The 57,671-nt window shown below is 37.4% G+C and carries 53 protein-coding genes; 42 read left to right on the top strand and 11 right to left on the bottom strand.

Translation table 11 applies throughout. The features are described 5' to 3' along the window. The first annotated feature begins 109 nt into the window (after nt 1-109). The 26 genes from QA612_RS04205 (at nt 110) to QA612_RS04080 (ending at nt 26,355) form a co-directional block, all read left to right on the top strand. On the top strand, nt 110-565 hold the full coding sequence (locus tag QA612_RS04205; RefSeq protein WP_278282511.1) for a hypothetical protein: 456 nt from the start codon (nt 110-112) through the stop codon (nt 563-565). A 692-nt stretch (nt 566-1,257) separates the two neighbouring features. Continuing rightward, on the top strand, nt 1,258-2,124 hold the full coding sequence (locus QA612_RS04200; RefSeq protein ID WP_278282510.1) for a DegV family protein: 867 nt from the start codon (nt 1,258-1,260) through the stop codon (nt 2,122-2,124). A gap of 406 nt (nt 2,125-2,530) precedes the next feature. Further along, nucleotides 2,531-4,303 carry an ATP-dependent helicase ComFA gene (locus QA612_RS04195; protein ID WP_278282509.1) on the top strand — a complete coding sequence of 591 codons (1,773 nt, stop codon included), beginning with the start codon at nt 2,531-2,533 and terminating at the stop codon, nt 4,301-4,303. Between the two features lie 3 nt (nt 4,304-4,306). Then, on the top strand, nt 4,307-5,116 hold the full coding sequence (locus QA612_RS04190; RefSeq protein ID WP_278282508.1) for a ComF family protein: 810 nt from the start codon (nt 4,307-4,309) through the stop codon (nt 5,114-5,116). Between the two features lie 122 nt (nt 5,117-5,238). After that, a complete protein-coding gene (locus QA612_RS04185; RefSeq protein ID WP_278282507.1) occupies nt 5,239-6,066 on the top strand; it encodes an Rpn family recombination-promoting nuclease/putative transposase in 828 nt (275 codons plus the stop codon). 407 nt (nt 6,067-6,473) lie between these two features. After that, nucleotides 6,474-6,908 carry a TIGR03826 family flagellar region protein gene (locus tag QA612_RS04180; protein ID WP_278282506.1) on the top strand — a complete coding sequence of 145 codons (435 nt, stop codon included), beginning with the start codon at nt 6,474-6,476 and terminating at the stop codon, nt 6,906-6,908. A gap of 170 nt (nt 6,909-7,078) precedes the next feature. Beyond that, entirely contained in the window at nt 7,079-7,336 is a 258-nt protein-coding gene (flgM, locus tag QA612_RS04175) for a flagellar biosynthesis anti-sigma factor FlgM (protein ID WP_278282505.1), read from the top strand. Nucleotides 7,337-7,422: 86 nt separating this feature from the next. After that, on the top strand, nt 7,423-7,926 hold the full coding sequence (locus QA612_RS04170) for a flagellar protein FlgN (protein WP_278282504.1): 504 nt from the start codon (nt 7,423-7,425) through the stop codon (nt 7,924-7,926). Nucleotides 7,927-7,952: 26 nt separating this feature from the next. Then, entirely contained in the window at nt 7,953-9,620 is a 1,668-nt protein-coding gene (flgK, locus tag QA612_RS04165; protein WP_278282503.1) for a flagellar hook-associated protein FlgK, read from the top strand. Nucleotides 9,621-9,654: 34 nt separating this feature from the next. Beyond that, nucleotides 9,655-10,842, top strand: a complete 1,188-nt coding sequence (flgL, locus tag QA612_RS04160) for a flagellar hook-associated protein FlgL (protein ID WP_278282502.1) — start codon at nt 9,655-9,657, stop codon at nt 10,840-10,842. A gap of 140 nt (nt 10,843-10,982) precedes the next feature. Continuing rightward, nucleotides 10,983-11,564, top strand: coding sequence for a DUF6470 family protein (locus tag QA612_RS04155; protein ID WP_278282501.1), 582 nt, complete (start codon nt 10,983-10,985; stop codon nt 11,562-11,564). A 309-nt stretch (nt 11,565-11,873) separates the two neighbouring features. Next, nucleotides 11,874-12,326, top strand: coding sequence for a flagellar assembly protein FliW (gene fliW, locus QA612_RS04150; RefSeq protein WP_278282500.1), 453 nt, complete (start codon nt 11,874-11,876; stop codon nt 12,324-12,326). A gap of 3 nt (nt 12,327-12,329) precedes the next feature. Next, the gene (gene csrA, locus QA612_RS04145) at nt 12,330-12,563 is read left to right on the top strand and encodes a carbon storage regulator CsrA (protein WP_278282499.1); all 234 of its coding nucleotides are present in this window, start codon (nt 12,330-12,332) and stop codon (nt 12,561-12,563) included. Between the two features lie 311 nt (nt 12,564-12,874). Next, nucleotides 12,875-13,582 carry a response regulator transcription factor gene (locus QA612_RS04140; protein WP_278282498.1) on the top strand — a complete coding sequence of 236 codons (708 nt, stop codon included), beginning with the start codon at nt 12,875-12,877 and terminating at the stop codon, nt 13,580-13,582. A 1,128-nt stretch (nt 13,583-14,710) separates the two neighbouring features. Continuing rightward, nucleotides 14,711-15,532, top strand: a complete 822-nt coding sequence (locus tag QA612_RS04135) for a flagellin N-terminal helical domain-containing protein (RefSeq protein ID WP_278282497.1) — start codon at nt 14,711-14,713, stop codon at nt 15,530-15,532. 388 nt (nt 15,533-15,920) lie between these two features. After that, on the top strand, nt 15,921-17,333 hold the full coding sequence (locus tag QA612_RS04130; RefSeq protein ID WP_278282496.1) for a sugar-transfer associated ATP-grasp domain-containing protein: 1,413 nt from the start codon (nt 15,921-15,923) through the stop codon (nt 17,331-17,333). A 37-nt stretch (nt 17,334-17,370) separates the two neighbouring features. Further along, nucleotides 17,371-18,138 (top strand): LicD family protein, encoded by a 768-nt coding sequence (locus tag QA612_RS04125; protein ID WP_278282495.1) that lies wholly within the window; start codon nt 17,371-17,373, stop codon nt 18,136-18,138. 7 nt (nt 18,139-18,145) lie between these two features. Next, nucleotides 18,146-19,201 (top strand): pyridoxal-phosphate-dependent aminotransferase family protein, encoded by a 1,056-nt coding sequence (locus tag QA612_RS04120; RefSeq protein WP_278282494.1) that lies wholly within the window; start codon nt 18,146-18,148, stop codon nt 19,199-19,201. Between the two features lie 27 nt (nt 19,202-19,228). Continuing rightward, nucleotides 19,229-19,924 (top strand): phosphocholine cytidylyltransferase family protein, encoded by a 696-nt coding sequence (locus QA612_RS04115; RefSeq protein WP_278282493.1) that lies wholly within the window; start codon nt 19,229-19,231, stop codon nt 19,922-19,924. A 19-nt stretch (nt 19,925-19,943) separates the two neighbouring features. Then, nucleotides 19,944-20,315: a DUF8042 domain-containing protein gene (locus QA612_RS04110; RefSeq protein WP_278282492.1), complete on the top strand. Its 372-nt coding sequence runs from the start codon at nt 19,944-19,946 to the stop codon at nt 20,313-20,315. A 232-nt stretch (nt 20,316-20,547) separates the two neighbouring features. Then, a complete protein-coding gene (locus tag QA612_RS04105; protein WP_278282491.1) occupies nt 20,548-22,107 on the top strand; it encodes a flagellar hook-associated protein 2 in 1,560 nt (519 codons plus the stop codon). A 179-nt stretch (nt 22,108-22,286) separates the two neighbouring features. Continuing rightward, nucleotides 22,287-24,278 carry a flagellar filament capping protein FliD gene (gene fliD, locus QA612_RS04100; RefSeq protein WP_278282490.1) on the top strand — a complete coding sequence of 664 codons (1,992 nt, stop codon included), beginning with the start codon at nt 22,287-22,289 and terminating at the stop codon, nt 24,276-24,278. Nucleotides 24,279-24,329: 51 nt separating this feature from the next. Then, complete coding sequence (fliT, locus tag QA612_RS04095; protein WP_278282489.1) at nt 24,330-24,686, top strand: flagellar protein FliT; 357 nt, start codon at nt 24,330-24,332, stop codon at nt 24,684-24,686. A gap of 136 nt (nt 24,687-24,822) precedes the next feature. Next, on the top strand, nt 24,823-25,212 hold the full coding sequence (locus QA612_RS04090; RefSeq protein ID WP_278282488.1) for a flagellar protein FlaG: 390 nt from the start codon (nt 24,823-24,825) through the stop codon (nt 25,210-25,212). 141 nt (nt 25,213-25,353) lie between these two features. After that, nucleotides 25,354-25,761 carry a flagellar export chaperone FliS gene (gene fliS, locus QA612_RS04085; protein WP_278282487.1) on the top strand — a complete coding sequence of 136 codons (408 nt, stop codon included), beginning with the start codon at nt 25,354-25,356 and terminating at the stop codon, nt 25,759-25,761. A 156-nt stretch (nt 25,762-25,917) separates the two neighbouring features. Continuing rightward, nucleotides 25,918-26,355 carry a DUF8042 domain-containing protein gene (locus QA612_RS04080; RefSeq protein WP_278282486.1) on the top strand — a complete coding sequence of 146 codons (438 nt, stop codon included), beginning with the start codon at nt 25,918-25,920 and terminating at the stop codon, nt 26,353-26,355. A gap of 73 nt (nt 26,356-26,428) precedes the next feature. Here QA612_RS04080 and QA612_RS04075 read toward each other — a convergent pair whose 3' ends face one another. From QA612_RS04075 to asnB, 4 genes are all read right to left on the bottom strand, one after another. Beyond that, entirely contained in the window at nt 26,429-26,659 is a 231-nt protein-coding gene (locus QA612_RS04075; protein WP_278282485.1) for a hypothetical protein, read from the bottom strand. Nucleotides 26,660-26,725: 66 nt separating this feature from the next. Beyond that, the gene (locus QA612_RS04070; RefSeq protein WP_278282484.1) at nt 26,726-27,208 is read right to left on the bottom strand and encodes a single-stranded DNA-binding protein; all 483 of its coding nucleotides are present in this window, start codon (nt 27,206-27,208) and stop codon (nt 26,726-26,728) included. A gap of 132 nt (nt 27,209-27,340) precedes the next feature. After that, entirely contained in the window at nt 27,341-28,045 is a 705-nt protein-coding gene (locus QA612_RS04065; protein ID WP_278282483.1) for a transposase, read from the bottom strand. A gap of 958 nt (nt 28,046-29,003) precedes the next feature. Then, nucleotides 29,004-30,953, bottom strand: coding sequence for an asparagine synthase (glutamine-hydrolyzing) (gene asnB, locus QA612_RS04060; protein WP_278282482.1), 1,950 nt, complete (start codon nt 30,951-30,953; stop codon nt 29,004-29,006). A gap of 618 nt (nt 30,954-31,571) precedes the next feature. On the opposite strand from asnB, the gene cspD reads away from it, so the two are divergent. Together cspD and hpf are read left to right on the top strand one after the other, a co-directional pair. Then, nucleotides 31,572-31,769: a cold-shock protein CspD gene (cspD, locus tag QA612_RS04055; RefSeq protein WP_278282481.1), complete on the top strand. Its 198-nt coding sequence runs from the start codon at nt 31,572-31,574 to the stop codon at nt 31,767-31,769. A 385-nt stretch (nt 31,770-32,154) separates the two neighbouring features. After that, complete coding sequence (hpf, locus tag QA612_RS04050) at nt 32,155-32,715, top strand: ribosome hibernation-promoting factor, HPF/YfiA family (RefSeq protein WP_278282480.1); 561 nt, start codon at nt 32,155-32,157, stop codon at nt 32,713-32,715. A 228-nt stretch (nt 32,716-32,943) separates the two neighbouring features. Here hpf and ptsG read toward each other — a convergent pair whose 3' ends face one another. After that, nucleotides 32,944-34,986, bottom strand: a complete 2,043-nt coding sequence (gene ptsG, locus QA612_RS04045) for a glucose-specific PTS transporter subunit IIBC (protein WP_278282479.1) — start codon at nt 34,984-34,986, stop codon at nt 32,944-32,946. Between the two features lie 749 nt (nt 34,987-35,735). On the opposite strand from ptsG, the gene secA reads away from it, so the two are divergent. The 5 genes from secA (at nt 35,736) to QA612_RS04020 (ending at nt 40,416) form a co-directional block, all read left to right on the top strand. Beyond that, the gene (gene secA / locus QA612_RS04040; RefSeq protein ID WP_278282478.1) at nt 35,736-38,255 is read left to right on the top strand and encodes a preprotein translocase subunit SecA; all 2,520 of its coding nucleotides are present in this window, start codon (nt 35,736-35,738) and stop codon (nt 38,253-38,255) included. Between the two features lie 283 nt (nt 38,256-38,538). Continuing rightward, nucleotides 38,539-39,640, top strand: a protein-coding gene (prfB, locus tag QA612_RS04035; RefSeq protein WP_278282477.1) for a peptide chain release factor 2 whose coding sequence is annotated in 2 segments (ribosomal slippage) — nt 38,539-38,610 and nt 38,612-39,640 — 1,101 coding nt in all. Because the reading frame shifts where the segments join, the coding sequence is not laid out codon by codon here. Between the two features lie 99 nt (nt 39,641-39,739). Then, a complete protein-coding gene (locus QA612_RS04030; protein WP_278282476.1) occupies nt 39,740-39,919 on the top strand; it encodes a hypothetical protein in 180 nt (59 codons plus the stop codon). Next, entirely contained in the window at nt 39,870-40,127 is a 258-nt protein-coding gene (locus QA612_RS04025) for a hypothetical protein (RefSeq protein ID WP_278282475.1), read from the top strand. Before QA612_RS04030 ends, QA612_RS04025 begins: the two co-directional genes overlap by 50 nt. A 106-nt stretch (nt 40,128-40,233) precedes the next feature. Continuing rightward, entirely contained in the window at nt 40,234-40,416 is a 183-nt protein-coding gene (locus QA612_RS04020; protein ID WP_278282474.1) for a hypothetical protein, read from the top strand. Between the two features lie 121 nt (nt 40,417-40,537). Here QA612_RS04020 and QA612_RS04015 read toward each other — a convergent pair whose 3' ends face one another. Next, nucleotides 40,538-41,479 (bottom strand): nuclease-related domain-containing protein, encoded by a 942-nt coding sequence (locus QA612_RS04015; protein ID WP_278282473.1) that lies wholly within the window; start codon nt 41,477-41,479, stop codon nt 40,538-40,540. Nucleotides 41,480-41,864: 385 nt separating this feature from the next. Here QA612_RS04015 and QA612_RS04010 point away from each other — a divergent pair, with 385 nt between their 5' ends. Continuing rightward, complete coding sequence (locus QA612_RS04010; RefSeq protein ID WP_278282472.1) at nt 41,865-42,038, top strand: hypothetical protein; 174 nt, start codon at nt 41,865-41,867, stop codon at nt 42,036-42,038. Between the two features lie 40 nt (nt 42,039-42,078). Here the strand turns inward: QA612_RS04010 and QA612_RS04005 are convergent, their stop codons facing one another. Next, the gene (locus tag QA612_RS04005; RefSeq protein WP_278282471.1) at nt 42,079-42,294 is read right to left on the bottom strand and encodes a hypothetical protein; all 216 of its coding nucleotides are present in this window, start codon (nt 42,292-42,294) and stop codon (nt 42,079-42,081) included. 673 nt (nt 42,295-42,967) lie between these two features. Between QA612_RS04005 and QA612_RS04000 the strand changes: the two genes are divergently transcribed. The 5 genes from QA612_RS04000 to QA612_RS03980 all read left to right on the top strand — a co-directional run bounded on the left by QA612_RS04000 (nt 42,968) and on the right by QA612_RS03980 (nt 48,034). Continuing rightward, the gene (locus tag QA612_RS04000) at nt 42,968-43,840 is read left to right on the top strand and encodes a YitT family protein (RefSeq protein ID WP_481804410.1); all 873 of its coding nucleotides are present in this window, start codon (nt 42,968-42,970) and stop codon (nt 43,838-43,840) included. A 78-nt stretch (nt 43,841-43,918) separates the two neighbouring features. After that, on the top strand, nt 43,919-44,266 hold the full coding sequence (locus tag QA612_RS03995; RefSeq protein WP_278282470.1) for a c-type cytochrome: 348 nt from the start codon (nt 43,919-43,921) through the stop codon (nt 44,264-44,266). A gap of 575 nt (nt 44,267-44,841) precedes the next feature. Continuing rightward, on the top strand, nt 44,842-45,528 hold the full coding sequence (ftsE, locus tag QA612_RS03990; RefSeq protein ID WP_278282469.1) for a cell division ATP-binding protein FtsE: 687 nt from the start codon (nt 44,842-44,844) through the stop codon (nt 45,526-45,528). Then, nucleotides 45,518-46,411 carry a permease-like cell division protein FtsX gene (gene ftsX, locus QA612_RS03985; protein ID WP_278282468.1) on the top strand — a complete coding sequence of 298 codons (894 nt, stop codon included), beginning with the start codon at nt 45,518-45,520 and terminating at the stop codon, nt 46,409-46,411. The genes ftsE and ftsX overlap by 11 nt, the downstream gene beginning before the upstream one ends. Before the next feature lie 210 nt (nt 46,412-46,621). Continuing rightward, on the top strand, nt 46,622-48,034 hold the full coding sequence (locus QA612_RS03980) for a murein hydrolase activator EnvC family protein (protein WP_278282467.1): 1,413 nt from the start codon (nt 46,622-46,624) through the stop codon (nt 48,032-48,034). A gap of 206 nt (nt 48,035-48,240) precedes the next feature. On the opposite strand, the gene QA612_RS03975 is transcribed toward QA612_RS03980, so the two are convergent. From QA612_RS03975 to pelA, 3 genes are all read right to left on the bottom strand, one after another. Further along, the gene (locus tag QA612_RS03975; RefSeq protein ID WP_278282466.1) at nt 48,241-48,477 is read right to left on the bottom strand and encodes a hypothetical protein; all 237 of its coding nucleotides are present in this window, start codon (nt 48,475-48,477) and stop codon (nt 48,241-48,243) included. Continuing rightward, complete coding sequence (locus tag QA612_RS03970) at nt 48,470-48,766, bottom strand: hypothetical protein (RefSeq protein ID WP_278282465.1); 297 nt, start codon at nt 48,764-48,766, stop codon at nt 48,470-48,472. The genes QA612_RS03975 and QA612_RS03970 overlap by 8 nt, the downstream gene beginning before the upstream one ends. Before the next feature lie 171 nt (nt 48,767-48,937). Then, nucleotides 48,938-51,256, bottom strand: coding sequence for a pectate lyase (gene pelA / locus QA612_RS03965; protein ID WP_278282464.1), 2,319 nt, complete (start codon nt 51,254-51,256; stop codon nt 48,938-48,940). A gap of 247 nt (nt 51,257-51,503) precedes the next feature. Here pelA and QA612_RS03960 point away from each other — a divergent pair, with 247 nt between their 5' ends. After that, a complete protein-coding gene (locus tag QA612_RS03960) occupies nt 51,504-51,665 on the top strand; it encodes a hypothetical protein (protein WP_278282463.1) in 162 nt (53 codons plus the stop codon). On the opposite strand, the gene QA612_RS03955 is transcribed toward QA612_RS03960, so the two are convergent. Next, nucleotides 51,662-52,540 carry an AraC family transcriptional regulator gene (locus QA612_RS03955; protein ID WP_278282462.1) on the bottom strand — a complete coding sequence of 293 codons (879 nt, stop codon included), beginning with the start codon at nt 52,538-52,540 and terminating at the stop codon, nt 51,662-51,664. The two genes, QA612_RS03960 and QA612_RS03955, sit on opposite strands and share 4 nt — an antisense overlap. 425 nt (nt 52,541-52,965) lie before the next feature. Here QA612_RS03955 and QA612_RS03950 point away from each other — a divergent pair, with 425 nt between their 5' ends. Both QA612_RS03950 and QA612_RS03945 read left to right on the top strand, forming a co-directional pair. After that, nucleotides 52,966-54,447: a S41 family peptidase gene (locus QA612_RS03950; RefSeq protein ID WP_278282461.1), complete on the top strand. Its 1,482-nt coding sequence runs from the start codon at nt 52,966-52,968 to the stop codon at nt 54,445-54,447. Nucleotides 54,448-54,933: 486 nt separating this feature from the next. After that, nucleotides 54,934-57,270 carry a hypothetical protein gene (locus tag QA612_RS03945; protein ID WP_278282460.1) on the top strand — a complete coding sequence of 779 codons (2,337 nt, stop codon included), beginning with the start codon at nt 54,934-54,936 and terminating at the stop codon, nt 57,268-57,270. Nucleotides 57,271-57,671: the final 401 nt, after the last annotated feature.

Here is a 57,671-nt window from a genome sequence, read left to right as displayed (position 1 = left end):
ATGCTGTTTGCAGGAACGGAGGAGGATCCACCGTTCCTGTAAAGAGTGGAAAAGAGATTTGCGGGAACAGAGGAGGATCCAGCGTTCCTGCAAAGGGAGGAAAAGAGATTTGCGGGAACGGAGGGAGAGTCCAGCGTTCCTGCAAAGGGAGGAAAAGAGATTTGTGGGAACAGAGGGAGGCGCCAGCGTTCCTGCAAAGGGAGGAAAAGAGATTTGCAGGAACGGAGGAGGATCCACCGTTCCTGCAAAGAGTGAAAAGAGATTTGCGGGAACGGAGGGAGAGTCCAGCGTTCCTGCAAAGAGTGGAAAAGAGATTTGCGGGAACAGAGGGAGAGTCCAGCGTTCCTGCAAAGGGAGGAAAAGAGATTTGCGGGAACGGAGGGAGAGTCCAGCGTTCCTGCAAATGGTGGAAAAGAGATTTGCGGGAACGGAGGGAGAGTCCAGCGTTCCTGCAAAGGGTGGAAAAGAGATTTGCGGGAACGGAGGGAGAGTCCAGCGTTCCTGCAAAGGGAGGAAAAGAGATTTGCAGGAACGGAGGAGGATCCACCGTTCCTGCAAAGAGTGAAAAAGAGGGTTGCAGTCACAGGGGAGCTAGACCATGATACTGCAAAGGGAGTAAGAATTAGCACAAAGCTTCTGAGCTACTGTATTTCATGATTTCCCTACTTTCCTGACGTCTAGAAAGCTTCTTGAAATGTCGAGACTTCACCAGTTGTTGCTGATCCCACTGGAGTCGTCACCTTTCACTCCTGAACCGTTCTACTTTCAGGTAGACCGCCCATGCAAGTGGATATTTGCATCATGGGAGATGAAAATATTCTATCTAGCGGCTTCATTCTTACCGCATTTTTGTTTTTCCATCATTTGCGGGAACAATAACGAGTCTTCTTTCGTATTTTCAGGGTAGAAAGAGATATTTTACATATTATGTAACATTATGTTTTTCATTGACAAATAATAGACAAATTTATATCTCTCTTGGTACTATTAAATAAGTAAAAAGTCATATTAATTATAAATGAATAAATAATTGGTAGTCATTTTTCAAAAAATAGTTGGATAGAAGATGATCTTTTGTTTAGGAAGAAGTAGCTTTTCCGCAGGGTTCTGAATGTGCATCTAAGAGTAAGCCCACGGACGAAGAAAATGTGATAGCTTTTCGAGGAGTCTTGCAACCTCCGCCAAAATCAAACTTTTACTAAAACAACAACCATTTTTAACACAACCATTGTTGAAAAAAGTGTATGAAATATTTTAATGGAAGAAGTGATTAAATTTATGGGTAAGGTAGCCATTATCAGTGATAGTACCGCTTACATACCGAAAGATGTCCGTGAAAAAAACAATATTGTAATGATCCCATTAAATGTTGTTTTTGGTGAGGAAGAGTATAAAGAAGAGCTAGAAATTACGACAGAGCAATTTTACGAAGAAATGAAAACAAAGGAAGCTCTCCCAAAAACGTCACAGCCTGCCGTTGGCCTTTTTGAACAAAGATATCGAGAATTAGGGGAAGATTATGATGAAATTATTGTTATTACATTGTCCAGTGGTATTAGTGGGACGTACCAAACGGCAGTGAGTGCTAGTACTATGGTAGAAGATGTGAAGGTACACGTCTTTGATTCAGAAATTAGCTGTTTCGTTCAAGGTTTTTATGTACTTAAGGCAGCAGAAATGGCCAATGCTGGTCGAAGTAGTGAAGAAATTATTCGTGAGTTAGAGGAAATGAAGAATAGCTGCCGTGCTTATTTTATGGCAGATGACTTAAGTCACCTTCACCGTGGTGGTCGTTTAAATGGTGCTCAATTAATCGTTGGAAGTCTACTTCAAATTAAGCCAGTACTCCATTTTGAAAATAAAGTAATTGTTCCTTTTGAAAAAGTTCGTACAGCAAAGAAAGCCATTAGCCGCATTCTTGGATTGTTAGATGAGGATGCTAAAAGTGGCGATGCCTATAACGTAACGGTAATCCATGCTAAACGACCTGAAAAAGCGAAGGAGCTTGCAGAGAAAATTGAAAGTAAATACCCTAATTGTAACGTAACCATCAGTTACTTCGGCCCGGTCATTGGGACGCATTTAGGTGAAGGAAGTCTTGGTATCGGATGGGTGAAACAATAAGCCTGTTTTAATCTGTTGTGGTGATTTTTGTACTGAAGGAAGATTTTGGTGTTGGAATTATAGAATTTTATAATTATTTATTCTTGAAAAATAACATACTTCTCAGGTGTTGAGTCATTTAAAAATCCTGAGAAGTGCCTCTATTCACTGTTCATTTGAACATCCATGATAGGAGACCAGTTTATTTTTCTCCTCCCCAAAGCAATATACCTATGCTAATCTCATTCTTAACTCCCTGTAATTCTAAAATTAGTATCATTCAAATGTATTGTTGTTGTTCTTAATTATGCCCTTCAACATTTAACCTCTAAAAAAACACCAATCCTATCAATACCCCACTTGAATCGTTATTTATTCTTCTATTCATAAAAACCACTAATTCCCCCATTTTAAAGGAGGCCACCCTATGCTATTTTACCCCATTCCACTTCAGGTGATTGATGATTTGGTTGATAAAACTAAAGAAAAAGAAAAATTATGCAATCATTCTTTGCTACCTTATGTATTACCTTTAGAAAAGGATGAACGTGTATGGCTTATACCGGAACTACCGCCACATGAACGATTGAATCTTGAAGCAGACAAACTCCAATCATACAATGAAATCCTTCAGTTACTCTCGAAAATAACAAATCTGCCCTCACCCCAAAACATACTTGAAATTACCCAACAAAATTTAAAACCATACTTTCCTGAACACAGTTATGCAGCCTTTTTGATTAATGGTGATATAAAAACATATTTAGAAGGCCGTCGTCTATTAGGGGATGAGCTTCCAATTTCCACCCTAGAAATTCATGAGCATGTCTCCTATGGTTTTATTCGTTATGAATTAGGAATGAGGAAACAGCGTTCTAGTTATGAATGTAAGAGGTGTGGGAATACGAAGGTGCATTTATTCGGAACGTTTGATTGTTATCGCTGTAAAGGGAAATGTGTTTATTGCCGTAGCTGTATCATGATGGGGCGAGTAACGGCGTGTTCCCCATTGTTAACGTGGAAAAGTGAAATTATTCCCCAGGAAATGACAAAATTTCCTTTTGGAAAAAAAGGGGAATTGGCTTGGGATGGAACTTTATCCTATTTTCAACAAAAAGCTTCAAATAAGCTTTGTAATGCCATCGATCAGTTTATAGAGGGAACAAATACACATTCCTTCTTCCTTGTTTGGGCTGTTTGTGGGTCAGGAAAAACGGAAATGTTATTTCGGGGAATTGAGCTAGGCTTACAGCATGGTCTTCGCGTTCTCATTGCCACTCCTAGAACTGATGTGGTGCTTGAACTTGAACCTCGATTTAAACAAGCTTTCCCAAAAACGAAGATTCATGCATTTTATGGTGGGGCAGAAGATCGGTTTGCTCAAGGGGAGCTAATCATAAGCACAACACACCAGCTCCTTCGTTTTTACAAGTCCTTTGATCTTGTCATTATTGATGAAGTAGATGCATTCCCGTATACGGCAGACAAAAAACTCCGGTATGCTGTGTCAGAAGCAAGGCGTGATAGAGGGTTTACTGTTTTTGTTTCCGCAACTCCAGATGAAAAAATGAAGCGTGATACAAAAACAGGACAAATTTTATGTGCGAAGGTGGCACGTCGTTACCATCGTCATCCGTTACCTGTTCCAAAGCTTCGATGGGTTGGACAGTGGAAAAAATTAATCGAAAAAAATCGCTTACCGAGAGAGCTTCTTAAGTGGATTGATGGACATATGAGAGAGAAAAGACAGGTCTTTCTATTTGTTCCTACTGTACAGGTGATGCAAGAGGTGGAGAAAGTTTTACAAAAAGAAATAACTCCTGTTAAGGTGGCCGCTGTTCATTCGGCAGATAATGAGAGACGGGAAAAGGTAATGGCTTTTAGGAAAGGAGACATTAGGTTACTCGTAACGACAACTATTTTAGAACGAGGAGTAACAGTAAAGGGAGTGCAGGTAGGGGTGTTAGGGGCAGAGGATCGTATATTTACGGAATCGGCGTTAGTGCAAATCGCTGGAAGAGTAGGGAGAAGTCCAGAAGAACCAACAGGTGATGTTATCTTTTTTCACTTTGGGAAAACGGAAGAAATGATCAAGGCAGTAAAACACATTAAAAACATGAATGTGTTAGGGGAAAAGGAACTGAATGAAGAGAAGGAAGGGCTTGAAGATGTCTGGCACCATGAAAAAGAGGGGGAGTAACCAATGAGTAGTTGGCGAGATTTGGTTGTTGGGACAGAGAATTGTTTGTGGTGTGATGGATTATATGATGGAATGCTTTCGTGGACGTGGGCAGTTGGACTATGGAAAGAGGAAAAATTATGCCCTCAGTGCTACGAGAAGCTAGAACCCATAACCGAAATTGCCTGTGAGGAATGTGGTAGACCAGCATCTTCTATTTGGATGCCAAGGACCGAGAAAGAGGTAGCAGGTAAGGAAGCTGGTCCTGGAAAAAAGTGCTTTGATTGTATTCGGTGGGCAAAAGGGAAGCCATGGGATGAATGTTCTTTTCAGCACAGGGCCTTGTATGTGTATAACCCGTTTATGCAAGAGCTTTTGAGCAGATTTAAATATCGTGGGGATGTGGAGCTTGCTACTATTTTTCAATGGCAGCTAAAGAAGCTTGCAAGGAAGCTTGGAACCTTTGAGATTGTTACAACTATTCCGTTAAAGGATAAGAGACATTGGGAGAGAGGATTTAACCAAGGAGATGCCTTATCAAAACAGTTTTCCACAACTCCATTACTACAATTTAAACAATCTCACTCTGAAAGGAAGCAAAGTAAACGTTCAAGAGAGGAACGAATCCGTGATTTAAAAGGGGTCTTTCAGTTGAAGGAGGAGGTTATACCATTAATAAAAGGAAAAGAAGTTTTGATAATCGATGATATTTATACAACAGGAGCTACGTTGCGCAGTGCTGCAGAGACATTGTACTGTCATGGTGCGAAACGAGTGTGTACAGTGACAGTTGCAAGATCTACTGGGGAATTAAAGGTTTCCACTGACAAGTGAGAATAAAGATCAAAATAGTTAGAATCCGATAAGGGGTATGATATTATCGGTATTTTCAAAAATAAGCAATTATTAATTAAAGAAGAATGATATGGTAAAATATAATTGAATGGAGGCTTCAAATGAAGCGATTAAATCCATTAAACGACTTCTTATTTAAAAAGTTGTTTGGAGATAACAAGGATAAGGACATTCTTATTGGACTTTTAAATGCTATACTTCAATATGATATAGTTGATATTACACTTGAAAGTGAAAATTTAGATAGGGATAGTCAAGAGAATAAATTAGGAGTTTTAGATATAAAAGCAAAAAATAGAATAGGAGAAAAATTTAACATAGAAGTTCAATTATTAAATAACAAAAATATGGTTCAGAGGACTTTATTCTATTGGTCAAAACTTTTTGTTGAAGGTTTTGAAGCAGGTAGTAATTATACATCACTTAAAAAAACCGTTACAATCAATATTCTTGATTTTAAAATGGAGGAGTTACGAAAAGAGTCCTATCATTCCATTTATAAATTACGGGAAAGTCGATCGAAAAATGAGTTAACGAATTTATTAGAGATTCATTTCGTTGAATTACCTAAATTTAATGAATTGAAAGCTAATTTAAACAATTCATTTCACAGATGGTTAATTTTTTTAAAAGAGGATGTTAATGAAAATACGTTGAGGGAGGTTATCAGAATGGATATTATCCTGAACAAAGCTGAAGAAAAGTTATTAAATTTAAGTGCTGATCCTGAAACTAGAAAAGAGTATGAAAGAAGAGCAAAAGCCCTTTCTGATGAAAGAAGTCGACTAGAGGATGCTAAAATTTTAGGGATACTTGAAGTGGCTAAAAGCTTACTAGACAGTGGATTGTCTCTTTCTGAAGTGGCAAAGCATACTCCATATAATGCAGAAGAATTAGAACAAATGCTTAAGATGTATAATTTATCATGATGTTTTCTGTTTCCCCCAGTAATATACTGAGGGATTTTTTTTTCTAGATAATTAATTTTCAATATTAGTGATAAAGGGTCTCATAATCTAAGAGGAGATTGAATTAAATTGATATATTTTTGAATAAATGTTCTTGTTCTAGTATGAAATAGTGAATGATGAAATTGACACTTTGTTAGTAAACAAAAGTAACTGATCGTTAGATGTTACTATTATATTATTTGCACCTTTCATTTCCTTCTCCATAAAGGCTAAAAATTCGCATGGATAGGACGATATAAATAAAAAGAGGACTCCCTATATTAAATGTAATTGTCTGGAAGTTGAATTACTTTATTGAAAGTTTAGTAATTTAAATGGAAGATTAGCACTTTGGTGTGGGGCGTTCAATAGAGAGGGTGGTTTCCATGGCTGATTTAGAAAATTGTCCTAATTGTGGAAAGGTGTTTGTAAAGGCATTGCGTCCAGTATGTAATGCTTGTTATCAAGAGGTTGAGGAAAAATTTAGAATCACGTATGAATTTTTAAGGAAGCGCCAGAACCGAATGGCCACAATGGAAGAGGTTCATGAAGAAACTGGGGTAGAAAAGAACCTTATATATCAATTTATTCGAGAAGGAAGACTTCATTTATCTCAGTTCCCTAATTTAGGGTATCCGTGTGAAAAATGTGGTGTTTCTATTCGAGAAGGCCGCTTATGTGGTGACTGTAATCGAGAGATACGAACCGGAATGACTAGATTAAACCAAGAAAAAGCTTTTGAAAATAGAAAGAGAACGAAAGAAAATAGTAAGATTACAACGTATCATTCCTTAGATGAACGTTTGAACCGTAGAGACTAATGTATGATAGGATTGTAATCTGTGTAAAAATACGATTAAAGCTAAACATATGAACGTTGCTTCCGATATAATAACTAGACGAAAAAACTGAAATGAAATGTGTAGTATAAATACAATGGTTTTTCTGGAAATGTACTAACGTACTTACAAAATGCGAGGAGGTAATAAGTATGAAAATTAATCCGATGCATTCTGTCAACGCATATCGTAAACAACAAGATGTAACAACTCAGAAAACGACAGAACCGACGAAGAAACAAGATCAGCTTCAAATTTCTTCTGAGGCAAAGAAGATGCAGGAATCATCTCAGCTGTCTGCAGATAGACAAGAGAAGATTTCCAAGCTTAAGGCAGACATTGATCAAGGGAAATATAAAGTAAATGCAAATGAGGTAGCACGGAAATTTTATGACTTTTGGTCAAAATAAAGGATTTACTAATTAACGGAGTTTATGTAAGGAGCTTTTAGTTTTCCTTCGAAAAAATAGATTTCCGTATGGAAGGGTGTGGGACTATGGTAGAGAATAAGCAAATCATTACAGTTTTCCAAGCGCTAACAGCTGTTCATGAAAAATTTAATGCACAAGCTCTTCAGAAGGAAGAAGTAGTGAAAAAGGGAGATATCCCTGCATTAGAAAAACTATTGAAGGAAGAGTCAGCCTTAGTACAGCAGCTGCGAAAGCTTGAACAGACACGACATCACCTAGTCCAAACATGGTTAGAGGAAAAGGGATTTGTAAAAGAGGATGTAACGATGGACAAGCTGCTGCAGTTTTATCCTGAAGAGGAACGGGAGGATCTTCAATACTGGCAACAGTGTCTTATGACGGAAATTTCCAAGCTGAAGCAACAAAATGAATTTAACCAGCAACTAATTGAGGAATCGTTACGTTTTGTAAACATGTCCCTTGAATCTATGCAACCGAAAAATGATCTGGGAAACTATGAACGGCCAAATAGAAAGATAAATCAAAGCTATAGTTCTGAAGGACGATCTATCTTTGATTCGAAAGCTTAAAGGAACGGGAGATAGGAGAGAAGAAGATGACATCAACATTTCATGGTTTGGAAACAGCGCGGCGAGCACTAGGGACAAACCAAACAGCTATCCAAACGACAGGACATAATATTGCTAATGCTAATACACCAGGATACTCCCGCCAAAGAGTAAACTTTGCACCAACGGAAGCGTACCCGGCACCAAGCTTTAACAAACCAGGTGTAGCGGGACAAATTGGTTCAGGGGTGAAGCCAGGTGAGGTTCAACGTATTAGGGAAAGCTTTTTAGATGTTCAATATCGTTCGGAAAACAACAAGTTTGGCTTTTGGGACGGAATTAGTAAAGCATGGACAAAAATAGAGGATATTATGAACGAACCGACGGAAAATGGAATTGCTAGTTCAATGGATCGTTTTTGGCGATCGTTGCAGGATTTATCTGTACACCCAGAGGACTCTGGTGCTCGATCAGTGGTACTTCAACAAGGGACAGCATTAGCCGAGACCTTTAATTATACGTATGATTCTCTGGAAGCTACTCAAAAGGATTATAAGAAACAAATTGAAGTGCAAGAGAAACATATTAATTCCTTACTAGATCAAATTAACAAGATTAATAAACAAATTGCTGGAGTGGAACCACACGGATTTTTAACGAACGACTTGTATGATCAGCGCGACCTATTAGTGGATGAGTTGTCCTTATATCTTAATGTGAGTGTGGAGCAGGTAGGAAGTGGAGGCTTGTCTAGTGATGTAGCTTCTGGACGATATACTGTTAAGTTGCTTGATGATTACGGTCGTGAAACAGGTGTTACCCTTGTTGACGGATCAAGGCTAGAACATCATTCATTAAAAGTATTTTTTGATGATAGTGACAGTGGTCTAGTAGAAGAAATATACGTGGCTACATCTAAAGAGCTAGCATTAATTAATGATGATAAATTAGAGTGGGAAGACCTCCGTGGAAAAGGAAATCCTCTTGATGAATTTCCTTCAATGGGGCAATTCACAGCAACGATCGAGGCGTTCGGATACATCGATAGTGAAGGTAGAGAAAAAGGATTATTACCTGAAATGCTTCGGGATCTAGATGAAATGGTATTTACCTTTGTGGAGGAGTTTAATAAGGTTCACCAGTCTGGTTGGAGTTTATACGAAATAAATGAAAAGGCTGTAGACCCAAATTACGAAAAAGAAGGCTTCAACTTTTTTAGTTATAAGGATGGTCCAACTCCAATAGACGAAAACAATAAGGGGACAGCTGCACGACGTTTACAAGTAAACAATGAACTGATAACAGACCTAGATAAAATAGCAGCCTCTGCAGCAGCTGAAAAGGAAGACGGAGAATATATACCAAAGGAAATTGCCTTTACTGGGGACGGTTCTAATGCATTAGCATTAGCCAATGTAAAGGATGCCAACTTAAGTTTTGCAGGATCTACGACGAACGTACAAAGCTTTTACCAAGGAGTTATTGGTAATATGGCTGTAAACGGTAGTGAGGCTGAAAGAATGACTAAAAACTCGGAAACACTTCGAGAGTCAGTAGAAAATCGTCGCCAATCTGTAAGCGGCGTATCCCTAGATGAAGAAATGGCAGACCTAATCAAATTTCAGCATGCATACAATGCTGCAGCTCGTAGTCTTACCGTCATGGACGAAATGCTAGATCGAATCATAAACGGCATGGGAATTGTGGGTAGGTAAGGATTAACTAGATTACACTAAAGAGGTGGAAGAAATGCGTGTTACGCAACCGATGCTGTCAAACAGCTCTTTACGTCATTTAAGTCAAAGCTATCAAACGCTACACACGTTGCAAAACCAATTAGCAACAGGAAAAAAAATAACGCGTGCCTCTCAGGATCCGGTTGTTGCCATGAATGGAATGCGTTACCGTACACAAGTAACGGAAATTACACAATTTGAACGGAACTTGTCTGAAACGTATAACTGGATGGATAACGGTGACGCAGCACTAGACCAAGTAACCAATGCTATGCATCGAGTACGTGAATTAGCTGTTCAAGCGTCAAATGATACGTATGAAGCCTCCCAACGTGATAATATCGCGAAGGAAATAAGGCAGCTTTTAGAGCATGTAGAATCACTAGCTAATACGAAATCAAACAGTAAATTTATTTTTAACGGGACGAATACAACTAATCCCCCAGTAAATCCAGAAGCATTTAATCTTAAATTTGAAGATATTGCAAATGACTTTCAAGGAATAGGGGATGGAGAGTATGAAAAAGGGGATTTCCCTATTGAATTGACATTTAGCAGTGGGACGTATCATTTACATTCGAAGGACGGAGATACATACGTTTTTCAACACGCTGATCACCCTAGACCAGACAAAATGATTACGATGACTGTTGGGGAAGAAATAGATGAGGATACTGATGAGGTTACATTTAATCTTGACGCGATACAGTATAGTCATAATGGCGAAACTTCCGAATTGAAAGAAAGAGAAATCATCTTTTTTGGAGCAGATGCTGTTTCCACAAACGAGCAGGACGTGAAAATCGAATTGTTAAAGGGAGTAACAATCCCAATAAACATTCGACCAGATAATGTTTTCTCAAAGGATTTCTTCGGTGACATTATTCAGCTAGAAAATGCATTAAAGGATCCAGAAACGACGGGAGAAGAGTTAACGCGCCACCTACAAAACTTTGATAATCAAATAAATAAAGTGGTAAATGAACGGGCTGAGCTCGGTGCACGGTTAAACCGTGTGGAAATGATCGAGGATCGTGTGCGGGATCAAGAGGTCATTGCGAAGCGAACCATGTCTGAAAACGAGGATGCAGACATTGAAAAGGTGATTACAGAACTGTTAATGGCGGAAAATGTCCATATGGCAGCCCTTTCCTCCATGGCCCGTATTATGCAGCCTTCGTTGATGGATTTCTTAAGATAATAATAGATTGGAATGTCGTAACAAGATGATGAGATAACAACTGAACCGGGCAACGATGATTGTCCGGTTTTTTAGCACAACTGGCTTCACAAATTTCAATGCGGATGATCATTTAATGATAATGGGAGGGGACGTATGATATGCAGCTACCTCAAATAAATATTCAAACACAAACAGCAAGTACTGCCATTGCATATAATCGGCCACCAATGTCTATCCAACAACGTCCAGCTGATATACATATTGAACAAGAGTTAATTGGAAGCTTCCGTATAAGCTCCACTGCTTCGAAACTTTATATTGATCAGACGGAGGCTTTTGCAGATGCAAATTTAAAAACACCTCTCCGTTTGGCTAGTGAATATACAAGCTCAGCCCAAAATGCAGCACTCCAGTATATTGCTAAAAAAGCCCGTCAAGGGGAGCAACTAAAGAGTATCGACAATGGTGTGAATGCCATTCCGGCTATCGTTCGAGAAAATAGTTCACGGAAGCCAGCACAAGTTGAACTTGGGACGATGCCTCAAAATGCTTTTAGGGTGAATATTGATTATGTTCCATCTACCGTTGAAGTAGATGTGGACTGGCCAGATCCGATTATTGAAGTAAGGAAAAATGACCCAGACATACACATCCCTCGTTGGGAAGCTAATACATATCTCGAGCAAAAAAATTGGATTTCCTTTTCTGTTGTAGGAGGAAATATAAATAAACAGCTTTAAATGAGTAGGATAAAACAATATGGAACAGTATAAGCAATGGATGAGCTACTAATGGATTTTTACATATTCATTAGATAAAGTAGCTACGGATCTGTTGCTTTTTATGTTCAATTTACATATTTTAACTAAAATTGACTTGAAAATGAGTAATGAATAAATTAATAACCAAAGATATATCAATTGACACAAAAAATGTCATAATTAGCCGATTAGAAGTAGAAAAATATGGTACAATGTAGTAGAAATTGTCGAAATAGTACTATAATAATAGTAAATATATGACTTGGTAAAACTAATGGAGTGATCTTTTTGAAAATACAAACAAAGTTTTCAGGTGAAGTTGAAATAAATACACAGAACATTATTCAATTTGAACAAGGAATTCCTTGTTTTGAAGATGAGAAACAATTTGTTCTTCTTCCTTTTAGTGATAGTCAAAGTCCCTTTTACATATTGCAGTCAGTTACAACAGAAGGTTTAGCCTTCGTTGTTATGACACCATTTCAGTTTTTTCCAGATTACGAAGCGAAGCTACCAGACAGCGTTGTTGAAAAGCTGGCCATTGAATCAGAAGAGGACGTTGCTTTGTTTGTTGTTCTTACATTAAGGGAATCGTTACAGGAGTCTACTGCAAATTTACGTGGACCAATTGTTGTGAACAGCAAAAAACAGCTTGGAAAGCAAATTGTACTAAATGAATCCAATTATCATACGAAGCACCCTCTAGCAAAATTAACTGCTGCTGGTAAAGGGGAGGCGTAATCGATGCTAGTACTTACGCGAAAAACGAATGAATCCATAAAAATTGGTGACGACATTGAAATAAAAATTATTAGTGTGGACGGCGATCAAGTAAAAATAGGCATCGATGCACCACGAAACATAGACATCCATCGTAAAGAAGTATACTTAGCAATACAGCAGGAAAATAGTGAAGCGGCTAATTCAACAATGGATGTACTCCAGCAGCTCATGGCGGAATCAGCGAAAAAGAAATGATAATTGGTTGGAAAACTGTAAGATGGTAGCTATGATAAGTTGTTAAAACAGAACTATTTTAATTTGTGTAAAAATGGTGAAATTTTCTATCTTAAGTAATGGTTTACTAACATTATTATGGTAAAAATCTGCTGAATTTGTTCAATATAGTTAACATTTTTAGTTAGAGAGTATTATTGTTGAGAAAAATAAAGTGACTTTCGAACGATTTTAAGGATTGTCACAATTTGTTATTTTATAAGAATATATAGAATATTAAGTCGAAAGTAGCGGAGATAGTACCGTTGTTTTCTTGAAAGGGGATACTTCCATTGCTTGTTAAAACGAAGCAGCATTTTTCTACTACTCATCCTAAAATTTTATTTATTGACCAGCAAGAGAGGGTACCTTCATCAGTTGTAGATACTATTTCAAATCAATTAAATGCTCAATCAGTAACCATAAAGGGAACAATACCACCTGCCCTTTCTCAGTATGACTGTCTTTTTTATTTTGTAGATGAATATAGTGGAACTACGATCTCCGCTTTGGGAGAGGTTTTCGGAGATTGGAACGGAACGAATGAGAAGTGTGTTATTTTAATTCACGATAATTATAAGGATAAGGATTTATTTCCTTACTTGAAATTTTGTGTAAATGGCATTGTTTCCTTATCTTTTCTAAAAAAGCACTGTGGGCTTATGCTCAATCATTTACTGGATAAAGGGGTATTTCTTGAACCAAACCTCCATCAAGGATTAGTTAAGGAAATTGAAACACGAAAAATGAAGGACTTACCAATTAAAAAGCTCGTGTTAAAAAAGGAGCAGGTAATAGGCATCCTATCACCAAACGAACAGGACGTCCTCCAATTAATCTTAGACGGCTTAAACAATCGCCAAATTGCAGAACACCTATATCTAGCCCAATCGACCGTAAGCACCATCATTAGTCATTTGTTACGGAAGATACAAGCCAACGATCGCACGGATGCGATGGTGAAGGCTATAAGGAATGGTTGGGTTGAGGCGAATAGGTAGTGACTTAAATTTCATAAATGTAATTAGGATGAAGAGATCTTGTTTTGAGGTCTCTTTTTTGTATTTGAAAAACCAGGTAGGCGTTTGTACAAAGAGGATATTTGGACAATAGAGTAAGAAAAAAATTTTACTATGGGTGTTTATCCGATACTAGTGAATTTTTTTCGTGGTCAATGACTCAGCCTCTACTAGATATTATATTTATTGCTAAAGTAATTGATCCTGTCTCTTCCTCTGCTAGTAGTGATCTGGTGGTAGATACGTCGAAACAACTCGAAGGTTATTCGTGAAGTATATGCTCGTCGCTAGAGTTGTCGCCCTTCACTTCTAACTTCTTTATTCTCAGGGTGGACCTCTCATGTAAGTAAAGACTTGTACCATGCAATAAGAAAATACTCATGAAGGAGGTTCATCCGTTACAGACGAATCAATTACTCCTAAGGGCGCCCACGTCCGGTGGGCAACGGCGTAATCCTGCCGTTCTGGCTGCACGGGCAATGCTTCAGCCTCCACACTTCGCACTAACGTGCCGAATGGTCGGGTCTTCAGCTATTGCTTTTCACGCTAGAGTCACCGCATTCCACTTCTGAACCGATACTTATTTTCAGGGTAGACCGCCGATGCAAGTGAATATTTGCACCATGAGAGATGAAAATGTTTTTTTCATTACGGTCACATTATGATTTTGTAGTTTTGAGACGCCTAGAACGCCTTTTGAGTACCGCATTTGTGTTTTTTCCTGATTTGCGGGTTTCTAGAACGTTTCGTATTTTCAGGGTAGACCGCCCATGCAAGTGTAAATTTGCACCATGGAGGATGAAAATTAATTTTAGTCCAATTGGAACGAATGATTAACCTGCGCTTTATTTGCTAATACTATTAATTTTGATATCAGCTATTTTCAGGGTAGACTCCATTCAATTCGACTAAATTAGCTAGAATAATAGAAAAAATAATAATTTTTTTCAAAAACTATTAAACTATTAGTTCTTTTGTCCGATAAAAGAAATGTAACGATCATAAAGGATTAAGGCGGCCGACTTTTTTCTTAGCGATCAAACAATGGAACTTCTAACCACAAGGATGTGGCGGAAGCAAAATAACCCAAATTCAAGGAGGAATTTTATTATGATTATCAACAATAATATCCCAGCGTTAAACACCCACCGCCAAATGGGTATCAACCAAGGAAACATGCAATCTTCAATGGAAAAGCTATCTTCTGGTCTTCGTATCAACCGTGCAGGTGACGATGCAGCAGGTCTAGCAATTTCTGAAAAAATGCGTTCACAAATCAACGGGTTAGATCAAGCAAGCCGTAATGCACAAGATGGTATTTCATTAATTCAAACTGCTGAAGGTGCGTTAGATGAAGTACACAGCATTCTTCAACGTATGCGTGAACTTGCAGTTCAATCTTCAAACGACACAAATGTAGATACATTGGATCGTGAAGCTCTAAATGCTGAATTTTCTCAGTTAGCCGAGGAAATTGGAAGAATTAAGGATACTACACAATTCAATAAGCAGAACCTGCTTGATGATGGTGTAGATACGATTAATTTACAAGTTGGAGCAAATGAAGATGAATTAATTATAGTAGACCTTGAAAAGGTAGACCTTTCAGATATTCATGAAGCGGCAGATGGTGCAGCAATTGGTGATCATACGGATTCTCAGGATGCAATTGAAGTAATTGAAGCACAAATTGCAGCTGTTTCCGAAGGACGTTCTTATCTTGGTGCAATGCAAAATCGTCTTGAGCACACAATCGCAAATCTTGACAATGCTTCTGAGAATCTATCAGCTGCGGAATCTCGTATTCGTGATGTGGATATGGCTAAAGAAATGATGGAAATGACTAAAGCAAATATTCTTTCTCAAGCATCTCAGTCAATGCTAGCGCAGGCTAACCAACAACCACAATCCGTATTACAACTACTTGGTTAATTTTAATATTACTTTTTATGAGAAGGTTCCTGCCTCGGCTGGAACCTCTCTTTTTTTAAAGGGGAATTGGACTAGAGTGTAAGAGAATAGTTTTGATTTTCTTTAAATTTTTTCTGAAGATAGATTTAAAGTTATCGAATTCAAAAGGATTTCTGTGGAAAAATAAAAGAGTAATTAGACATATTGACTTCAAAAAAATGTTGCTATGCCTTTACTCAACATAAGAGCTTCAATGTATTCAACCTGTCCGCTCCTACTAACGAAAAAGAGCATAATTTAATATTATTTAGAGAATATTTTTATATTCCTAAAAAAGGTTAACTTCATCATTAAATATTAAAATAATATTCATAATTAAATTTGTATTATCGGAAGGAAAGGATTATTCATGGATACTGAAAAAACATATATAAAAACAATAGAAAAGTCAATTAAAACAATTGATTTATGTCTCGAATATCTGAAAAATGAAAAATATGATGATGCAACAAATATATATAATTTATTGTTAAAAACATTTGAAATGATTAAGGATTTTAATTTAAATAGTGATACTTCAAAATTTAGTATGCATTTGGATAAATTAGAACTCCTCCATAAGAAATCTATTCAGCAATTCGAGTCGAATAAATGGGATGTTTTGGAGAATCATATTGTTGTTAAAATAAAAAAACAATACTTAGAAATATATGAATTTTTAATGCAATATTTTAAATACCAAAAAGAATACGATATAAATATTAATTATTCTCAATATCAGGAGTTTAAAGATGCGAATCTAATTAACGACCTTTCAAATGAAGACAGAGATAAACTAAGAGCTTATTGGACTAAACATTTCGACGTAGAGAAACAACATCAGGTTGACCGTTCGGTTCATTATGGTTTTAAAACATTAACAGGAGTATTAGAGCCTAGGCTTATAAGCCAAACACAATTAAACCTCTATATATTACCTGAATTTTACCATTCGAGAATAGTGCGATATTATGATGATAAAAATATCTATGATATTTTAATGCATGGCTTGTCACAACCAAAGAGTATATTGAAACGGATAAAAGGCTCATACTTTGACGGTAATACAAGGTCGATCACTCGTTCGAAAGCATTCAGCATTTTTTTTCATACAAAAGAAGATGTTATCCTAAAAGGTAGTCTAGGGAATGATGGAAAACAAGTTGTGAAACTTAGCTATAAAAATAACTTTTTTTATTTGGATAATCAAAAAATGAATCTAGATAAAATTGAAGAGAAATTTGGTAGTGACTTTATCATTCAAGAAGTTATAAAACAGCATCCTAAGCTAGCCAAGCCTCACCCTTATTCTGTTAACACACTTCGATTAATGACATTAAGATGGAATGGAAAAATCCACTATCTCGGTGGATATGCGAAGTTCGGTGCAGAGAAGTCTACGATGGACAATACACTAGCAACAGGAGGATTTACAGTTGGGATAAATGATGATGGTGTATTTGACTCAGAGGGTATGGATGGGAAAATGAATAGATATGAAAGTCATCCGACAACCGGTTTTAAATTTGCTAATCTTGAACCATTAGATAACTACAATATCTTTAAAGACTTTGTGAAGGAAGCGCATGATAGAATTCCTCATGCTCAATATGTTTCTTGGGATATAGCAGTGTCTACAGAAGAGAAACCTATTTTTATTGAAATGAATTTTAGAGGACCAGTGTATCGTTACCAAATTATTTGTAAACGACCTATTTTTGGGGATTTTACAGAAGAAATTTTTCAATATATTAAAAAAAGAATTAATGAAAAAAATAATTAGTTTTTTACATCATTTTTAATTCATGAGGGATCATTATATGGAATTATCAATTGAAGAAATACAAGAAAGGTTACTTCAGATGTTACTTGAAGTAACAACATTATTTGAAGAAAATAACATTCTATATTCCATTTCATTTGGAACTCTTCTAGGAGCGGTAAGGCACAAAGATTTTATTCCTTGGGATGATGATATTGACATCCATATTCATGAATCGTGTTTCGACGATGCCATGGAAATAGTTAAGAATAAATTAAGTGAAAAGTATCGCTTATTTAATAAATATGAGTTCCCTTTGGAATGGGATATCGATATGCGTTTAATAGATAAAAAAACTATCATTATTGATAATACATTTGATCAATTTAATTTTGATCCAATTGTCTTTGAATACAATGGTTTATTTATTGATTTTTTCAAAATGGATAAAATCAGTAAACTTAATCGTTTGAATTATACGTTATTAAGAAAATTAGATTATAAAAGAAAAAAAAACCAACTAAAACATTCTAACTATTTTTTGCGTTTTATACCGACTATTCCTTATAAGTGTACACAAATTATTTACTGGTTAATTGAATACTTGATTCCAAAAAAAGAGCTTGTTATTAGTGACAGAATCTTAGGTGGAACATATAAACAGGATGCCGTATTTCCATTTGTTGAGTTAGAAATTAGAGGGTATCGATTTCCAGCGCCTAATAATTATGAAGAAATATTAATTGACCTATATGGAGACTATATGAAACTTCCAGAAGAAAGTGAAAGAAAAAAACACTTCGTTAAATGTCTGATGAAAGGTTGAATGATGAATGAAATTATTTACACTTGGACCAGTTGAAATGGAGCAAGATATTGTTGCAATAGGAAGTGAAAAGTTACCTTATTTTAGAACAAGTGATTTTTCTGGAATTATGAAGAAAATAAACATTTCTTTAAATAAATTGCTAAAGACAAGTCCGGCTTCTAAATTAGCTATTTTAACGGCATCCGGAACAGCAGCTATGGAGGCTGCAGTAATTAATATGTTTAATAATAATGACAGGTTAATTATTATTAATGGCGGAACCTTCGGGAATCGTTTTGTTGAAATATGTGATATCTATGGAATTCCTTATGATGAAATACAGGTTCCTTTTGGTGAAACTTTTGATATTTCTTTACTTAAAGAATTGGAGTTATCTGCATACAGCGGATTATTAATTAATATTCACGAAACATCAACAGGCCAACTTTATCCAATAAAGGAGATAACAGAATACTGTAAAAAATATAATATATATGTTGTTTGCGATGCTATTAGTTCATTTCTAGTTGATCCTTATGAAATGGATAACTTTAATATTGATGTTACCATTTTAAGTTCTCAGAAAAGCTTAGCTCTACCACCAGGTTTATCCTTTGTAGTAATGAATGAAGATGCTTATAATCATGTTTGCTCAAACAAAAAAAAGAAAATGTATTATTTAAATTTAGTTAACTATTTTTCAGACATGGATAGAGGACAAACCCCATATACACCAGCAGTCGGAATAATATTACAATTAGAGAGAAAACTTGAAAATATTGAGAGGATTGGACTTGAGAAATATCTTGCTGGAATTGAAGAGTTGAGTTCATATTTTAGAGCTAAACTAGCATCTGAGACTATTGAAATTCCAAACTATCCACTTTCTAATGCTTTAACACCACTAATTTTTAAAGAAAATAATGCGAGAGATGTATTTAATAATCTAATAAAAGAACAAGAAATTTACTTAACGCCTTCTGGTGGAGAATTAAGACAAAAATTATTGAGAGTTGGCCATTTAGGTGCATTAAATACAGATGATTATGATTCTCTAATTGATTTTTTAAATAAGATATGAAAGGGTTTTTATATGAGAGTAATGTTAATGGCAGCAGGTCGCGGCACACGCATAAGAAATAATATTGGAGAAATGCCTAAATGTACTTTACCAGTAGGAGAAGTTCCATTGATTGAACGTACAATCCAACTTTTTAAAAAAAATGAGATAGATATTAGCATAGTTTTAGGTTATAAACATGAAAAAATTATTCAAATAATTGAAAAGTATAAAATTAATTTTGAAATTAATCCTTTTTATGATGTTACAAATAGTATTGCTTCTTTTTGGTTTTTAAAGCAAAGCTGGGGTAACGAAGATATTATTCTAATGAATGCAGATGTTTACATAGAACAAGAAACACTTGATCTAATATTAAACGAGAAGCGAAGTCCAACTTTGTTTATTGATACTCGGAACAAATATCATGGGGATTTTTTTATAAAGCATAATCAATATGATGAACTTTTATCTTATGGAAAAGATCTTCCGATATCGGAAAGAACTGGAGAGTACATAGGAATAGCAAAAATAAAGAAAGAACAAAAAAAAGAAATTCAAAATAAATTAGATGAAATGATTAATGAACAAAAACATGATAGATGGTGGGAAGATATCTTATATGAATTATCTGATAATGGGGGAGTAATCCATGTAAGTGATATAGCTAATAACTATTGGGGAGAGATAGATACAATTAGTGACTATAACAAATTAGTTCAACATTTTATGATAAAATACTGAATTAATAAGGAGGTTGGATATGAGTAATCAGAGAGATGTGATGGCTCGATCAATAGCATTACTTGATACGATAAATGAAGGAATTGAATATACTGAGGAAATTCTTTATAAAGAGGATTTTTCTGCTGCAATACAAATGATCGAAGATACATTAATGGGGTATGTTTCAGTGAAAAATGCACTCAAAGTCGTAGATGTTTTCATAGAGGATATCGAAGAAGTAGAACTTTTACAGGTAACTATTGAACAGAGTTTCAGAGACCTGACAAATTCGTTTGATAATAATAGTTTTGACGAAGCAAAATCAATCGTTGAAAATCAATTAAAAGTTGAATTCCAACGACTCAAAGTAATAATTAAAAAAGATTTTAATGATTTCATGTTAACTTGAAACTAGTATTAATACCTTTCTCCTCTGACCCACAAACATATTTAAGTTGGTGTTTTCATCGATATAATCAAGAAGGCTAAACATTTTAATATTTCTTCCGATAAGAATAGTAGAAGATATTGTATGAATGAAAACAGAAAAGAGCGGGCAGTAGACGCTTTTTTCTGTTTTTTGCTTTATATTGATTTATACAAAAAATGTTGGAGTCTTCTCCTTTTAGGATGGTGATTAGATGAGATTAACTGGTTTTGCATCTGGTATGGATATTAACCAGATGGTGTCGGATTTGATGCAGGCGGAACGGATGCCTTTGCAGAAGATGGAACAGGATCAGAATGAGTTAGTGTTAAAGATGGGGGAATATCGTGAGGTTAATCGTGCGTTCATGGATTTTCGAACGAATACGTTTGATACGATTATGCGTCGTTCAAATATGGATGCTAAACAAGTGGTGTCGACAAATGAAGCGTTAGTCAGTGCAACTGCGAATGCAGGTTCCGATAATGGTACGTATACTATTTCAAATGTGGAGCAGCTTGCGACGGCGGCTTATAATTTTAGTGAGGAAGCAATCGTAGAAAACAAAAGTGACTTTGATCCTAATGGGAATTTATCTGAACAAGAAGAATTTTTTGCAGGTGGTATTGAAAGAAATGCTGAGCAGGAAATTGTATTTGATATGACAACGTATGATGAGAATGGAGAAGCAATTAATGTTGCTTTCACCTTTGATGAGGAGGCGTCATTAAACGATGTTTTATCAGATATTAATAACTCAGAACTAGGTGTTCAAGCCTTTTATGATGCTCAAAGTGGTCAAGTTTCAATGGCACGAACAGAGACGGGGATTTACAATGTGCCAGAGGTAGAGGGTGAAGTGACACATGAAATGGCGTTTAATGGGAGCTTTTTGACTGACAACTTGAAGCTATCTGAGGACAATGAAATAGTGGCACAGAATGCGGAATTCAATTTAAATGGACTAACAACCCATCGTCGAAGTAACGATTTTCAAGTGAATGGCCTTCAAGTTTCCCTAAAAAATGAATTTACTGCTCCTGTTACGTTAACGGTATCAAATGATACAGATGAAATATTTGATAATGTTATGGGTTTTATTAATGATTATAATGACATGATTAATATGGTGAATGGAAAGGTGTCGGAGGAGTACTTTCGCGATTATGCCCCATTAACAGATGAGCAGCGTAGGGAAATGTCCGAAAGCGAAATAGAATTGTGGGAGGAACGGGCACATAGCGGGCTAGTACGTAATGATCGATTATTGACAGGTGCATTAAATAATATGCGTCAAGATTTTTACGGAACGGTAGACTCTGGTGATTTTAACCAAAGTATTTCGTTGATCACGGACATTGGAATTACAACAACAAGTAATTATCAAGATCGAGGACGACTAGAAGTGGATGAGGAGCAATTACGAAACGCTATTGAAGAGGATCCAGAATCCGTTTATCAATTGTTTGCTGCAGATGGAGAGACATACGAGGAGCAAGGGATTGCACGTCGTTTGCGTAACACTTTATCTGGACAAATTGAAATGATTTCTGAAAGAGCTGGTCGTTCAGAAATGGCTTCGAACCAACAATTCACGATAGGTAGACAGTTAGACCAAGGGGAAGAACGAATATCAAATTTTGAACGTCGTATGCAGCAAGTAGAACAGCGGTATTGGGCACAATTTAATGCCATGGAGCAAGCAATGGCACAAGCTAATTCTCAAGCAGAAATGCTAATGTCCCAACTTAGCGGGCTAGGTCCACAAATGTAGAATGTACAGATGCACAAGATTAAATTGTGCATCTGTTTTAATTTATAAAAAAATAGAAAATATCCGTATTTTAAATGACATTCTGTTAACAATTAAAGATTTTATTCCGATATAGATAATAGATGAAAACTGAGAGAACTTGAAATGACAATAGAATATAGGATAAGGAATGATGAAGGATGAGACTTTCGGGATTTGCAACTGGGATGGATATAAACCAGATGGTACAGGATTTGATGCGGGCTGAACGGATGCCTATGGATAGAATGAAGCAAGATCAGCAGATTATTGAATGGCGCATGGAGGAATACCGTGCAATAAATTTAAAGCTGGATAAGTTTCGTACAAATATATTTGATTCAGTTCTACGTCGTTCGTTAATGACTGCTCAAAAAGCAACGAGTTCAAATACGCAACTCGTCACAGCGACAGCTACATCAAATGCCAATGCAGGTACCTTTCGGATTACCGAGGTTGAAAGATTAGCAACTGCTGCATCAAATGCTAGTGCTGAAAGAATTTCCTCAGGAGAAAAAATTGATGCAACGAAAGCCATGCAGACGCAAAGCTTTCAAGATGAGGGATTCTGGCAGCAAGGGGTTGTTCATAAAAAGGAGTTAACAGTTGCAACTCAAACATCAACAATGAACGTTGAAGGTGGAATTGTTGATCCTGCTAATGCCATTGTGAAAGTGAATGGTGTTGCATTTGATGTCGTTACGTCCACGACTGGAGAATTGGAAGGAAATCAAGTGAGAGTAAACGAGGATGGCACGCTACAATTCGGGAGAGATCTTCGAGCAAAGGACAAGGTAGATGTAACCTTCTTTTCAGATGATGCGACAGAAGTCTTTGAATTAGAGGATGGAAAGTTGACGAAAACCTTAGGGAAAAGAGGGTTGCATGAGGTTCAAGTATCGGTTGATGGTACTGCATTAACTGTCGTTACAGATCCAAATGCAGAGTTGACTGAGGGACAAGTGTTTGTTAATTATCAAACGGGTGCTATGCGTTTTGCTGAAGGAACAGAAGGAGAAGTGTCTGTGACCTATAAGCAAAATTATACAACATCCAGTTTAACCACCTTCAATGAAGCTGGAAATGCTGTTAAGGACACCTTTGTTTTTACAGGTGATCAAACATTGAATGAAGTGGTACGTCAAATGAATGCTTCAAAGACAGGGGTTAATGTTTTTTACGACGAGCATGCTGATAAAATCTCCATTATTCGGACGGAGACTGGGAACTTTACAACCGGTGGTGAGATGGTATTCTCCGGAGGTTTTTTCGAAAATGGACTAAAATTAAATGCCGAAAATGAACGTGGTGGACAAAATGCAAAATTTACAATAAATGGCCTTGAAACAGAAAGGCGTTCGAATACATTTACAATGAATGGTGTGACTATGACACTTCAAGGTACATTCGAAGCAGGAACGAACACGATTACCATTGGTGCTTCTACAGATGCTGATGCCATAATGGAAAGGATAAAAGGTTTTGTTGACGAATACAATGAGCTTGTAGAAATGGTGAATGGAAAGCTCCGTGAAGATTTCCATCGAGATTTCAGGCCATTAACAGATGATCAGCGAGATGCAATGTCTGATCGTGAAATAGAACGTTGGGAAGAGAAGGCCATGAGTGGAATGTTACGTAACGATCGAATTCTCCGCAGTGGTTTTGATCGTTTTCGAATGGACATGTATACGCCTGTGAATGTTGGTTTTGAGTCGAATTATAATCATTTGTCTGCAATTGGGATTACTACTTCTTCTAATTTTCGTGATGGTGGTAAGCTTGAGATAAATGAAGATAAACTTCGGGAAGCGATTCTAAACGATGCAGATGCTGTTTTTCAAATTTTTGCAGGTGATGGAAGTACGAATGGGGATAAAGGAGTTGCTCGCCGTGTTCGAGAAAGTGCCAATGGGTTGATTGATCAAATATCCCAACGAGCAGGTGGGATGAGAGGTCGTAACATAAATCACCAATTTACATTAGGACGTGAATTGAACAATTTAGATGATCGTATCTCCAATTTTGAAAGAAGAATGGTGAAAGTGGAACAGCGATACTGGTCGCAATTCAATGCGATGGAGAAAGCAGTGGCACAATCGAATGCTCAGGCAGAAATGTTCTTTGCTCAAATGTTTGGCGGGCAGTTTTAATTTTTGAAGGTAAATTTATATTAATTGAAGATGGATTGATGGAGGCTAAGTATGGCATCAGTATTAAAGGAAGTACATGAAATAACGAAGGAGTTACACGATCACCTTATCTTAGAATTTCCTAAGGATGAAGGGCGTGAGGAATATATTGAGAAGATTGAAAAGCTGCTAGGGATGCGTGAAAGCTTAATGCAACAGCTAGATCGGCCAAATGGTGAAGAAGAGGTCATGTTAGCCCAAGAAATCTTAGAGATGAATAAAATCGTGAATGTGAGAATGAATGCTGCGTTTGGTGTCATCAGGATGGATATAAATTCATTAAAGAAACGAAAGCAAACGGGATTGAAATATGAAAACCCGTATGATGGTCCAACTGCAGACGGCGTGTTTTTTGATTCGAAAAAATAGAATTGTATTTTGGTGTTTGACGAAGTCGTAAGGTTGAATAGTTCTTTATTCTATTTTTTACAAATGAAGTAAAAATATTATGTAAAATGCCGATATAAGAAGTGTTAGACATAGTTTGGGAGTGGGAGTGATACACATGGAAGTGAAATCATTGGGATCTATGTCGGTGGGGGATTTGTTTGCGCAGGTGAAGGCGGAACGAAGCCCTACTCAGGATCGAAGTAGTGTGGATGGACAAGGAAGTGTAGACACATCTTCGAGGTTAATGGAACACGAGTCTCGAGTGAAGTCAAAAGAATGGTCTGTAGAGGATTTGGATAATGCTGTGGAGGCGATGAATGATTTGAGTGTATTCCGCCATACATCTTTAAAATTTGAGCAGCATGAAGTCCTTGATCGAACAATGGTTAAGGTTATTGATCAGACAACAGATGAGGTTGTGAAGGAAATTCCTCCTAAGGAGTTTCTGGATATGATTTCTTCAATGCTTGAGTTTGCGGGAATTATTATTGACGAGAAGATCTAAGTTAAAACAAAAGAACTTGGTGAAAAAACGAAGTTCTTTTGTTTTTTCTATTAATATATGTGAATTTTGGTCGATATGTATAGTGTAGTTGTAGTATAGATGTAGAATAGCGATTATTTGAATAGAGAGGAAGTTGTTCTTGTGGCAGTAAATAATCCATATGCAAAATATAAGCAAAATACAGTAGAGACGAAATCTCCAGGCGAGCTGACGTTAATGCTTTATGATGGATGCTTGAAATTTATTAAGCGTGCGGAGAAAGCAATAGATGAGAAAAAAATTGAGGACAAAAATACAAATTTAATTAAAGCACAAAATATTATTCGTGAGTTGATGGTGACATTGAAAACGGATGTGGCCGTAGCGAATAATATGATGCAGATGTATGATTTTATTTTAAGTCGCTTGATTGATGCTAATACGAACAATGATAAGAAAGCATTAGCGGAAGCAGAGCAGTTTGTGGTTGAATTCCGTGATACGTGGAAGGAAGTTATTAAGGTTGATAGACAGCGTCGTCATGGGGCTGGTGTTGGATCTAGATCTTAGATTAGAATTCTGTTAGTCAATTATTTTTAATGAACTCATTTATGCTGGATTTTTTCTCGGGAGTTCGTTACGATAAATAAGTGAATAGTATTGAACGGATAAAGGGATGTGTAAGTTGCATTCCTTTTTGTTTTGGTTCGAGGAGAGGCTTAATTTGTGGTAGTGGACTATTGGATTGTGAATAGGGGCGATTGGCTTATGACGGGAAAATTGACTGATGCACAGAAGCAGTTTTTACATAATTATAGTGATCTGTTGGGGGAAGTGGAGAAGACGTTACAGTTCGTTAGTGAATGCTATATGAACGGGGATTTGGATATTGGTGATCGATTGCTGAACGAGGTAATGAAGGGGTTAGTTCCTTATAATGTGGAAAATATGACGATTGTTTCGATATTTGGGTCGGATGAATTAGGGATGAAGCGATTGACTAAATTTCAAGAGTCTGTGAAGGAAGCTCTGAAGGTTGAGGAGACGTTTGATGGGGAGTCTGATAGATTACCATTTTTACACGAAACGTTGCAGCCTTCCTTACAGAAGTGGAAGCAAGTGGTGGAAGTGAAGCTAGTGGAATTAAAGGACGACACAAAATAGACACGAACCTGGTTCGTGTCTATTTTGTGTCTTGATGAGGTGGTGGTGGGAATTTTGTAGCATGTGGTGGAATTCATGTTTGGCGGATGGATCGAAGGAGTAGTTCGTCGGAGTTAATGTTTTCAATGTGCTTCTGTTCAACACTCATTTTGAGCTCCATGAGTGCTTCTTGAATGAGTTCGACTTGTTCCTCTGGGGATTCTAAGTGGTGTATTAATTCGGTTATATCCTCCCGCTTGATCATATTTCTTTCGATTTGTACAAGCTTGTGGATAATGACTTTTAATAAATCCATTTCGTTCATGCTTGATACGGACCTCCTCCTTTTTCTACATCTATTAATTAATACTTTTTAACAAAAAATGGGTATTTAATTGTTAGCTACTACTCCATTTGAAGCGGGTGGGTGATTCTCATTAGTTTCTGTAGTAGCGGCATTACCGAAGCTTGAACTAACTCCGTTTGCAGGTGCTGCTCCTTGGTTACTTGCGGTGGCACTTGGAATTGGGACTTCATCGTTTTGTTGTGTCATTCTTTTTAGGTGGAGGAATGTAATGTTTTCTGCGATGATTTCAGAGACGGTCATTCGTTTATTTTCAGCAGTTTCATAGTTTCTCATTTGAATTCGTCCAGTAATGCAGACGAGAGAGCCTTTTGTGCAATAATCTCCTGCTGTTTCAGCTAGCTTTTTCCAAGCGGTACAATCAATAAAATCTGTATCGTAGTTCCCCTCGCTGTTTTTAAAAGATCGTCTGACGGCAAGGTTTATCCGGCAATATGCTGTGCCTTCTTTCGTTGTATTCACTACTGGGTCTCGTACAATTCTTCCTATTAGCATCACTTGATTTAACAAGTTGAATCACTCCTTGGTTTTTTAAATAAAATTAAAGTTAAATTATTGCTATTAGCAACCAAAATCTATCGCAGCATCCGTAAAACTCAAAATTCAACAACCTCACCATTTTTTTACCACAGCCAAAAATAATCATGTATGATTGCTTTTTTGTAGCTGCTTTAGTTTCCATTCTCTTTCTACGTAATTGGAATAATAGAGATGAAGTGGTGTTGGAAATAGCTGACGTATTCGTTCTCTTGTAAATGCTTTCGGTGGGGAACGGGTAGCGATTGTTGAGGGAGCTATTTTATTCCACTCCCATGGTTGTGGTTGAAGGCGGAATAAATGTTTTTTGTCCACTGTATTTTCTTTTATGATTGGTGACGTAATTGCAAAGGTCCCTAGTTGAATTTCGGGATGGCAGTATAGGGAATAGCTGCTCCAAGGATAGTGGATGGGGTCCTCCATTAGTTTTGCTGCCCGAGGGTTGTTATGAATGTAAGCACTTGTTGTCATGAAAGCGTAGTCAGAAGGGACTGGGTGTCTCGTGTAGCGGTTTTCAAATACGTGTCCAGATAAGTGATATTTCTTGTTAAACCATATAGCGTAGGAGCCGTTTATTGCGTGCATGAGCTTTTGTAAGGGATCTGATTTCGTGCCGATTAATAGATGGTAATGGTTAGTCATGAGGCAATAAGCATGGAGGTTGTAGGGGGTCCATTGAAACGTGTCGTCTAGTATGGAGATGAATTTTAGAAAATCCTTTTCCTCTAAAAATAAAGGGGATCTCCGGTTTCCTCTGCTCGTGACATGGTAGATGGCTCCTGGATACCATTTCTTTTTTATGGAAGGCATAAGTGGCATTTCCTCCTTTCTTTCATTTATTTATATAGAAGCTGTTTAATTGGGAGAAAAAGCAGTTGTAAGTGGATACTCCTATTGTGGGATTAACTGGGCTCTAGAACAATTTGAGATAGTCTCACTGTATAGAGCAGGGGAATGTTGAAGGAGATTAGAAGAGGACTGGTTTGCTTTCGTCTTCGAATTAAACAGGCATCAACAAATGGATGAATTAGTAGTTTTTAAGTAAATGATTGTAGTGTATTAGGTTTGTAGATATATGTTACAAGTGTATAGAAAGGTAATATTTTCGTTTTTATGCTATGACGAAAGCTATTTTTTATTGAAATTTGATGGGAAGTGTGAGGATGATACTGGTTATGTAAGGTAAGAAAACTGTGTGGGTGTCCTCACACTTCAATTTAGGCTACTTATTGCGAAGGTAAAACTATGTATATGTATAGAAATTCTATACCACATCCTCTCTGAGAGAGGGGCAATAAGTAGCACCTATACTTGAAATGAATGGAAGGTGGTGCAGCATTCTATCCATAGTAGAGGTTAATGGGGTATATTATTTCGGGGCAACGATAGTAAGAAAGGGCTTACATTTTGATCTTTATACTACATGTCGTTATTGTAAAAAGGTGTAAAGGTGTAAGCGAGATGCCTGGTCAAGGAAGGGTGTTTGTGAGTATGTGAGAAAGTGTGGGGAAACTTCTAGATGTGGAAGTGTTACTTAAACATATTTAAGTTTAAAGCTAACGAATCAACCTAGTAAAGAAGTAGTAGTATGTGTAACCGTTCACAATAATAGAAAAAAATGTAAAAAATAGAACTTAATTTCATTTTATTGGAAATTTTGAAAATGGCAAGAGAATTTATCACTGTTCACAAACTTGTCACAAATTAGTAGTAATAAAATTGTGCGGAACCATGTCCCGCACAATTTTGTGTCTTTTATTGTTTTTGGTTAGCCGATGTACATGCGGTATTGTTCTTTTTCTGTTTGGTTGTTTTCCATGTAGGAGTGGTGCCAGATCATGTAGGTGAGTATAGTCCATATTTTTCGACTTCCATCGTATTTTCCTTTTCGGTGATCTTCTAGTAACTGTAGGCAGCTTTTTTTATTGAAGAGATGGTCTGTATTACTTTCAAGAATCCATCCTCGTACCCATTCGTACATGTCATCTTTTAGCCAATGGCGAATAGGGACAGGGAAGCCGAGTTTTTTTCGATGCAATATTTCCTGAGGAACCACATCAGCAACAGCTTCTCTTAGCCATACCTTCGTTTGATGACGATGAACCTTTCCGTAAACTGGAAGACGGGATGCCACATGAAAGACATCGCGGTCCAAAAATGGAACTCGTAGCTCCAGTGAATGGGCCATTGTCATTTTGTCTGCTTTTACCAAAATGTCCCCACGAAGCCATGTGTGTAGATCCACATACTGCATTTTTGTCACGTCATCATAATGGTTAATTTTATCGTATAACTCATGCATAATATGATCTGTTTTCCATTCATTGGAACCTGGGATGAAGATATGCTCCTTTTCATGATCTAAAAAGATCTTTGCATTCCCTACAAATCGGTCTTGTATAGGAGTACAACCACGAATGAAGAAGCTTCTCCCCTTTATTTTTGCCGGTAATTGTTGGGCTAATCCTTTAAAAGCACTCTTCAATGGTCCAGGGATGTAGTTAAACATTTGTAAGGATTGAGGTTCACGATAAATGTTATATCCACCAAAGAGCTCATCTGCCCCTTCCCCAGATAGGACGACCTTTACGTGACGACTCGCTTCTTGACTGACAAAATAAAGGGGAATGGCAGCAGGGTCTGCAACAGGTTCATCCATATGCCAAACGATTTTCGGAAACTCTTTCATGACTTCCTCTGGGGAGATTTTTACCCGGATATGGTTCACATTTAACGATTCTGCAGTTTCTGCCGCAATATCCCCTTCACTAAAACCTTTCCGTTCAAATTCCGCTGTAAAGGTGTTTAAATTCGGATGAAATTGTCGGGCTATGGCTACAATGGCGGAGGAATCGATTCCACCAGATAAGAAGGCGCCCACGGGAACATCAGAACGCATATGCCGTTTTACTGATTCGGTTAAGGAACTTTTTATATCAGAAAGCATGTAGTTTTTATAGGTCTGGAGCTTTTTCTTCTTAAACAATCTAACGAAAATGTTAGGCTTTTTATTCATAGGATCGTCTTTTCGTAGAAACTCTGGCTCCCAGTAGGCTTCTATTTTTAACTCGTTAGTGGAATTGGGCTGCCAATGGAACGAATGACCTGGTGGGAGCTTTTCGATGTCAGCTGTTGCTGTGTGTGGTTCTGGTATATATTGAAATGTTAAGTAATGGAATGCCCCTTTTCCGTCAATATAAGTTGGATCATTTAGGAAAAATAAAGACTTTTTTTCAGAAGCAAAAACGATCGTACCATTCCTTAATTTTCGGTAAAACAGTGGTTTTATGCCAAAGGGATCGCGGGCACCAAAAAGGAGTTCTTCTTCTCGATCCCAAATAAGAAAAGAAAACATTCCTTTTAAATGATCGACACACCTTTCTCCATACTGGTCATATGCAGCTAGTATTACCTCTGTATCTGATTCTGTCGTAAAGGTAGCGCCATTTTTCTTAAGCACTGTTCGGAGCTCAGGGGCGTTGTATATCTCCCCGTTAAAAACGATCGTAAACCGGTGGTGATTGCCATATTTCATAGGCTGATGACCACCTTCAAGGTCAACGATGCTTAATCGACGAAAGCCTAATCGAATATAGGTGTCCTCAAACATGCCAGCATCATCAGGGCCGCGGTGGGAGATAATGTCCATCATCTCCTCTAACGGTAGGCTATCAATCGTATTTTCGTGGCTTGAAACAATTCCAATAAATCCACACATAGGTCAAGCTTCCTTTCTGTTTCCGTATTCCAAATTTCTTCATTAGTTCTTCACGAGTTTGTGAAAAAACTTTGGTGGTTGTATGAAATATAAATGAATGATGAAAATCTCTAATGTATATTCAACTGGGTGCGAAAAATTTACTATTTTTGCAAATATTTTTGTAGGAAATAAATTCTGGTTTTTTAGCCTAAAAATAGTTTGTAGCTGTATTTGGTGAATAATGTCGAAATTCCTGGTTGTTAGTTCGTTATTTCTGTAAATTGCTGAAATAGTAGTGTGATAAAGGGAGAAATTTCTTATAAAGGACTATTTTGATGGGGAGGAGTGTTGTGAAAACGCTGTCATTTATGTGTTTTTTTCTATATAGGGATTTTTTGTATTTGACGATTTAGACGAGAAGATAGTTTCTGTTTACGAAAACTTGAAAAATGTTTTTTTAGAATAAGGTGTAAAAGAGTGTAAAATTCTATTTCGGTTTAAGAAAGCGTTTGCAGAATATTGTCGAATTTGTCGAAATAGTCAGTTAAAAAAGAATTGACTATGTGAAAAACCCTTGTTATATTGGAATTGTGGTAGCCCCACAGATTTTTAATACGAAGGGAATGTGTTAGAAACATGCAAGGAAAAGTAAAATGGTTTAACGCAGAAAAAGGTTTTGGATTCATTGAGCGTGAGGGTGGAGATGACGTATTCGTACATTTCTCTGCAATCGAACAAGAAGGTTTCAAATCATTAGAAGAAGGACAAGACGTACAATTTGAAATCGTTGAAGGTGCTCGTGGACCACAAGCCGCTAATGTAACGAAGCTTTAATTCGCATTCCCGTATTATTGAAAGTAAAGATCATGATGCAATTTTATTATAGATTGCTTATATGAGTACAGCTTTTGTAAGGGAATTGAATACTAGGCGTAATTATTAAAACCCGTCCCAAGGTAATTGGCGACGGGTTTTTCCTGCTTATCAACTTTTTACAAACGATGCACAAACGTTTTGTGAAAAGGGTCTAAATAGGTAAGTATTGGGAGAAAGTATAAGTAAAGAGTGTTAACACTTGTTTTTGTGTAAGGAAATCTAACGTGTGTCATGTCTCTTCACATTTTCGACAAAAAAATTGTTATTTTTCTTAATGTTTGGGAAGGAATATTAAGTGGGTATATAGAATATTACTTGTATTACTGAAAGGAGGAGTTTGCTTATGAATTTTAATATTCGTGGCGAAAACCTTGAAATAACACCAGCATTGAGAGATCATGTGGAAAAGAAGGTAGGAAAGCTTGAGAGGTACTTTGACGGCACACCACAGTCAGATGTCAATGTAAAAATGAGTGTAGTAAATAATGACCAAAAAGTAGAAATTACGATTCCGATGACGAAACTTTTATTAAGAGCTGAAGAAAAACATAGTGACATGTATGCAGCAGTTGATCTAGTAATTGAAAAGTTAGAACGTCAAATTCGAAAACATAAAACGAAGGTAAACCGAAAATTCAGAACAGATAATAGCTTGAAATATATGTTTAAAAATGAATTAGAGCCACTGGCTGAAGAAATTCCAACTGCAGTGGAAGAAGAGGATGACTTTGAAATTGTTCGTACGAAACGATTTGATTTAAAGCCTATGGACACAGAAGAAGCGATTTTACAAATGGATATGCTAGGGCATAACTTCTTCGTCTTCTCTAACTCTGTTAGCGGATTTACCAACGTTGTTTATAAGCGTAAGGATGGTCGATACGGATTAATTGAGCCAGAGTAAGACAAGGCTTTGTATATTCCATAGAAAGTAAATCAGACCTTTCTATGTTGTATAAGAAGAATCAAACGTGATCTACTTAAACTATAAACAAAAAGGAGCTTGCATCGTTTCCACGAGCAAGCTCCTTTTTATGTTTGTTGAAGCCTGTCACAAAATCGACAAGGACCTGGTTAGTGAACTTTCTGTCACTAACCAGGTCCTTGAACTTTTTTTGAACTTTTCTTGGTTTTATTTTTTGGTGATTTTTATTCTGCCTGTTTCGCCTGCTCTTGTTGATCCTGGTCTTTGGATGACTACTTGTTCGTCTTCTGCTAAGTTTGTGAAGACGATTGGTGTCATGACTGATGGTGCTTTGCTTCTTACGGATGTTAAGTCTACTTGAAGGAGTGGTTGTCCTTTTTCTACTTTGTCTCCTTGACTTACGAGTGCTTCGAAGCCTTCTCCTTTAAGGTTCACTGTATCGATACCAACGTGTACCAATATTTCTTTTCCATCGTCTGTTTGCAGTCCAATGGCATGCTTCGTTGGGAAGAGGTTGACGATTGTCCCATCTACAGGAGATACAACCTTTCCATTAGAATCAATTGGATCAATGGCAAAGCCATCCCCCATCATTTTTTCCGCAAACATTTGATCTGGAACCTCTGTTATTGGTTTTATCTCACCGGCCATAGGCATGGCAACATCTAAATCAGCTGCAGATGTTGGGCTTGTTGGTTCTTGGGTTGTTACGGATTCCTCTTCAGGGATAGGTGTATTTCCTTTAATAATATCCTCCATTTGCCCTTTAATGTTTTCCGAACGAGGACCGAAGATTGCTTGAATGTTTCGATCCACTTGCATAACACCGGAAGCACCAAGCTGTTTAATGCGATCCTTGTCTACTTTGCTTACATCGTTAACTGTAATACGTAAACGAGTGATACAAGCGTCTAAGTCCTTCAGATTTTCTTTCCCACCTAATGCTTTTAAAATTTCGTAAGGTAGTTCGTTGTTTACGGATGTTTTTCCGCCAGAGGCTACACCATTATTTTCTGTTTCACGACCTGGTGTCATGAGGTTAAATTTCTGGATTGCCCATCGGAAACCAAAGTAATAAATGACGGCGAATATTAAACCTACAACGATAACAAGCCACCAAGCTGTCCGGTTAGGTAACACACCGAATAATAGGAAGTCGATGACCCCACCTGAGAAGGTTTGTCCAATTTTTACATCTAAAAGATGCATGGTCATAAAGGATAGACCGGCAAAAATCGTGTGAATACCAAACAATAACGGTGCAACGAATAGGAAACTGAACTCGATTGGTTCGGTGATACCTGTTAAAAATGATGTTAAGGCTGCAGAACCCATAATACCTGCGACAATCGTTTTTTGATCCTCTCGTGCACAGTGGTAGATGGCTAATGCGGCAGCAGGTAGACCGAACATCATGAATGGGAATTTACCAGTCATGTACGTACCAGCAGTAAAGTCTACCCCATCTCGCAACTGTGCGAAGAATATACGTTGGTCACCTCGAATAATTTCTCCTGCTTCGTTTGTGTATTGACCAAATTCAAACCAGAATGGAGAGTAGAATATGTGATGAAGTCCAAATGGAATTAAGGCACGTTCTACTACACCGAAAATGAAAGCAGATAACGTTCGATTTGTCTCTGTCATGAAATAAGAGAAGTTGTTTAATCCTTCTTGTGCAAATGGCCATATGAAGGTCATGATTGCACCAAGGACAATTGCGGAAGCTGCCGTCACAATTGGGACGAAACGCTTTCCAGCAAAGAATCCTAAATAGGAGGGGAGTTCAATATTGTAGTATCGTTTAAAGAGATAGGCTGCCAAGAGCCCCACTATAATACCTCCAAATACCCCTGTCTGTAAGGTAGGGATACCGAGGACACTAGCGTAATCTGGTTGATCTAGCATTTCTGGTGTGATGTGACCGATTACCCCCATCGTCACATTCATTATGAGATATCCGATGAGAGCTGCTAGAGCCGCAACACCGTCACCGTTAGCTAGTCCAACAGCAACCCCAACGGCGAATAATAGTGGGAGGTTGGCGAAAACAATGTCACCAGAGGCTTCCATCATTTCTGCTATTAAAACTATCCAATCAGCTTCTAATGCTGGGATTCGCATCACTAAATCCGGGTTTTGTAATGCATTACCAAAGGCAAGTAAAATACCTGCAGCAGGTAATAATGCAACGGGTAGCATTAAGGAACGACCAATACGCTGCAAGACACCGAATGAGTTTTTAACCATTGATTTTTCCTCCTTTATTTTGGCTGTGTTATAGGACTATGTGGTTTTATTAGACATTTGGCTTTTGCGGATGGTGCGAGACTCCTGCGGGAAAATCAAAAGGTGAAGATACCACAGGAAGCGTTATTTGCTTCCGAGGAAGCTGAAACATTGCCCGCGGAAAGGGAGCACCCAGCAGCCAAAATCAATAACAAAATTTAACACAAAGCCTATTTATTAAGTGAAATTAAACACAAAAACGTATAGTAAAAGGATGACAACAGAATTGTTCTACCGATAGATTTCCCCCAATCATTTCTCCTATACACAGCATTTTCACTTCTTGTTGATCCCTTACATAACCGGATGACTGAGATTGTTTATGTAACGAAAATATCACAAAATTGCCACGAACCAGGTTTGTGGCGGGGATGTGAAGATACGCAGAGATGTCATGAATCTGTCACGAGCCATGTTTGTGACGTTTGTTTGTGACGTTTGGTTTGTGACGTTTGTGTGTTTATTGGGTATTTCTTGTAAGGGGTTGAACAAACTGTTAAAATGTAAGTTAGCTGTCTAGTATGTTGTATGAAGGTTTTTACGTGTTTTCCGTTTCATAAGTGGACACTTAAAAAGCTATTGTGGACAGAAATAATTTTTTATACTATATATTCAAAGAGAGCATTCATAGAGATCAGCATCTAGTGAAAATGAAAAGAAGGTTTAAGAGACCTCTAAGCTAATAAAAATGATAAGGGAGCAATGTCCGTATGATAGGTTTATTAAAAAAGGTCATTGGTGATTCGGATGGTAGGCATTTAAAAAAGCTACAAAAAACAGTAGATCAGATCGAAGGGCTAAGCGATGATATGAAAAAGCTTAGTGACGATGGTCTTCGTCAAAAAACTGCTGAATTTAAAGAACGTTATCGGAATGGGGAAAAGATAGAAAAGATTTTACCAGAGGCCTTTGCAGTTGTACGAGAAGGCTCTACTCGTGCTCTAGGCTTAACCCACTATCCTGTTCAGCTTATCGGTGGTATTATTCTTCACCATGGTGACATCGCAGAAATGAAAACAGGGGAAGGTAAAACACTTGTTGGAACTCTTGCTGTTTACCTCAATGCCATTACGGAAAAAGGGGTTCACGTTGTTACCGTGAACGAATACTTAGCAAAGCGTGATGCAGAAGAAATGGGCAAGCTCTACAAGTTCCTAGGACTTACTGTAGGGTTGAATGTTAATGGTCTTTCTCGTGAAGAAAAGCAGGAAGCTTATAACTGTGATGTAACATATGGAACAAACAACGAATTTGGTTTTGACTATTTACGTGACAACATGGTTATCTATAAGGAACAAATGGTACAACGACCACTTCATTACGCTATCGTGGATGAGGTTGACTCCATTTTAATCGATGAGGCTCGTACACCATTAATTATTTCTGGATCTGCTGAAAAATCTACACAGCTTTATACAGCAGCAAATTCCTTCGTCCGTATGTTAAATGAGGAAGAAGACTACACCTATGATGAAAAAACAAAGTCCGTTCAAATTACCGATGAAGGGGTAAGTAAAGCAGAACGGGCATTTAATATTGATAACTTATTTGATTCTGAGCATGTTCAGCTGAACCATCATATTAATCAATCCTTAAAAGCGCACAAAGTAATGGTTCGCGACGAGGATTATGTGGTGGAAGATGGTGAAGTACAAATTGTTGACCAATTTACTGGTCGTCTTATGAAGGGACGTCGCTATAGTGATGGTCTTCACCAAGCCATTGAAGCAAAGGAAGGATTAGAAATTAAGCGAGAAAGTATGACCCTTGCATCGTTAACATTCCAGAACTACTTCCGTATGTATGAAAAGCTTGCTGGGATGACTGGTACAGCGAAAACAGAGGAAGAGGAATTCCGTAACATTTATAATATGAATGTATATTCGGTACCAACGAACAAGCCAATTGTAAGAATTGATCAGCCGGATTTAATTTTTAAAACAATGGATGCAAAATTTCGTGCCATTATTGAACAGATTTCTGAGCTATACAGCAAAGGTCAGCCAGTATTAGTAGGGACAGTAAACGTTGATACTTCTGAACTTATTTCTAATATGCTTAAGAAAAAACGCATTCCACATAACGTTTTAAATGCGAAAAACCATGCTCATGAGGCAGAAATTATTGAAAATGCTGGTCAGGAAAAAGCAGTTACGATTGCAACGAACATGGCTGGTCGTGGTACAGACATTAAGCTTGGAGCAGGTGTCGTTGATCTAGGTGGACTCTTTGTTCTTGGTACTGAACGTCATGAAAGTAGACGTATCGATAACCAGCTCCGTGGACGTTCTGGTCGTCAAGGGGATCCAGGGGAATCACGTTTCTTCCTATCTCTTGAGGATACATTAATGCGTCGTTTTGGTTCGGAAAACATGAGCAAAATGATGGAACGACTTGGAATGGATGAGGATCAACCAATCGAAAGCAAAATGGTCAGTCGTGCCGTTGAACAGGCCCAAAAACGAGTAGAAGGAAACAACTTTGATGCTCGTAAGCAATTACTTCAGTATGACGACGTGATGCGTGAGCAGCGTGACATTATTTATGAGCAACGAATGGAAGTTCTTGAATCTGAAAACCTCCGTGAAGTTGTTGATAAAATGTTAGAATCAACGATCGAACGTAATGTCACTGCCTTTACCCCAGAATCAGAGGTACCTGAGGATTGGAACCTACAAGGCATAGTGGATTACATTAACGCTACAGTTTTAAACGAAAAAGAAATTGAACTTAAAGATATTAACGGCTTAGATCCTGAAGAAATGATTGAGCTAATCGTTGATCGAGTCAAGGAAGAATATGATCGTCGTGAAGCGGAATTCTCACCAGAAATGATGCGAGAGTTTGAGAAGGTAATCGTCCTTCGTACCGTTGACACGAAGTGGACTCGTCACATCGACCAAATGGATCAGCTTCGTCAAGGGATTCATTTACGTGCCTATGGACAAAATGACCCGTTAAGAGAATACAAGTTTGAAGGCTTCCAAATGTTCGAGGAAATGATTGCTTCCATTGAAGAGGATGTTTCTCGTTACGTGATGAATGCCCAAATTCAAACGAACCTTGAACGTAAGCAAGTAGCGGAAGGGAAAGCAGTACATCGAAGTGCTTCACAAGCAAACGAGGACAAGAAGCGCAAAACGCCTTTCCGTAAAGAAAGCACTGTTGGACGAAATGATCCTTGCCCTTGTGGTTCAGGGAAAAAATATAAGCAATGCCACGGCAGATAATAGTTGAATTGAACGTTTGAAGATTTTTGAGGCTTTATTGGATGTTTGTGTAAGTTGGAAAAAATGAAGCTTTGAAAAAATTATGAAGGGAAGGTGCTTATGTAAAGCACCTTCTCCTTTCAGTTAGCTTATTAGCGTCGTTTTTATGGTATGATTTGAAATGGTAAAAATAGATTAATCTTTTTTTATAAAAATACAACACGTGATGCCAATAGTTTTCTACTATTTTTTTACAAAAGAATGATCATGAATGTTGTTTAATATTATGCTGAGGTGAAGGAAAATGGAATTATCAGAATTAAAGCAGGAACTGTCAACGATGGGTAAACAATTAGCAAACTTTAGGGGGTCTCTTTGACTTAGAGGAGAAGGAGGATCGTATAGCAGAGCTAGAGGATCTTATGTCCGACCCAACATTTTGGGATAGCCAAGAGGCAGCGCAGAAGGTTATTTCGGAAAACAACGGTTTAAAAGAGATGGTGGACACATATAGAAAGTTAGAATCTACTCATGAGGATCTCGAGGTTTCCTACGAATTAGTAAAGGAAGAGGGAGATGCTGAGCTTGCTGAGGAGCTTGAATCAGGAGTGAAAGAGCTTGTGAAAAAGCTGAATGACTTTGAACTTCAGTTATTACTCAGTGAACCTTATGATAAAAATAATGCTATTCTTGAACTCCACCCAGGTGCTGGTGGAACGGAATCACAGGACTGGGCATCTATGCTTCTTCGTATGTATACACGTTGGGCAGAGGGGAAGGGTTTCAAAGTGGAAACAATGGATTACCTTCCTGGTGATGAGGCTGGAGTTAAGAGTGTCACATTAATGATCACCGGCCATAACGCCTACGGATATTTGAAGGCGGAAAAAGGGGTTCATCGTCTCGTGCGAATCTCTCCTTTTGATTCATCAGGGCGACGTCATACATCGTTCGTGTCCTGTGAAGTAATGCCTGAGCTCGATGATAATGTAGAAATTGAAGTTTCACCTGATCAGTTGAAAATTGATACGTATCGTGCAAGTGGAGCTGGTGGACAGCATATTAATACGACTGATTCTGCTGTTCGTATTACCCACTTACCTACTAATACGGTGGTTACGTGTCAATCGGAACGTTCGCAAATTAAAAACCGTGAGCAAGCCATGAAAATGTTGAAGGCAAAGCTATTCCAGCTTGAAATAGAAAGACAGCAGCAAGAACTGGATGAAATTCGTGGTGAGCAGTCTGATATTGGGTGGGGTAGTCAAATTCGTTCTTATGTCTTCCATCCATATAATATGGTAAAGGACCACCGAACGAATTACGAAACTGGGAATACCCAATCGGTTATGGACGGTGAGCTGGATCCATTCATTGATGCTTACTTACGATCGCAAATAAAATAATTTGATTGGAGAAAACTGTACCCATCTATTGCCTTTTGGCGTTTTGGATAGATGAGGTGCAGTTTTTTTGTTTTCTTGAGTTGTGGAGAGAGGCATATCTTGCCACAAAAGAAGGAAAAGCTGGATTGCGGGCACGGAAGAAGGAGCCCCTGTTCCTGCAAAAGGAGAAAAGCAAGTTTGCAGGGACGGAGGAAGCCGCCCCTGTTACTACAAAAGGAGAAAAGCAGGTTTGCAGGCACAGGGGAAGAAGCCCCTGTTCCTGCAAAAGGAGAAAAGTAGGTTTGCTGGCACAGAGGAAGGAGCCCCTGTTCCTGTAAAAGGAGAAAAGCAAGTTTGCAGGGACGGAGGAAGCCGCCCCTGTTCCTACAAAAGGAGAAAAGCAGGTTTGCAGGCACAGGGGAAGGAGCCCCTATTCCTACAAAAGGAGAAAAGCAGGTTTGCAGGCACAGGGGAAGAAGCCACTGTTCCTACAAAAGGAGAAAAGTAGGTTTGCTGGCACAGAGGAAGAAGCCACTGTTCCTGCAAAAGGAGAAAAGTAGGTTTGCTGGCACGGAGGAAGCCGCCCCTGTTCCTACAAAAGGAGAAAAGCAGGTTTGCTGGCACAGAGGAAGGAGCCCCTGTTCCTGCAAAAGGAGAAAAGTAGGTTTGCTGGCACAGAGGAAGGAGCCCCTGTTCCTGTAAAAGGAGAAAAGCAGGTTTGCAGGCACAGGGGAAGAAGCCACTGTTCCTGCAAAAGGAGGAAAGAGGTTTGCGGTATCATAACAAGCTGTCAATGACCCTGTAATAGGAAAAAAGAAACATACTGGACAGTAGAAACCATTATTAATACTATAAATAGTTAAGTCGAATTAGGCCGAACATTTTCTTCAATTTTTCTGTTAAATTTGTTCGGAAAATTTATTTAACTTCAAAATATGAGTACCGGTTTTTCTCCACTTTATTAAAATATTTTGTCATAATTCTCAATATTGTTTTCTTTGATTTAAACAATCCACACCATTGTAAAATTTCAGAAGTCGTCACTTTTCTGTCCGGAAAAAGTAGCTTGTACTCTTTAACGGCGCGTAAAATACTTACATCTACACCCTCTAAATGTCCACAAGTTTTACAACAAATCTTCTGGAACTTAGTACCACCAATTAAATGAACATGTAATGATCGGCAGGAAGCACACGCAATACCTTTTTTTATCGTTTCAAAATTGTACTTAGGGATATTATCAAATGAAGGTCTTGATATATGCATAGACTTCAGTTTTTCTGCTAGCTGCATGTGTCTTTGATTCGGCTTCACAGTTATTTTTTTACCCAAGTCGTTCATAAACCGATTTAATTGTGTTGGAAAGATAATGGGACTGTCTATTGAAGAGTGGTAAAGAGTAAACTCCGGGTGGATAAAAATGAGGTTAGATTGAATGGGAAGATGGGAGTTGATGCCTTGTTGTTGCAGCAATTGCCGTAGTAATGTTTCACTTCGTTGCATTTGATGTAGTGGATTTGTGATAGCATTATTTGTTTTACAGAAGAACCATTCACCATTTTTAATATAGTAATCTCCTTCGAAAGTCTTTATTTCAAAAATGTAAATGGTGGAGGTTGAGAGGAGAACAGAATCTAGCTGGAATTGTGTATTGTTGTGCTCAAGCAATAAATCATTTAAAACAAGGCAATTCTCGTTTGGTACACTTTTGGCTAAAAGCTCATCGAATTGACATTCACCTTCAAACCCTTTTTTCATTTTCCAAAAATACTTCTTTTCTTTTTCTGTAAAGCTTACGCGATAGTTCAGTAAGTGCATTAATTGTTGTTCCTGAGACATCACACGAGATTTTAATTCCATGGCAACACCTGCTTTCGATAAAATAATTCTATATATTACCATTTAATAGTATGCGATAATACAAATATTTACAATCTTAATTTGTTAAAACCACAAAATAATTTAATTCAACCATTCCAGTGCCTCAAAATTCCATGTATACATCGGTGTTTATATCAAGCCACTTACTGTGACTACTACAACATGAGAAATTCATAAGAACCTGAACACTGTTAAAATTGTACATTATCTTAGGCAAGCACATGACAACTAAATTCAAGAATATTTCAGTGATCAACGAATACTTTCGCAAACAGTGAACGGAATTTCGTAGTGGTATAGGATTATCGTCCAATGAACCTATAAAAAGTAAAAAAGGTTTGCGGAAACAGAGAAAGCCGCCCCCGTGCCTGCAAAAGTAGAAAAAGGGATTTGCAGGAACAGAGGAAGAAGACCGAGTTCCTGCAAAAGGATAAAAGCAAGTTTGCAGGAACGGAAGAAGGAGCCCGTGTTCCTGCAAAAGGATAAAAGCAAGTTTGCAGGAACGGAAGAAGGAGCCCGAGTTCCTGCAAAAGGATAAAAGCAAGTTTGCAGGCACAGAAGAAGGAGTCCGTGTTCCTTCAAAAGGATAAAAGCAAGTTTGCAGGAACGGAAGAAGGAGCTCGTGTTCCTGCAAAAGGATAAAAGCAAGTTTGTAGGAACTGAAGAAGGAGCTCGTGTTCCTGCAAAAGGATAAAAGCAAGTTTGCAGGCACAGAAGAAGGAGTCCGTGTTCCTGCAAAAGGATAAAAGCAGCTTTGCAGGAACATAGAAGCCATAAATCCAATCAAATGCCAATGTTGCATCTCTAACTTCAATTGATAGCATAAAACCAAAGATAATTACAAACCATAATCTTTTACCATATCATATATTCCGCATTAATACAACGCCATATATGACCCCTTTTAAAATTTCAAAGCAATATTTTCCATCGCATATTTTTATCCCTTTAAAAAAACCACCTATTAATACCCCACATTTAAAGACCCAATTTTCAAAGCATCAAAGTTCCAACACCTTAACATCTAACGCCCAAGATGTCCTAGTTTCCAAAACACTTCATTCACTCAAAACCTCTCAGTCAACACCCTGATATACGCAACCCCATTTCCTTAACGAACAACTCAACGCAAATTTCAAAAATTCCCCACCAGAATCTTCTTCTTCACCGTATTAAAGCTTTACATTAGTCTCATTTACACATATTTTTGTCAATGTTATACTACTTGAGGCTTTTTCAAATCTGTGAACGAAAAGATGTGCCCTAACCCCACTGTTATCACCATATCCGGAACAGATTAATACTTTCAAAATAATAGCAAACAATGATAGTACGATATTTTTAGTTGGTGCCTAAATACATAATTTATTTTTAAAAATTCCCAAAAGCTAAACGTACGTACTTATTTATAACTTTTATTTTTTACAGAAATCAGGTGATCTTATGATGAAGAAAATGCAAAGACGGATGGAGAGGGAGCCGTTGAGCCCTATTCAACGAATTATTTTTGAGTTTGGCCATGTTTTAGTGGGATCGGCCATTGTGGCAATAGCTTTTAATATCTTTTTATTACCGAATCAAATTGCCTCTGGTGGTGTGTCTGGTATTTCCATTATCTTTTATTCTGTCTTTGGCTTTGAACCAGCGTTTACGCAATGGGCATTTAACATTCCGTTATTTGTGGCTGGTGTACTTCTACTAGGTGGGAGCCTTGTTGGAAGTATATTGTACGGTACGAAAACCTTTGTTGGTACACTGTTTTTACCATTTGTTGTTTTTGTAACGAGAGATTTAGAGCCTGCTACGACAGATCCTTTATTAGGTGCCATCTTCGGTGGTCTCGGTGTTGGACTCGGTCTTGGAATCGTCTTTCGTTCTAACTCCTCTACTGGGGGAACGGACTTAGCTGCTCAAATAATTAATAAGTATACGGGAATGTCTTTAGGTGGCTGTGTTTTTCTAATGGACGGACTTGTTGTAGCGTCATCGGCATTCATCTTCGGTTTTGAATATGCCCTTTATGCACTCATTGGGTTGTTTACGACAGGAAAAACCATTGATTTAGTTCAAGTTGGTTTTGGCTATTCGAAAATGGCAATAATAATATCTGAATATGAGGAAGAAGTTAAGCAAGGAATTTTAACGAAGGTAGATCGAGGTGTAACGAAACTCGATGGTTATGGAGGCTACACGAATCAGGAACGTCCCGTGCTCATGGTTGTTGTAGGGAGGAACGAAGTGGCAAAATTAAAGCAAGTCGTTCAAACGATCGATCCTGCTGCATTTGTGGTTGTAAGTAATGCCTCTGAAGTGCTCGGAAAGGGTTTCAAAAATCAATAATAGGTTATAATATCTATTGGGAGTTGTGGTACAAGGTATTCTATAATAGAAGGAATTAAACTTTGAGGAGGGAATAAAATGAAAAAGTTACTCGTTGTAATGTTTGTGGCAATGCTTGTTCTTGGAGCTTGCGGTGGTAATAATACGAATGATCCGCAACCAGATGAAGGCAATAATAATGTAGAAAACGATGTAGCTACAGGTGATAGTAGCACGTATGACCTTGATAACGGACAGCAAGTGTATAGAGCCAACTGTGCTGGCTGTCATGGAGGAGAGCTTGGTGGAGCTTCGGGACCTCCGTTACTAGGCTATTCTGCTGAAGATGTAATCGTGGCTATCCAAGAAGGCCCTGGCCCAATGACACCGAATATGGTTGACCCGCAAGAAGCGGAGGATGTAGCTGCTTGGATCGCAGCACAATAAATCCACTTGAAAATGTTAAATACAAATCGTATTGAAAAAAACAGTGTTATGTTTAACGCTGTTTTTTATTTGCGAAAAAATCCAGTGACATTCCATATTAAACTTCCATTATTCCTCAAATACACTTCTCATTTGTAAAAACACTTCTTTCACAAATTCGTCACACATTTTACAACACATGGAACAAACAATTCCAACTTCATCCATTTAACTCGTACTTTTCTCTAAATATGGTAATTCATTTCTATTTTGGATGAAATATTTCAGTTTTGAAATGAAATTGTAAAAAAAATAAACTTAAATCGTCGATTAATGATGATATAATGTTTAAGAGTGAGAGATGTGTTGAAATTTATACAACATTAAACAAATATTTAAGATTATGTCAGTTTTTATCAAATAAACAAGTGTTCCAGAAAAATAGAATACATTTTTATGTAAGGCTGAATGTTCTATATAGTGAATATTTTACTAGTTTACTTGGTTTATACGCACTATTAATTATAGCACTACATGTTACTGTCGACATTAAGAGACATCTCAAGACAATTACTATATGTAGGAAGTGATTTAAATTGATTACAATGAATGAAGTTTGGAAAACATACCCAAATGGTGTCATGGCCATTAATGGGATAGATGTAGATATTTCAAAAGGTGAGTTTGTTTACGTTGTAGGTCCAAGTGGAGCAGGAAAATCCACATTTATAAAAATGATGTACCGTGAAGAAAAACCGACACGTGGAGACATCATTATTGATGGGAAAAATTTAGCTAAAGTAAAAGAACGACATATACCTTATATTCGTCGAAATATGGGGGTAATCTTTCAGGACTTTAAATTATTACCGGGCTTAACGGTATATGAAAATGTTGCCTTTGCTATGGAAGTAATAGAAGAAAGTAAAAGTAATATTCGTCGACGTGTCATGAATGTATTAGAGGTTGTGCATTTGAAAAACAAAGCACGCTTTTATCCTCATGAGCTATCAGGGGGAGAACAGCAACGTGTTGCGATTGCCCGTGCTATTGTGAACAGTCCAGCTGTACTTATTGCTGACGAACCAACAGGTAACCTAGACCCAGATACTTCATGGGAAATTATGCACATTTTAGAAGAAATTAATGATCGAGGTACTACTGTAGTTATGGCTACCCATAATAAAGAAATTGTAAACACATTACGTAAACGAGTAATTGCTATTGAAAGTGGTCGTATTGCACGTGATGAAGCAAGGGGGGAATACGGCTATGAAAGGTAGAACTCTCGGGCGTCATGTAAAAGAAGGTGGAAAAAACCTTATAAGAAATGGTTGGATGACTTTCGCATCCGTTAGTGCCGTTACTGTAATGCTTTTAGTTGTTGGTACATTCCTTTTAATTATTATGAATGTTAATCACTTTGCAAACTCTCTTGAAGATGATGTAGAAGTACGTGTCTTTATTGATTTTGCTGCTTCTGGTGACAATCAGGACGAGCTCTATTCAGAATTAGATCAAATACCGGGTGTAGCTTCCATAGAATTTGTTCCTAAAGAAGAAGGGCTGGATTCTCTTATTTCAAGCTTAGGAGAGCAGGGAGCTATCTTTGAAACATTGCGGGATGAAAATCCTTTAAATGATGTTTTTGTTGTACAAGCAGAGGATCCACAGGATACAGCTGACTTAGCTAGTGAAATTGAAGAAATGGTACATGTAGAATCAGTTGAATATGGAAAAGACATTTTTGATAATCTCTTTGCAGCAACGAATTTCGTAAGAATGATTGGATTAGCTTTAATTTTAGCCTTAATGTTTACTGCTATGTTTTTAATAGCGAATACCATTAAGCTAACGATTATTGCTAGAAAACGAGAAATTCAGATTATGAAATTAGTAGGTGCAACAAACGGATTTATTCGTTGGCCATTTTTTGTAGAAGGACTACTCTTAGGTGTTTTAGGAGCAATTATTCCTATCTCCCTTCTTGCCTACGGTTACACAAGCTTTTACGGAAGTATTGGTACAGATACGGGGATAGATTTCTTTACCTTCCTAGAACCGAACCCATTAACGATGCAAATGGCGATTTTACTAGGGAGTATCGGAGCATTTGTTGGTATTTGGGGAAGTATGATGAGTGTTCGTAAGTTCTTAAAAGTTTAATAGATTCCCTTTTTAAATGAATCAAAAGGTGTTATTCCTTTAAATGGTTCGAATTCCTACCTCAGTTCTTTATGTGTTTTGGGGATTCGAACCTATAAGGAAGACCCGTTTTTATATAAAAGCTTTAGTTGTTAACGAAATAACAACAGCACTAAACATTTTACTAAGAAAAAAATTACGAAGAAATTACAAAAGGAGGGGTCATATTCAATGTATCGAAAAGTCGTTCTAGTTTCTATTGCATTACTTTTAGCTATAACAACTCTACTAGGAACAGAATCTTTTTCACTTGCAGAAGCAAACACTGGAGACGAGTTAGAACAAAGAATAAATGATTTACAAGATCAGCAAAGTCAGGTAGAAAGTGAAGTAAAGGAAACAGAAGAAGAATTAAACAATGTTCAATCTGAAATTGATACCGTTGTAACTGACCTTGTTAGATTAGAAGAAGAGCTAGCTCAAACAAACAGTCAGGTAGAAAGTAAACAAGGGGAAATTGAGGATACTCGAGAACGAATTGAGGAGCTCCGTGAAGAGATAGAAGCATTAGAAGAACGTATTGCATTAAGAGATGAATTGCTAAAGGATCGCGTTCGTTCTATGTACCAAAATGGTGGAGTAATCAACTACATAGAGGTTATTCTTGGTGCCAAAAGCTTTGGTGATTTAATCGAACGAGTCCAAGCTTTAAATACAATTGCTCAGCAGGATCGTAACATTTTAACACAACATCAAGCAGATAAAGATGCTGTGGAAGAAGCAAAACGATCGATTGAAAAGGAGTTAATTGGACTTGAAGACCAATTAGCAGAGTTAGAGGAACTTCAAGCGAAGGTGAAACAGCAGAAAGAACAACAAGATCGCTTAAAGAAGGAGCTAGAAAGTAAGCGTGCTTCATTAGAAGTTGTAATGATGACGAAGGAAGAAGAGCAAGCGATCCTTCAAGCTCAAGAAGAAGCAGCAAAAGTAGAATTAGATGATTGGTTAGAAGAGCAGCGTCGTATAGAGGAAGAACGTCGAAGAGAAGAAGAACGTAGACGTCAAGAGGAACTTCGTCGTCAAGAAGAGCAAAGAAAACAACAAGAATTAGAACAACAGCAACAACAGCAGCAAAATAATAACAATAATGGTAGTGGAAGTGGAAATAATAACAACGCAAATACAAGTAATCCTAATCCAAATCCAAATGCAACTCATGACCCACCAACGGATACTGGAGGATTGTTAATGCGTCCTACTACTGGAACGGTTACTCCAGGTTCTGGATTCCAGTGGCGTGGAGGGACTTTCCACCCAGGTATTGATATTGGTAAAAATGGTAGACAAGGTGATGTCCCAGTAGTTGCTTCAGAAGAAGGTATGGTTATTAGCTCCTATTATTCTGCTTCTTATGGGAATGTTATTATGGTTCGCCATAGTATCCAAGGGCGTACGATTACAACACTTTATGCTCACTTAGAAAACCGTGCTGTACGTACAGGACAATATGTTGCAAGAGGTCAATTCCTCGGTAATATGGGGAATACTGGTCAATCCTTTGGTGCTCACCTTCACTTTGAAGTGCACGAAGGAGACTGGAACTTTGGTAAAACAAATGCGGTCAATCCGTTAGATTATTTTTAATAAAAAGTAGTCTGTAGAGTTTTTCAAAGATTAATATTAGGAAACCTGTGATAATAAAAGCAGTTAAGATGAAAAGACCAAATCATATATGTGATTTGGTCTTTTCTTTTTTAAATAAAGGAAATTTATTAGTTTTTTAATGGTGTCTTTGAGACAAGACGTAGGCTTTACTTAGGCGGGCGGAATTAATGCTTCTTGCGCTTTTCTTATACGTTCCTTGGAACAATAGGAGCCCCTGTTCCTGCAAAAGGAGAAAAGTAGGTTTGCAGGCACAGAGGAAGCCGCCCCTGTTCCTGCAAAAGGAGAAAAGAGGGTTTGCAGGCATATAGGAAGCCGCCAATGAACCTGCAAATAGAGAAAAGGAGTTTTGCAGGCATATAGAAGCTTGCCAATAAACCTGCAAAAGGAAAAAAGAGTTTTGCAGGCGTATAGAAGCTAGCCAATAAACCTGCAAAAAGTGAAAAGAAGTTTTGCAGGCATATAGAAGCTTGCCAATAAACCTGCAAAAGGAAAAAAGAGTTTTGCAGGCGTATAGAAGCTAGCCAATAAACCTGCAAAAAGTGAAAAGAAGTTTTGCAGGCATATAGAAGCTAGCCAATACGCCTGCAAATAGAGAAAAGAAGTTTTGCAGGCATATAGAAGCCGCCAATACGCCTGCAAAAAAATATTTGCAGTTATGGCTTTACCTGAAGCTGATCCTGCAGGAGTAGTCGCCTTCCACTCCTGAACCATTTATGGTAAAATAATTTATTTTTTTCTAATATTGCACGTCGTATTTTATGGTAGCTAAGAAAAAGAAGAGACAGTCCGCCTAATGTCACCAATTGATGACATAGTGAAACTGCCTCTGCCTCTCATTTTTTCATATTAAATAACTATCCGCTGATCGAAATCATGAAGACTCTATTTCATCAACGTACTACTTAATTTTTTTATAGCATCTGTATCAAGTGTTCTTTCATATTCATCTACGACATTGTCACTTACAACAGTTGCATATACGTTATCAACAAAGTAGCCTGTTGATTTGGCAACCTCAATGATTCGTTGTGGCCAAGTTCCAGCCCAAGAGTAACCAGTTCTTCTTTCTTCTTCAATTTCACTAATGTCGTATCTAATGACACCATCGCGTCCGGAGAAAATCGGATTATTTGTACCAATTTCATAGAAGCGATACCAAACTGTTGCACCAGGATGCTCGATAAAGTATGGCTCTACTCGATTGTCAAATCGTGTATCATCAAGACGAACACTATCTAAATAGTTAATGGCACTCTCTACTGCAAGTCTAATTTCATCTGTTTGTTCTGGTCGAGACATAAGCCATGCAATTACAGGAACAGATTCATCAGAAGCGATGGATGGGTGTTCGTATGATCTTCCGTGTCTTGGTTCGTAAGTCACTGGATCGTGCTGTTGCCCCCATGCAGTTAATACGCCATCCACTTCGATTTGCGCATTTAAAATATAATCTAATCCTAGTGCTATCTTATCTTCAATTTCTGCTACAAGCTCGTCACTAATTAAATCTGTATTTGCGAAAGGACCTTGTCGTGCAGCAACATCATCGTAAAACTCCAGTACATTTGTCATAGCATAGTCATTAAACGTAACGAAGTCAGAATATCCACCTCTTGAAGGATACACTTGTGCAAATCCTCCAGTAGGGTATTGTAGATTTTCAAGGAAGTCAAAGCCTAATAAGACACTATCCTTAAAGCGTTCGTCCCCTGTCATTGCGTAAGCTTCAGCCATTGTCACAATTTCATTCACTGTTGCGTCGTTATCAATTGTACCTAATGGTTCTCCATTTCTACCTTTCCACTCAGAACGTGGCTCTTCACCATCCCAAGGACGTTGATAAATATGAGGGAAGTTCTTTGTCCATCCACCATGTTCTAACTGCCAAGTTAGTAGATTTTCTGCTGCATCTACCGTGCTTTGGTCGAATTCAATTTCGTCTGACTCTTCTACACGATATTGTCCATTTTCGTCTAACGCTTCTTCAATGTCGTAAATGATAACACTATACCCAAGTCTGTTTACTCCAACAGAGGCTTCCGTTACAGTAAGACTGGACAAGCTTTCGTTTAAACTGCTCCAGGAGCCAGTTGCATTAGATACTCGAATGTCGTATGGGCTAATATCTTCGAAAAAGCCATTAAGAGTTACAGCAATGGTGTTTTCATTAAGGGCGTCTACGCTTGCAATTTGAACGGAATTAGCAGGTAGAAGATCATTTTCTGTTAATTGCTCTGCTAAGCTTTCCGCACCTCCATGTGTAAACGGTCGATTTGGAATAAAGCGTCCTTCTAGATATTCCTTTGCTTCATCAAGAGAATCTAATTCTAAGACGTACTGAATAACTTGTGCTGCTTCATTCATTGTAATTGGTTTGTCAGGCTGAATTTTTTCACTGTCAAAAACAGATAAATATCCAGCTTCATGAGCTGCTTGAACTGCGTAAATGTACCAGTCATCCTCTGCTAGCTCCCAATTTTCATTAAATGCTTTCTGGCTAACTCCTTGTAGTTCGCCGTCATTTGTAAATCCAAATAGACTATTAATAAAACTGAAAAACTCAATTTGCTTCACTGGTTCATTATTGTTAAAGGAAAGTTCTTCTAGGATGAGACCTTCTTCATTCCACTGCTGGAAAAGGGCTTCGTTCATACGATCGGATAAAGGAGTAATATCATAAGTAGGTTCATCATCCTCATCCTCTTGTTGGCCTTGAGTGATTCTTAGGTGATCTAGGTTTGGTCCACCTTCAGGGCCAACTCCAGTAAAGCGAACGGTATTTAATCCTTGCTCTAAGTATGCAACAGTTGATGATGGCTCCCAAACATTCCATGCTCCAGTAGGTAAGAATGCAAGAGATTCTTCAACAACCTCGCCGTTTACTTTAATTTCCCCTGGACGATCAAGACCGCCGCCGTGTGCATAGTAGATGGCAAGAGTGTATTCCCCAGCAGTATCTACATATACATTCCACTCTGCAAAACCACCAGGTACGTTTGGATCAAAGCGAATGTACCCATCCCCTATGTACCCTTGATGATCATCTTCTACTATAAACATTTCACCCCAAGCTTCCTCAGCGTGGTAAATGTCACCTTCTGTTTCATCTGCACTTACAGAGAATGCTAAAGAAAGTAATAGTACTACTACTGCCCCTACTATAGCGGTAGTAGCAAAGCGTTGTTTGAATTTTGATATCATTCCAATTCTCCTCCCTTTTTTTGTAATCGCTTTCAATTAAAACTTTACCATTATTTTTTTAACAATAATTGCAAGATGTAGGTTAAAACTTATACATATTTTGTTGTAGAGGATGTTCAAAAGTCCAGGAAAAATATCTGTCGAATCTCTGCGTTGGCTTGCTTTTCCGTTCCTCACGTATTAAAAGCATACGCTACGGTAACTCAAAGCTACGCCGCCTTGATCTTTCGACGCACAGGACGTGCTAGTGTCGGCGTTGCAACAGGATGTTGCGACTTTAGCCGACTCGGCTATTTTTATCCTCCTTTTTGAACACGCACTTGTAGAAATAAACAAAGAAAATATAGTAAGAAAGAGAAAAAGAAAAAAAGAAAAAGCAAATGAAATGGAAGTCATTTCATTTGCTTAATGGGGAGATAAATTATTTGTATTTTGTTTTCGGAAATTGGTTGGAGATACGTCATTTACACTTTTAAATACACGATAGAAATGAACGTTGTTTTTAAAACCTACCTTTTTGGCAATCACTGCTATTTTCAAATCTGTTTCTAGCAATAGCCTTTTCCCCTCTTTTATTCTTACTGTATTAATATAATTAATTGTATTGCAACCAGTAACTTTTTTGAATAAACGACTAATGTAAGCTTCGCTTAAATGAAATTTATTTGATAAATGGGGAAGAGATACATCATTCATATAGTTGTTATTAATATATTTAATAATGTTTGAAATGACGACATTGTCATACGGGAGTGCATCCTCCACAGAAATGGATGCTTCTTTTTCTACCTCTTGCTGCTGCTCTACTAACCGCTTACTTTCAATTAATAAAAGTAAAAGTAACGAACGTATATAAGTATTTCCATCAGAATCATTAACACCGTATTCCTTATACAAGGAAGTCATTAATTCGATTATTTTCTTTTGTCGATAAGGAGGTACTGAAATAATTGTTGGTCCATTTTCAAAGAGTAAGGATAGTAGGGAATGGTCATGCTTTTGTATTATGGAAGGCTTAAAGTTCATAACGATTCGTTTATGTGTTGGAAAATCGGCTGTTCCAGTTTTATGAATGACGTTTTTATTAATGAATACCAAATTGTTTTCATGAATCTTATATTTTTTGCCATTAATGTAGTAAATTCTACTTCCTTCTAATAAGTAGTAAATTTCATAATCATCATGCAAGTGATAATGCTCCATATCTACTTTTGAGGCATCATGGTTGTTGTAATGAATATAAAAGGAACTATCTCTTTGAGACACATCTAATAGCTGAATCAAATTCGCAACCTCCTTTTTTAGTTTTAAAATCACATAGATAAGAATAGATTTTTGGTATTTCCTTCAGTAACTACGATAAAATAGTTTTAAAACCCTCCTATTGTTGGGAAAACAGTTATTTTATACTGTATAGGAATTGTTGTGAATGAACCGAAGTATCTAGTTGGTTAGGAACAATGGAGGAGTAACAGACTGTGTAATATAGTAAATATGGACGATAGTAGAATAGACACATAAATTACAATTTTCTTCATATAATAAGACAGGTTTTACATAAAGTTTTACATATGTCTTCTTTCTTTTCCTATTGTATTTTTGTTATGATAGGAGCAAGTAATGACAAATACTTAACATAGAGGACGATTATAAAAAATTAAATAGAGGTTTTTGGTAGTAAAAGATATGAGAGGTATAGAGGTGAGTAGATGAACGTAAATAAAGCATTTATCCCGTTAATTATTGTGGCGTCTTTGTTACTTGGGGCTACTGGTATGTATATTGGGAACATAATGATAGGTGGAGGTTCTGCAGCCACAGTTATTGATCAAACAGAGGAAGAAGATGCAAGTGTTGTAAATGGTGTTGTTCAGGTCGAGGATCTAGGTGTAAATGAGGAAAAGCTTGGGAAGTTTGCTGCGGCCTATGATATGATCCTTCAACAATTTTATAGAGATGTAGAGGAACAGGAATTATTAGAAGGTGCTATTGCTGGTATGTTAGAGGTACTAGATGATCCTTATTCCGTCTATATGGATGAGCAATCTGCACAGGAATTTATGGAGGGATTAGATTCAACTTTCCAAGGTATCGGTGCTGAGGTTAGTATGAACAATGGGAAGGTGACGATTGTTGCACCTATGAGAGATTCTCCAGCGGAAAAAGCGGGGCTTCGCCCAAATGATCAAATCATAAAGGTAGATGGGGAAGACATAAGTCATCTTTCTTTATATGAAGCAGTTTTAGAAATTCGTGGTGAAAAAGGGTCCACTGTCACGCTAACAATAGAACGGCCAGGTGTATCAGAATTGCTTGATATTGACGTTGTCCGTGATGAAATTCCAATTGAAACCGTTTATACGGATATTTTTGAGGAAAATGGAAAAAGAATTGGGTATTTAGAAATTCGTTCCTTCGGAGATAATGCAGCTACTCGCTTTGAAGAGGAGTTAACTAATTTAGAGGATGAAGGAATCGATGGGTTAATCATTGATGTTCGTGGAAATCCAGGTGGTTACCTGAATTCTGTGGATAAGATTGGGAGTTTAGTCGTTCCAGGTGGGGAGCCTATTGTACAAATCGAGGATCGTAATGGTGCAGTAACACGACATATTTCAAATTTAGATGGAGAAAAGTCATATCCAATTGTTACGTTAATTAATGAAGGAAGTGCATCTGCATCAGAAATTCTTGCTGCAGCTCTTAAGGAAGCAGGAGGTTATGATGTAGTAGGAAAGACGACCTTTGGTAAAGGAACTGTTCAGCAAACATTACCGATGGGGGATGGGTCTCAAATTAAATTAACGTTGTTCAAATGGCTTACTTCTGGAGGGAACTTCATAAACGAGGTTGGAGTAGAACCAACGATTGAAGTATCACAGCCTGACTTTTTCTATGTTTCACCAATTAATGTTGAAGATGTATTAGGACTTGATATGACAAGTAATCAAATAGAACATGCACAAATTATGCTTGAAGGTCTTGGCTTTGATCCAGGTAGACAAGATGGATATTTCAGTGAATCCACTGTTGAAGCTGTTCGGAATTTCCAAGGTCATATTGGCTTAGATGTTACTGGAGAGATCGATAAGAAGACTGCCGAAATGCTTCAGCTTGAAGTTGTAAATGCTATGTCAGAAATAGAAAATGACTACCAGTTGAAAAAAGCGATCGAAGTATTAGCAGAATAAAGGCACACAACGTAACAAACGAAATAACGTTCACAGAATGTTCAGGGACCTGTTCCCGTACAATTTTGTGAACGTTTTTTCTTTCCTCCTTTTTACGGATTATTTGTTCTTTATTTTCTTGAGACCCTTTTATCTGTTCTATATGTGAAAAAAGTTCTTTCATTTTCAGTTAAATGTTTTAAAATGAAAGGAAGGGATAATAATTACAAAAGATTTTGTCAATTTTTGCATATGATTGACAGAGAACAAAGGATCATTATTTGATATACTCATTATATAGGGAAGTGTGTATGAACATCCTACAATATATTCCTAACAAACTTGTAATGAATGTGTGAATGAATGCAGTAATCTTTACTATTATGTAACAGGCTATTATGTTGTCATAATCTATTATATTTTTTCTTCTATTAAATAACGGATCGTTTTACTTTAGGGTACCTTACGTTTTTTTTACACTACACCTATTATAAAGGGGGCAATCATGTGGATGTCATAGGCTTAGAATTTTTAAAAGGTTTCGGAAGGTTATGGTTACATCCATTAACGTATATTTTTTTTCTCGTCGTTTTTTTTATTGGAGTAAGGAGAGTGAAGAGAGAAAGAAAAGATTTTCATACCAGAGTTCATGATGTCATTCTAGATATAGCATCTCCTATGATTATAGGGATTAGTATGGGACTTATTTTATCATTATTATTAACAACTGCAGGGATTGAAGTACCTGTAGGGATGATGGTTCTCCTTTTAGTATTGTGGATTGTTTTCTTACCGTTTAGACAAATTAGATGGTTAAGTATGGCTTTCATAGGATCTATTGCTTTGTTAGTATCACCATTCCTTCCAAATGGTGGCACAAACTTTCCCCTTATAAATCAATGGCTCCAAGACATTCAAGGGATGAATGCAGTTGGATTTGCTTGGATATTAGTAGCATTGTTTTTAGCAGAGGCATTTTTAATTTTAATTAATGGGTGGAAGCACTCATCGCCTAAACTTATATCTAGTAAACGGGGGAAAACAGTAGGGAGTCATGAAGTAAAACGATTATGGCCAGTTCCTATTCTACTACTATTTCCAATTGGTAGTTTAGTATTTGATGGATGGTGGCCTTTATTTCAGTCAGCTAATAGTTTAGAAAATGGTCTCATGATTATTCCATTTATTTTAGGCTTTCAGCTTACAGTACAAAGTCAACATCCAGAGGAAGGGATAAAAAAAGTTGGTAAGCAGCTCCTTATTCTAAGTGTTGTTTTAGTATTCGTGGCAGGAGCAGCAACATATTTAACCTTTATTGTTCCAGCTGTTGCTATCATTGGTCTTTTAGGACGTGAACTAATTTTTATTCTATTCCATGCTTCTGAAAAACATAAGACTGGTTATTTTACAAATAGAGAGAGTGGGTTAACCATTCTGGGAATACTGCCTCAATCTACTGCGGAAAAAATGGAGTTAGAAATAGGAGAGGTAATATTAAAAGTAAATGGCTATGAAGTGTATTCTCAAAGGGATTTTTATGAAGCACTTCAAGTAAATTCCGCCTATTGTAAACTAGAGATTATAGATCTATCAGGTGAAGTTCGCTTTGCCCAATCGTCGATACATGAAAATGAACACTATCAAATAGGGCTATTATTTGTTCCGGACGGTGAAAACGGAAACCTGTCAGCTAGAGGCTTACGATCCTCGGTCGTTATTTACAACGATCGAAACGGAAAATCGTTAACGATGGAAAAGAAGTTCATTGAAGATGAAAAGGTTGTCACTAATGGGAATGAAGAAGTACAGACAGATGACCAACTTTATGATGTTGAAGAATCTGATGTAAAAGAGGAAGAAACTGATTCCTTTGAAGAAAATAATGAGGTTCAAGCTGAAGAGGTTGAAACTAGTAAAGAAGATAGTTCATTTATGGATGAGTCGGATTTTCGCCATACTAGCTCAAACGACTATGATGCCTCAGAAGAGTACGATAAAAGTGAAATAGAAGCTGCCGCTACAGAGGATTTGGTAGAGAGGGCTGTAAAGGCTGTTCAAGAAGATGAGGAATATTTAAAAAACGAAGATGATCAACCTTTTGAAAATAGTATTGATAAAGAAGTTGTTGATTTAGAACGTGAAGCTCATCCAGAAGAGAATTTTGAACTAGATTTGGAAGAGGAGATAGAAGAAAAGACCGATGAATCGTATAATAGTGACGAAGAATCGGCATATGCAAAGGGTACGGATAAGGGCTTAGAAGAAGTAGAACAAACAGATCTAGAGGAAAGTCCAGATGACATTCCACAAACAGAGTATCGTGATCATACGGAAAATATTGCTGAAACTGATCAACATTTGAAGCAGACTGAGGAAAAAGGAAAGTCTAATGAATCTTTCATTACACCACAATTTAATGAAGAGGAAGAAAGTGAACTGCAATACGGTTTAATGGATGAAGAAATCAAGGGAGAACCTTTTGATCAGAAAACCTCCGACGATAAGCTAGAAAAGGTAAAAAAGGAAGAATTTGAGAATAAAAATGATGACGTTGAAGCGGAAAAGGTGCATGCGGAGCATAAAGAAATATCTTCAAAAGCTTTAAATATTTTTTCTAATGAAAAGAAAGAGGCGGAGGAAGATAAAGAGCAAAGTCTTATAGAAGCGAAGGAACGTCGTGCTGAGACTGGTGAAAAGCCTTATGGACAGGCAGCAGGATTATCAGCCTTTTATGAAGAGTTTAGAGAAACAGTGCCGAAAAGAGAAAAAAAATGGCTATTAAAAGGTGACAAAAGTAACGAAAAGGAAGAGACTGATAGAAAGAAGAAGAAGCGAAAGTTTTGATGGAAAAAGTTTTATAAATTTGTAATGCTATAAAAGATTTAGGGAATGTATTTCTCTAAGTCTTTTTATTTTTCACCTTCCACAAAATTAGAACCTTGCAATACCGAAATGAGAATACTTGTTCGTATTTTTCGTCTGTTGTGTTATAATGTTGCATAAGTGTTAAGAATGGATATAGATGGATAGTATTCAAAAAGCTTGTTAGTTGCATTTTAAACTAATTTTCGTAATGATATGGAGTAGTTGAAGATTACATTTGTTTTTTTCACTGCTTTGCGGTCTTCTGAACCGTTTCTATTTTCAGGGTAGACCTCACATGCAAGCAATCTTGCACCATGGGGGATGAAAATACTCATCAAGGTGGTTCATCCGTTTCTTGCGGACGCTTTCATGGGGCACGG

This window comes from Evansella sp. AB-P1, assembly GCF_029688925.1.
In the GTDB taxonomy this organism is placed as follows: Bacteria; Bacillota; Bacilli; order Bacillales; family Salisediminibacteriaceae; genus Evansella.
This window is presented reverse-complemented; position numbering and strand designations above follow the sequence as displayed.

Coding starts and splice junctions, on each gene's coding strand:
- QA612_RS04200 (WP_278282510.1), top strand. CDS start 1,258: ATGGAAGAAGTGATTAAATTTATGGGTAAGGTAGCCATTATCAGTGAT.
- QA612_RS04195 (WP_278282509.1), top strand. CDS start 2,531: ATGCTATTTTACCCCATTCCACTTCAGGTGATTGATGATTTGGTTGAT.
- QA612_RS04190 (WP_278282508.1), top strand. CDS start 4,307: ATGAGTAGTTGGCGAGATTTGGTTGTTGGGACAGAGAATTGTTTGTGG.
- QA612_RS04185 (WP_278282507.1), top strand. CDS start 5,239: ATGAAGCGATTAAATCCATTAAACGACTTCTTATTTAAAAAGTTGTTT.
- QA612_RS04180 (WP_278282506.1), top strand. CDS start 6,474: ATGGCTGATTTAGAAAATTGTCCTAATTGTGGAAAGGTGTTTGTAAAG.
- flgM (WP_278282505.1), top strand. CDS start 7,079: ATGAAAATTAATCCGATGCATTCTGTCAACGCATATCGTAAACAACAA.
- QA612_RS04170 (WP_278282504.1), top strand. CDS start 7,423: ATGGTAGAGAATAAGCAAATCATTACAGTTTTCCAAGCGCTAACAGCT.
- flgK (WP_278282503.1), top strand. CDS start 7,953: ATGACATCAACATTTCATGGTTTGGAAACAGCGCGGCGAGCACTAGGG.
- flgL (WP_278282502.1), top strand. CDS start 9,655: ATGCGTGTTACGCAACCGATGCTGTCAAACAGCTCTTTACGTCATTTA.
- QA612_RS04155 (WP_278282501.1), top strand. CDS start 10,983: ATGCAGCTACCTCAAATAAATATTCAAACACAAACAGCAAGTACTGCC.
- csrA (WP_278282499.1), top strand. CDS start 12,330: ATGCTAGTACTTACGCGAAAAACGAATGAATCCATAAAAATTGGTGAC.
- QA612_RS04135 (WP_278282497.1), top strand. CDS start 14,711: ATGATTATCAACAATAATATCCCAGCGTTAAACACCCACCGCCAAATG.
- QA612_RS04130 (WP_278282496.1), top strand. CDS start 15,921: ATGGATACTGAAAAAACATATATAAAAACAATAGAAAAGTCAATTAAA.
- QA612_RS04125 (WP_278282495.1), top strand. CDS start 17,371: ATGGAATTATCAATTGAAGAAATACAAGAAAGGTTACTTCAGATGTTA.
- QA612_RS04120 (WP_278282494.1), top strand. CDS start 18,146: ATGAAATTATTTACACTTGGACCAGTTGAAATGGAGCAAGATATTGTT.
- QA612_RS04115 (WP_278282493.1), top strand. CDS start 19,229: ATGGCAGCAGGTCGCGGCACACGCATAAGAAATAATATTGGAGAAATG.
- QA612_RS04110 (WP_278282492.1), top strand. CDS start 19,944: ATGAGTAATCAGAGAGATGTGATGGCTCGATCAATAGCATTACTTGAT.
- QA612_RS04105 (WP_278282491.1), top strand. CDS start 20,548: ATGAGATTAACTGGTTTTGCATCTGGTATGGATATTAACCAGATGGTG.
- fliD (WP_278282490.1), top strand. CDS start 22,287: ATGAGACTTTCGGGATTTGCAACTGGGATGGATATAAACCAGATGGTA.
- fliT (WP_278282489.1), top strand. CDS start 24,330: ATGGCATCAGTATTAAAGGAAGTACATGAAATAACGAAGGAGTTACAC.
- QA612_RS04090 (WP_278282488.1), top strand. CDS start 24,823: ATGGAAGTGAAATCATTGGGATCTATGTCGGTGGGGGATTTGTTTGCG.
- QA612_RS04075 (WP_278282485.1), bottom strand. CDS start 26,659: ATGAACGAAATGGATTTATTAAAAGTCATTATCCACAAGCTTGTACAA.
- QA612_RS04065 (WP_278282483.1), bottom strand. CDS start 28,045: ATGCCTTCCATAAAAAAGAAATGGTATCCAGGAGCCATCTACCATGTC.
- asnB (WP_278282482.1), bottom strand. CDS start 30,953: ATGTGTGGATTTATTGGAATTGTTTCAAGCCACGAAAATACGATTGAT.
- cspD (WP_278282481.1), top strand. CDS start 31,572: ATGCAAGGAAAAGTAAAATGGTTTAACGCAGAAAAAGGTTTTGGATTC.
- hpf (WP_278282480.1), top strand. CDS start 32,155: ATGAATTTTAATATTCGTGGCGAAAACCTTGAAATAACACCAGCATTG.
- ptsG (WP_278282479.1), bottom strand. CDS start 34,986: ATGGTTAAAAACTCATTCGGTGTCTTGCAGCGTATTGGTCGTTCCTTA.
- secA (WP_278282478.1), top strand. CDS start 35,736: ATGATAGGTTTATTAAAAAAGGTCATTGGTGATTCGGATGGTAGGCAT.
- QA612_RS04015 (WP_278282473.1), bottom strand. CDS start 41,479: ATGGAATTAAAATCTCGTGTGATGTCTCAGGAACAACAATTAATGCAC.
- QA612_RS04000 (WP_481804410.1), top strand. CDS start 42,968: ATGGAGAGGGAGCCGTTGAGCCCTATTCAACGAATTATTTTTGAGTTT.
- QA612_RS03995 (WP_278282470.1), top strand. CDS start 43,919: ATGAAAAAGTTACTCGTTGTAATGTTTGTGGCAATGCTTGTTCTTGGA.
- ftsX (WP_278282468.1), top strand. CDS start 45,518: ATGAAAGGTAGAACTCTCGGGCGTCATGTAAAAGAAGGTGGAAAAAAC.
- QA612_RS03980 (WP_278282467.1), top strand. CDS start 46,622: ATGTATCGAAAAGTCGTTCTAGTTTCTATTGCATTACTTTTAGCTATA.
- QA612_RS03970 (WP_278282465.1), bottom strand. CDS start 48,766: ATGGTTCAGGAGTGGAAGGCGACTACTCCTGCAGGATCAGCTTCAGGT.
- pelA (WP_278282464.1), bottom strand. CDS start 51,256: ATGATATCAAAATTCAAACAACGCTTTGCTACTACCGCTATAGTAGGG.
- QA612_RS03950 (WP_278282461.1), top strand. CDS start 52,966: ATGAACGTAAATAAAGCATTTATCCCGTTAATTATTGTGGCGTCTTTG.